Raw genomic sequence first — 56,781 nt, 5'->3', positions numbered from 1 at the left:
CGGCGCCGATACCCGCGTTAATTCGGTCAACGCCAACCTGCGCTGGTCGTTCTGATTCTTCCTCTAGACTTCTCTGGTACTGACTGGCCCGCTTGATGCGGGCCTTTTTTATGGTGAGGGCTCAGTGGCGGCCTGTGGCTGACTTTTATGATGAAAAAGCCCGCGCAACGGCGGGCTTGGCGAGAAGCGTGAGCGGGGGTTAACGCCCTTTTTTCTTGCGCCCTGGCTGGGTAAAGCGCTTGCGGCCGGCCGGCGCAGCGGCTTTGTCGGCGCTTTTGGGGCCGCCGGCACTCGGTTTTTTCGCCGCGGCGGATTTGGCCGGAGCCTTCTTCGCCGGCTTGGCCTCGGATGAAGAGCCTTCAATCAGTTTGAACAGCTCGATCAGCTCGTCATCGGTCAGATCGCGCCATTCGCCCAGCGGCAAGCCTTTGAGGCTGACGTTCATGATGCGCGTGCGTTCCAGCTTGGTGACTTCGTAGCCGAAGTGTTCGCACATGCGGCGGATCTGGCGGTTCAGCCCCTGCACCAGCGTGATGCGGAACACGAAAGGTGCCTCTTTCTTCACCTTGCACTTTTTGGTCACCGTGCCCAGCATCGGCACGCCGGTGCCCATGCCGCGAATAAACTCGTCGGTCACCGGCTTGTTGACCGTCACCAGATACTCTTTCTCGTGATTGTTGCCGGCGCGCAGGATCTTGTTGACCAGGTCACCGTGGTTGGTCAGAAAGATCAGCCCCTGCGAATCCTTGTCCAAGCGGCCGATCGGGAAAATGCGTTTGCTGTGGTTGACGAAGTCGGCGATGTTGTCGCGCTCGCCGTCTTCGGTGGTGGTGACGATGCCGACCGGTTTGTTCAGCGCGATCAGCACCAGATCTTCTTCATTGCGCGGTTCGATCAACTGACCGTTAACCTTCACCACATCCCCGGCAAATACCTGAGCGCCAACGGTGGCGCGTTTACCGTTGATGAAAACGTTGCCCTGTTCGATGTATCGATCGGCGTCGCGGCGTGAGCAGATACCGCTCTCGCTAATGTATTTGTTCAAACGAATGGATGAGTTAGTCAGCATGGGATCTCCGTAAAACGCGGACTATACATTACCCGGATGACGCTGCGAAGCGAATCGTTATGGCTTCCGATCGTGATTCACATTAGACGTTAAGGTATAGATTCTTTTTTTAAGCGGGTTAGGATAATAAAACAATTCAGACAGTGATGAATGAGCATTAGCCGATAGGGAGCCTCTGCGGTATACAGAGCCGCGTATAAGGAATGGGTAGCATGAAAAAATATGTGGTTCTATTCACGGCCTGCTTCCTGGTCGGCTGTCTGGGGCCTGGCGATAAGCTGACTCCGCGCTTCCCCGCTGCCGTCACTGCCAAAGATAACCATGTCTGCATTCTTTCTTCTATGAAGGCGGGGGATAATATCCGCTTCGTTCAGATTTATAGCGAATCAGGCGATAAGCTCATTAAAGCTATCGATAATGACGTTTTCTTCGTTGAGCCGGGGAGGTGCATGCCGGTATTCGACTATGCTTTTCGGCCAGGGAAGCGTTATTCCGTCGCCTACGATATACAGACACCCGAAGGTTCGCATTTGATTACCGCCGCATTTATGGTTGTCTCCGACGAACGGGGCAACCTGAGGGTTAACCATTAACGCATGTTCTTAGGTTCAGTTTGTTGGACTGCGTTAGGTTGTAGAATGAAAGGCTATGAAAAAACTTGCCCTGTTGCTCGCTAACGCATTGGCTGTTGTTGGGCTGGCTGTGCTGACAATAAAGCTTTTTCCTGTACCCAGACTAAACCAGAATCAAACCGCTTGGCTGATTGACGCCAGTGGGTTTTTCCATTTTAACGATACGGAGTGGTTTGGTGCGCTCGTTTTTGGCGCGGTTTATCTGCTGGCCGGGTGTCTGGAATGGCTCTTTATCCGCCAGGTTTTTCAGCGGGTGAGCTGCGGGCACCGCCACTAACTCTCATCACCGTTCCTCCACCTTCACCACCCGGGTATTCAGCGGGGTGAGCGTCTGCCCGGCGCTGCCGATCGGCGTCAGGCGCGGGACGGGGCGGCCGCTGTCGCTTTCCACCAGCGTTGAGTGCGCTTCTCCCTCGGCGAACAGATGATCTTCCCCCCACTGGCGCAGGCCGACGATCACCGGAAACAGCGCGCGGCCTTTCTCGGTCAGCACATATTCCTGATAGGCGCTGCCGTTTGCGGCGGGCACGATTTCCAGCACGCCGTGTGTCACCAGCGCGCGCAGGCGGGTGGCAAGGATGTTCTTCGCCATTCCCAGCCCTTTTTGAAATTCGCTGAAGCGGGTGACGCCGTCGAAGGCGTCGCGCACGATCAGCAGCGACCACCAGTCGCCAATCACATCCAGCGTGCGCGCCACCGGGCACGGCGCGTCTTCCAGGCTTTTACGTTTCACGGCGTTTATCTCCAGTTGCACATTCTGGTTGCATTATAAAACCTCCGCGCTTAAAGTTCACTGGGTTTAATAATGAAACCACATTGAGGTGTGCGATGAGCGACAAACTGCTGGATCCCCCCTGTGCGGCACTGGGGCGCCTGCCGGCCCCTCTGGTGCTGCTGTTGGCCGCCGCCAGCGCCTTTAGCGTGGCCAACGTTTACTATGCGCAGCCGCTGCTGGACGCTATCGCCCATGATTTTTCCATCAGCCTGGCGGCGGTCGGTATGGTGATCACCGTGACCCAACTGGGCTGCGCGCTGGCGCTGCTGTTGGTGGTGCCGCTCGGGGATCGGCTGAACCGGCATTGGTTGCTGGCGGGGCAACAGCTGGGGCTGATCGGCGCGTTGCTGCTGGTGGGCTGGGCGCACAGCGCGCCCTGGCTGCTGGCGGGGATGTTGCTGGTAGGCTTATTGGGCACCGCCATGACGCAGGGGCTGATCGCTTTCGCCGCAGCACTGGCGGCGCCGCAGGAGCGCGGGCGGGTGGTCGGTGCGGCGCAGGGCGGGGTGGTGCTGGGATTATTGTTGGCGCGCACCCTGTCCGGCGCGCTGGCGGACGTCGGCGGCTGGCGCACGGTGTACTTCTTCTCTGCCGGGGTGACGCTGGTATTGCTGCCGATCCTGTCGCGCCTGCTGCCTGCGCCGCGCACCGCTCCCAGTACGCTGAGCTATCCCGCGCTGCTGCGTTCAATGCTGACCCTGCTGCTACATGACCGCACGCTGCAGATTCGCGGCATGTTGGCGCTGCTGATGTTCGGCGCTTTCAGCCTCTTTTGGAGTTCGCTGGTGTTGCCGCTGAGCCAGGCGCCGTTCAACTTCACCCACGCCGCGGTGGGGGCGTTCGGTCTGGTCGGTGCGGTGGGCGCGCTGGCGGCGGTGCGCGCCGGGCATCTGGCGGATCGCGGGCTGGGGCAGGCGGCCAGCGGCGTGTGTCTGCTGCTGTTGACGCTGGCCTGGCTGCCGCTCGGTTTGCTCGGCAGCGGCCTGGTTTGGCTGGTGGCGGGCATTGTGCTGCTGGATCTGGCGGGCCAGGCGATCCACGTGCTGAACCAGAGCATGATCTTCCGCGCGCACCCGCAGTCGCACAGCAGGCTGGTGGGCTGCTACATGCTGTTTTACGCCGTCGGCAGCGGGCTGGGCGCCTTTGCCGGCACCCATATGTATGCCTGGGCGGGCTGGAGCGGCGTCTGCTGGCTGGGGGCGGGTGTCAGCCTGAGCGCGCTGCTGTTTTGGCGGCTGACGCTGCGCGGGATGCCGGGCTCAACGGCGGCGGTGGAGCAGTGAAAGCTGGAAGCCCAGCGCACCGCACAACTGCTGAGGCGCGGTGAAGCCGCTTTCCGCCAAGAGGAGACGGCTGCGTGCCGCCGTCATCGGGTGCCAGTTGCGGCGGGTGCGTTCGATCACCTCCTGCGCCTGCGCCGCCGAGTGCCCGGCGCTTTGCAGCCAATGTTGGTAGTGGCTGACGGGCAGGCCCTCCGGTTGATAGTCGAACAGCAGCAGCGGTGCGGCGGGGGAGAGGCGCTGCGCCAGCTGCTGCAAGAAGTCCAGTTTGGCGCCATCGTCGGCGATAAAGTGCAGCACCAATGAGCACACCGCCGCGTCGTGGCGGGTTTGCGGCGCTTGTTGCAGCAAGGTGGGCTGGAAGCTCACCCGTTGTGCGTAACCCGCAGCTTCGGCCTTGGCGCGCGCGGCCGCCAGCATGCCGGCGGAGGGTTCCACGGCGCTGAAACGCCAGCTGGCGTTGGCGGCGGCCAGCGCCTCCAGTTCACTGCCGGTGCCGCAACCGGCCAGCAACAGCGTGGCGTCATTCGGCAGCGTTTGCGCGAGCGTCGCCGTCAGCAGCGCCTGAGCAAACTGATAGCCGGGCACCAGGGTCAGAATACGGCGATCGTAGTCCGCCGCCGCGGCATCGGGGAAGCGAGTATCCGTTTGGTGTTGCATAACCTTCCTTGCCAAGTTCATTGAGAGAGACAAGGAAGGGTATGCTTAAGTGATAATGAAATCCATTATCATTAATAAGTTCTGTGACGGGAAAGGCAGCGTTAGCGGGCCGGCGAATGCAGCAGGTAATAATCTTCTTCGCCGTCGTTGCCGGTAGAGATGATGCGCCAGCCGTGTTTGCGGTAGAACGCCAGTGCCTTTTCATTCTTCACCAGGCATTTCAGCGAGCCGGTGGCGGTGAAGGTAGCTTCCGCCGCCTGCAGCAGCGCACTGCCGACGCCGCGCGGCGGCTGATGGGGATCGACATACAGGTTATGAATGAAGTTGTCTTCGCGGTAGACGGAGACGAATCCCAGCAGCACGCCGCCGTCTTCCGCCACCCAAATCGCTTCGCCCAGCGTCGCGCCGTCGAAATCTTCCAACTGATAGTTTGAGGTATCGCGCCAGCCGAACGCCGCCTTGCGCGACGCCAGGTACAGCGTGCGCAGGAAGGGGCGATCGGTCTCTTGGTAGGGTCTTATCTGCATGGCATCTCCCGGTGGTTTGTGCTCACTATAGCGCATTGCGCCGGGCGTGTACGGCCACAAACGGAAAATGCTAGGCGTCACCCCAGGCGGGTAGGCGATTGAGCCCGTCGCTTAACTCCTGAGCCAGGTGGCGCACGGTGTCGGCATGCAGGGCGGCCAGCGGTGGATGAAAGTCGGGCGCCCGCAGCGCTTGCGGTGCGCTGGCAAGCTGCGCCGCATACTCGGCGAGAACGTGCCCGCCCTGGCGTTGGACCTCTAGCAGCGCCTCGTGTTCCTGCACGGACAGCGCGGCGCCGCTGCCTGCCAGATAGGTGTTGAGCTTTTCGCTGGTCAGCAACAGGCTGCGCGTCTGGTTGAAGATCAGTTGGATATGCCGGGTGAAGCTTTCATGGTTATCATCCGCCAACTGCCAGGTAGGCTCCAGCGTCACCCGGGCCACCACCGCTTCGCAGCCCTCGATCTTTTGCCAGATGCCGATGGCGTTTGTGTTCTCGCCGCCGAGGAAGCGCGACAATTCCCGCAGCAGGTTAGCGACCTGCTGCCGCAGCGACTCCCCTTCGTATTCCGGCCACAGCGTGGCGTGAATGAAGGTGGCGAACCCCACCCCCAGCACGATGCCGATCAGGCGATCGCGGATCTCGGTCAACTCGGTGACCGGGCCGAAGCTTTCCAGCAGTGCCAGGGAAAAGGTGAACAGGATCTGTACCCCGGCATAGCTTATCTTCTCGGAACCGGCGGCGATCCAGGCGGAGAGGGCGATCACCGGCAGCGTCAGCAGCAGCAAGCCGACGAGGCTGTCGAGGTGAGGCATGATCCACACCACCGAGATCAGCGCCAGCAGGCTGCCGATCGCCGCGCCGCCGAGACGCAGCCGCGCCCGCCGCTGCGTGGCACCGAGGCTGGGCTGCGCCACGATCAGGCAGCTCAGCATGATGGTATGAATGCCGGACCAATCGACGGCGGTATAAAACACGTAGGCCACCAGCACGGTCAGCAGCGTTTTCAACGAAAACTGGATGTAAACCGGGTTGGTAAGGGCGTCGGGGGTAAAGAAGGGCACTTTCGGCGGCGGCGCGGCCTGTAGTGCGTCGGCGTAGTCGCTGCGGTTGGCGTAGATTTGCAGGAGGCCGGCCATTTCATTGAGCGGTGCCGGCACCTGCGGATCGTCACTGCCGGCGATCGCGACGGAAAATCGCAGCGCGCTGTCGTGGCTTATCGCGGTTTGCAGTTCTCGGCAGGCGGCATCTATCTCTTGCGCCAATTTACGTGCGGCCGTGCCGAAAGCCGGCGGCAGCTGGTAGGCCAGGATATTGAGCTGCAATACCAGGGTGATCAGCGCCAGATAACCGGGCTCGTTGGCGCGGCAGCGATCGCTGCGCATCACCGAGAAGCGCAGTAGCTTATGCAGCTCGGTGGCGTGCTGCGAGATGGCGCTCAGATCGCGCGTCTCGCCGCCGTGGGCCAACATAGCGCGGGTTTCGTCCAACACCGCGATCATCCGGCCCTTTAGCTGCTTCAGCGGTTCGGCCGGCAGCAGTAGGGTATTGACGATCAGGGTGAGCAGAATGGCGTAGTTGATCGCCACCCATACCCACAGCACCAGCCGTATCACCACTTCCGCCTGCGGAGTGAGATCGACAAAGCTTTGCGTGTAGATCACCACCAGCGCCATCAGGAAGAACAGCACTCCGACCTTGGTCACCCGCATCAGGAACACGCTGAGGAAAAACAGCGCGCTGGAGAGCAGAATGCGCAGCATCGGGTAGTCATAGGTGAACTTCAGCACCAGGATAGCGGCGCCGATCGCCAGCGTGGAGCTGACGAAAAACAGGATACCGATCGCGCGGGTGATCACGATATTGGACTGCGTGATAAAGAAGACAGCGATCAGCGATAGCGCCAGCCACGGCACCTGCAGCGTCTGCGAGATCACGATGGCGATCGCGCTGGAGAGCAGGGCGCGGATCACCAGGTTGATGCGGCTGTCCGAAGGGCGCAGCTCGTCGATCAACCGGGACAGCCAGCCGCGAGACATCGTTTTACTCTTCATGGCGCAGGTTCAGCTTCGCCACCGCCGAAGCACCCACGCGGAACAGCGCCGGGTTGGGAGCCTCTACGGCGATCTTGACCGGGAAGCGCTGCGAAACGTGCACCCAGTTGATGTTGCGCGACACGTTGGGCAGCCCGCCCAGCACGGTGCCGCCGTCGTCGGGCTGTACGCCGTAACTGACCGACTCCACCTTGCCGCTGAATGTCTGGCCGGCGTCGCTCATTAAATACAGCGTGGCCGGCACGCCAGGGTGCACGCCTTTCAGGTCGGTTTCGCGGAAGTTGGCGACTACGTACCAGCGGCGGGTGTCAATCAGCGTGAACACCGGTTTGGCACTGGAGGCATATTGGCCGACGGTGGTTTTCAGCGAGGCGATGCGGCCGTCGAATGGCGCTCGCACCTCGGTAAATTCCAGATTCAGCTTGGCGATGGCGATGTCGGCCTGCACTTCGGCGCGCTGCGCGACCAGGGCTTCGACGCCGCTGACGGCGGCTTCCGCCTGTTTCGCCTGCAGCAATGCGGCCTGCAGCTCCGCCTGCGCCGAGCGCTGGGAGGTGCGGGCGGTTTCCACTTCTTCCGCCGAAACGTAGTTCTTGCCGAGCAGCTTCTGCCGGCGGTTAAGGGTGTCGGTCGCCTGCGCCACCAGCGCCTGCGAGCGTTTGACGATGGCGTTCATCGATTCGGCGTTGTACTGCTGCGCGTTGACCGAACGCTGCGTCAGCTTGATCTGCTCATTCAGAGTGATCAGGCGCGCTTCGCTGGCCGCCAGCGCGTCCTGGTAAGGGCGCGGATCGATGCGGAACAGCAGATCGCCTTGCCGCACTTCCTGGTTGTCGCGGATCGGCATCTCGACGATGCGGCCGTTCACCTCCGGCACTACGTCGATGGTGTCGGCATAGGCGTAGGCATCGTCGGTAGTGGGGGCGTTTTCCACCCGCCAGACGACGACGGCGGCCACGATGAGCGTCAACGCCAGGATGGTAAGCACCAGCAGTCTGCGCTTGTTGGAGATTTGTGGTTGGGTCATGGCGTCAGTCTCAGTGGGGGAAAACCAGTAACCAGATCAGCATGGCGATCAGCGCGGTCAGCGCCGGATACGTCAGCAGCTGCGGCGCCAGCCAGACGCGTTTTTCCGGGGTGCGCAGCAGCAGGTGGATCGCCACCATGCCCGCCACGCCGCCGCACAGGCAAAACAGCCAGTCGGGGAACGAAGCGCCGAACACCACTATCGACGGTGCCGGCGAGCACCCGGTGAGCAACAGCGCGGTCAGGCAGGTGATAAGCAGTTTTTTGTCGGGCATAGGGCATTCTCTGGCGATTGGCTTGGGCGACGGGCCGAATGAAATGACTCTTTTTCAGTGAGTGAGGTCACTGTTTGTCTTCCCCACGCTTGCGTCAGGGTAAACTAGAATAAATACTCTACTCTAAACTAGAGGTATTGATCTAGTTTTTTGTGTCGCCCTGCCTTCGCGGCGGCAAATGGGTATAATGCGTTGATGACAGCGGGCAGAAACGAATATGCAAATCGACGAACACATCACCGGGCGAGAGCCGCAGCAGGAAAGAGGGCGGCAACGCGTACAAACCATTCTGGATTCGGCGGCGGCGATCGTGGCGCAGGACGGGCTGGCGGCGCTCAGCATGCAGCGGCTCGCCAAGCACGCCAAAACCTCCATCGGCTCGATGTATCACTTCTTTCCCGATCGTCACGCAGTGATCAAGGCGCTGGCGGATCGGCATACCGAGTCGGTCGAGGCGCTGATCCGCGACATGGCGTTGGCCAGTGACGACGAGTGGCGGCGCCTCTCCGCTGAAGAGGTAATCCAGCGGCTGTTTTCACCCTATGCGCAGTACCTGCGCGAGCACACCGACTACCTGCCGGTGATGCGGGAAATGAACCTCCCGGACGAAAAGTCCAGCTTCCTGGCGCTGATCGCCAGAGTGCTGCAGCTGCGCCGCCCCGAAACCGCCGAAGCGGAGATCCTGCAGCAAACCCGGCTGTTGCAAAGCCTGGTGGCCGGCACGCTGCACCATATCTTCAAGACAGCGCCGCAGAGCGTGGCGTTCACGCTGGCGGAGCTGCCCGGCGTGCTGAGCCTGTATCTGGCGGGAAAAGAGGGGAACATCGCTTAGGCGCGAGCCAATTTATTCGCTTGTTTGTCCGCGCCGCCGCTGGCATGATCCCCTGCAGGGATTAACGCAACGTTGATCACAACCTATTGATTTTCATGACTCGGGGTGCCCTTCTACGTGAAGGCTGAGAAATACCCGTATTACCTGATCTGGATAATGCCAGCGTAGGGAAGTCACGGCCGCCCAGCCGGCGCCGCCTTCTTGAACGCCGGTTGGGAGGAATATGATCGCTCGACCTGATGCACTACCCGGCGCGCGCGCCGCGGCCTGTCTGACCCAATTCCAACAGCGGCTTCCGCTGATCCACTGCCTGACCAACGAAGTGGTGCAATCGCTGACCGCCAACGTGCTATTGGCGCTCGGTGCCTCCCCGGCGATGGTGGTGGAGCCGCAAGAGGCGGCGCAGTTCAGCGCGCTGGCCGACGGCCTGCTGATCAACGTCGGTACCCTCAATGCGCTGCGCGCCGAATCGATGCGGGCGGCGGTGGCCGCCGCCAATCGGGCCGGCAAGCCCTGGACGCTGGATCCGGTGGCGGTCGGCGCGCTCTCCTACCGCACCGCCTTCGCCAAACAGCTGCTGGACGAGAAACCGGCGGCGATACGCGGCAACGCCTCGGAAATCATGGCGCTCAGCGGGTTGCTGGCCAGCGGCCGCGGCGTGGATAGCGGCGACGATTCGCTGGCGGCCTTGCCCGCCGCGCGTGAGCTGGCGCAGCGCAGCGGCGCGGTGGTGGCGGTCACCGGCGCGGTGGATTACGTCACCGACGGCCAACGCGATTGGGCGATCGAAGGCGGTTCCCCGCTGATGACGCGGGTGGTGGGCACCGGCTGCGCGCTGTCGGCGGTCGTGGCAGCGTTTTGCGCCCTGCCGGGCGATCGCCTGGACAACGTGGCGACCGCCTGCCGGGTGATGTCCCACTGCGGCGGCCTCGCGGCCAGACAGGCCACCGGGCCGGGCAGCTTTACGCCGGCGTTCCTCGACGCCCTGTATCAGCTGCGCGGGGAGGATCTGTGATGAAACGCATTAACGCCCTGACCATCGCCGGCACCGATCCCAGCGGCGGCGCCGGCATTCAGGCCGATTTGAAGGCTTTCTCGGCGCTCGGCGCCTACGGCACCTCGGTGATCACCGCGCTGGTGGCGCAGAATACCCGCGGCGTGCAGTCGGTGTATTACATCGATCCGGCGTTCGTCGCCGCGCAGCTGGACTCGGTGTTCAGCGACGTGCGCATCGACAGCGTCAAGATCGGCATGCTGGCCAATGCCGACATCGTGCAGGCGGTGGCCGAACGGCTGCGCCATTACCGGCCGGAATTCGTGGTGCTGGACACCGTGATGCTGGCGAAAAGCGGCGATCCGTTGCTGGCGCCGGAGGCGGTGGCGTCTATTCGGCGCGAGCTGTTGCCGCTGGTGTCGATCATTACGCCGAACCTGCCGGAAGCGGCGGCGCTGCTGGCGTGCGCGCCGGCGGAAGATGAAGCGCAGATGCGCGAGCAGGGGCGGGCGCTGCTGGCGATGGGCTGCCGGGCGGTGCTGATGAAGGGCGGCCACCTGAGCGAAAGCGAGAGCCCGGACTGGCTGTTTACTGCCGAAGGCGAGCAGCGCTTTACCGCGCCGCGCGTCGCCACCCGCCACACCCACGGCACCGGTTGCACGCTCTCGGCCGCGCTGGCGGCGCTGCGCCCGCGCCATGCCGACTGGGCGGCTACGGTAGCCGCCGCCAAGGACTACCTGCAACAAGCGCTGCAACAGGCGGACACGCTGGAAGTGGGGCACGGCATCGGGCCGGTGCATCATTTCCACGCCTGGTGGTGAGTCAACTTTTTGCCGCAACCGTGGTCTGACTAGTTCAGGCCCGGTTTGACGGGCGAAACCTGATTTAACCTAGGGAGAAGGACTATGACGGGACACCAGGCGCTGCGTTGCGCCCTCTTCGGCGCACTGCTCAGCTTCAGCGCGGGCAGCTTTGCTCAGCAGATCGTCACCACGTCGGATTTGATTCAGCAGCCGGGGTATCAGGCCAGCTGGCAAAACATGGTGAAAGGCCAGGCGCGGATGCCGGGCTGGGCGCGCAAGGGCGTCGGCACCTCGACGCCGGCGCAGAACCTGAGCTGGAAGGGCAAAGAGTATCTGGTCGGCAATCTGTGCAAACCGCACGACTGCGGCAACAACTTTTTGATCGTGGCGTTCAGCGCGGACAAATCCCAGGCCTGGGGCGTGCGAGTGGCGGTGGAAGACCGGCCGGAAGCCGTCGATCATCCGAAGAAGTATGCCAAGTATCAGTGGCTCGGCAAGCCGGATGACGACATGAAGGCGCTGCTGAAGCAGCAGTTCGAGAACAATCCCGACTGGAAATGATCTGACTGGGGGCGCCGGTGACGGCGCCCCCGGCGTTGATCAGCCGATGCCGGCCTGATGCAGATCGTGCAGGTTGAGCGCCCCCACCAGCACGCCGTCCATATCGACCACCGGGGCCGCGCTGATGTGCTGTTCGTGCAGCGCTTCCAGCGCCTCGCCGGCGCGCCACTGCTCCGGCAGCCGATAGCCCGGGCGGGTGATTGCCGGGCTGAGCGGATCCTGCAGGCTGTTGCCCTTCACCAGCCAGCGGCGCAGGTCGCCGTCGGTAAACACGCCCACCACCCGCTGCTGCGCGTCGCAGACCGCCACTAACCCGAGCCCGGTGCGGCTCAGTTCCAGCATCGCTTCCATCACGTTGGCGCTTTCGCTCACGCGCGGCAGGCGATCGCCGGTGCGCATCAGGTGATGCACGCGGTTCAGCAGGCGCGCCCCCAGGCTGCCGCCCGGGTGCGAGCGGGCGAAATCTTCCGCGTTGAAACCGCGCTGGCGCATTAACGCCATCGCCAGAGCATCGCCCATCATCAGCGTGTTGACCGCGCTGGAGGTCGGTGCCAGCCCCATCGGGCAGGCTTCGCGCTCGACGCCGATATCCAGTACGCAGGCGGCGGCCAGCGCCAGCGGCGACTCTTTGCCGCCGGTGACGGCGATCACCGGAATGCCGTTCTCCGCCAGCAGCGGCAGGATCAGATCCAGCTCTTTGGCGCGGCCGGAGTAGGAGATGAACACCACCACGTCGTCGGCGCCGATCATGCCGAGATCGCCGTGCAGCGCCTCCGCCGGGTGCACGAAGAACGACGGCGTGCCGGTGCTGGCCAGCGACGCGGCGATTTTCTTGCCGATATGGCCGGATTTGCCGATGCCGGAAATCACCGCTTTGCCGCGGCAGTTCAGCAGCAGTTCGCAGGCGCTGACGAAGTTGTCGTCCAGGCGCGCCAGCAGGCGTTGCGCTTCGGTCAGCTCGATCTCCAGCGTTTCGCGGGCGAAGGCGAGCAGGGCGTTGGCGTTACTCATCGGGGTCTCCTACCAGAAGGATATTGATGCCTTTCGCCTGCAGGGCGGCGAGGTAATCGGGGTTGATGTCTCGGTCGGTGATCAGCGTGTCGACGGCGCTGAGTTCGCACACCACGTTCGGGCTCTTGCGGCCGAATTTCGAGGAGTCTACCAACAGAATAATGCGGCCGGCGGCTTCGCACATCGCTTTGCTGACGTTGTGCACTTCGTTGAAGGTGGTGACGCCGGCGTTGAGATCGACGCCGTCCGCGCCGATAAACAGCTTGTCGAAGCTGAACTGCTGAAACGCCGATTCGGCCAGGCTGCCGTGGAACGAGGCCGATTTTTTGCGGTAGGTGCCGCCGGGCATCAGGATGGTCTGATCGTTGTCCAGCTCCACCAGCGCGTTGACGATGGTCAGGCTGTTGGTCATCACCGTGATGTTATTGAACTGCGCCAGGTGCGGCACCATCTGCAGCACCGTGCTGCCGGCGTCGAAGATCAGCGAGTCGCCGTCGGCGATCAGCGCCACGGCGGCGCTGGCGATGTGGCGTTTTTTCTCGGTGTTGATATGGGTTTTGCGGTCGATCGGCTGATCGCCGTCGTCGCGGCTGAGCACCACGCCGCCGTAGGTGCGGATCACCTCGCCTTCTTCTTCCAGCAGGGTGAGATCCTTGCGGATGGTGGTGCCGGTGGTGGAGAAATGCTCGGCCAGGGCATCCACTGCCGTTTTGCCGTGCCGCTGCAGATATTCAAGGATAGCGGCCTGCCGCTGCTTTGGTTTCATCGCGATTCCCGTTCACAAGAGTTGGGCATTTCCCCTCGCTGAATAATTCACTATGAAAGGTAATGTCTTTTAATGTGAAAATATCACGATTTGGGTTCAATCGCTAACGTTAGTGCAGACTGGCATGCGCGATCCTCGGGGAAGATCACATCCGGGCGCAAATCCCGCTGATGCAAACCGTGCAATCGAGGCAGCGGGCGGGGCCGGGCGAAAACGGTCAGGCCGCGCAGCAACAGGCTGCCGCACACCCGTCGCTCGGCGTCGAAGGCCAGCGCCAGCACCACTCGCGGGCGGAAACGGCCGCCGGAACGGCCGACGCCGACGGCGCCCAGCCGGCACAGGCCGTCGAAGGCGCGGTTGAAGCGCTGCAGTTGCCACCAGCCAAAGGCGATTTGCAGCAGCCAGGCCAGCAGCGCGAAGGCGATCAGAGCTTGAGTCATGGGGTTCTCCTTAGGCCCCCTTTCGCCGAAGGGGGCGTCGATGGCGTCAGAACATCACCTGGCCGCCGGTGATGTTGATCGATTGGCCGGTGCAGTAAGAGGCCTTGTCGCTGGCGTAGAACAGCAGGGTGTTCAGCACGTCCTGGTAGTCGCAGCCGCGCTTCAGCGGCACCTTGTCGATGTAGTACTGCTCCACCTGGTCCGGCGCGATGCCCAGTTTTTGTGCGTACTGCGGCAGCAGCGACTGGAACATCGGCGACTTCAGCAGGTTGCCGAGCATCAGCGAATGCACGGTAATGCCGTACTCCGCCAGATCGAGTGCCAGCGACTGCGTCAGCCCCACGCCGCCGAACTTGGCGGCGCTGTAGCCGGAGTTGTGCTTGCTGCCGACCTTGCCGGACTTGGAGTTGATCTGAATGATGCGCCCGGCGATGCCGTCGCGGATCATCAGGCGCGAGAACTCGCGGGCGCAGAGGAAATAACCCACCAGGTTCACCTGCAGCGAGCGATCGAAGTCGCCCAGCGGAAAATCGGTGATCGGTGCCGCCTTGGCGATGCCGGCGCTGTACACCAGCAGGTTGGCCTGGCCGAACGCCCGGTCAACCGCCGCCGCCAGCGCCATCACGCTCTGCTCGTCGGTGGCGTCGGCCTGAAAACCGCAGGCGCTGCCCGCGCCAAACGCTTCGTTGATCTGCTGTGCCACCTGATTGGCATTGTCGGCGTTCAGATCGGCCACCGCCACCCGATAACCGGCCTGCGCCAGCCCGTGGGACAAAAAGGCGCCTAACGTTTGGCCGCCGCCAATCACTACAGCTACTTCAGACATGGTCTACTCCTTATGCGATAAATGACAGCGTGCTGCCCAACGGGATATCGGTTGGCGTCGGGCCGGATACGTGGATCGAGCCGGGAAATTCGGCTTCGGCTTCGCCGTCGAAGCGCACGGTGATGTGGCCCAGCTCGCGCAGATTCTGCGTGGCGACGCTGCCGACGGCGGTGATGGCGTAGCGCCGCTGCGCCAGTTCCATCACGCCGCCGACCTGCAGCTCGCCGGCGGTCGCGCCGTGGCGGTGGATGAAGCAGAACTCTTCGATATCCGCCGGCGCGCCTTCACGGAAGGTGATCAGCATGTTGTCCAGCAACGCGTCGCGGGCGCAGCCGCCGATCTGCGTGATGGTGGTGTGAAAAATGGTGTGCATAAACGTCTCCCTGGAAATCAGCTTATTGATAAATGAAGGCCGAGGCGGCCCAGGCGATCAACACCGTCGGCGCGCCGGTCAGGAAGCGGCCGACCAGCACCGAAGGCACGCCGACCCGCACGGTGTCCTGCTTGGCTTCCGCCAGCGACAGGCCGACCGGAATGAAGTCGCAGGCGGCCTGCGCGTTGATGGCGAACAGCGCGGGCAGCGCCAGCTGCGGCGGAATATGGCCGAGGCCGATCTGCACCCCGACCAGCACGCCGATCACCTGGGCGATGACCGCGCCGGGGCCGAGGAACGGCGACAGCAGCGGGAATGAGCAGATCAGCGCCAGCGTCACCAGGCCGATCGGGCTGTTGGCGAGTGGCGTCAGGCCGTGAGCGATAAAGTCCCCGAGGCCGGAGGCCATGATGATGCCGATCAAGGCCGAGACGAACGCCATAAACGGCAGGATGGTCTTCAGCACGGTGTCGATGGTGTCGCGCCCGGCCTGGAAGAACACCGCCACCACCGATCCCATGCCCATGCCGACCTTCGCCAGCAGCCCGTCGCTTTGCTCGGTGATCTTCTTGCTGGTGTCGTAGTCGCGCGCCTTGGGCGGCGCTGCAACGGTGGCGGCGGGTTGGCTATCTGCCGCTTCGATTCGGCTGATGTTGTGGTCGCGCACGCCGGAGACATAGATGTCTTCGAGGATAAACTGCGCCAGCGGGCCGGACTGGCCGGTGGCGTGGATGTTGACCGTCGGAATGCGGCGTTTCGGATACAGGCCGCAGCGCAGGGTGCCGCCGCAGTCGATCACCGCCACCCCGATCTCTTCCGCCGGCGGTTCACCTTCTTTGAAGCCGTCGACGGCCGGCCAGCCGGTCAATTCGCTGAGGCGATCGACGATCGAAGGTCGGGTGCCGGCGGTGATGTACACCACTTTCTTGCCGGGCTCTATCGGCAGCTCCAGGGGGCCGCCCCAGCCGCTGGCGCCTTTTTCAATACGGATATAAGCACTCATGCTGCACTCCACGAATTAAAGTTGCACCTGGCGATCCAGACGGATGCCCATCTTGCGTTCGAACAGGCTGGTGGTGAGATCGGTGACCCAGCCGCGGAAGAAGTTGGTGAACAGCCCCACCAGGAAATAGCTCACCGCCAGCGGGCCGAGCGGCAGGCCGAGGGTGGTAAGGCCGCTGGCGATGCCGAGGTAAACGAACAGTTCGCCCGGATTGATGTGCGGGAACAGGCCGTTCATCGAGTGGCAGCTGTAGGAGGCCGCCGCGTAGTAGCTCGGCTTGTATTTCTCCGGCATGAAGCGCCCCAGGCTGAGGGTCATCGGGTTGCAGAAGACAAAGGTGCCGATCAGCGGCAGCAGCAGATAACGCGACACGGGGTTGCCCGCGCAGCGCTGCGCCAATCGTTCGATACGTTCCTGGCCAACAAATTTGATCAGCGCGTTCATGATAACCAACAGGCTGATCAACAAAGGTAAAATGCCGGTCACCATGCCGACAAACACTTCACCGCCTTTCTGAAACAGGCCGATAAACCACTCGGCGCCGTGGGTGATTAGCTCAATCATTATGTTCTCCTGTAATGGACTGATATGGCCTGGAGCGAACGGCGGCTCTGTCGCCATGGGCCTTACAGTAGTCACTTTGTTGGGCTATTTGTTTTAAATAGATCACATTTTGAAAGATAAATATTTTATTTTGAAAGTTTAAAGTGAAAGAAAGAGAAGGTATGCGGCTTGAGAAGTGGGGAACGGGCACAAAAAAGCCCGGCGAGCCGGACTTGGGGACAGGTGGTCCGTCACATCAGGCGATGGTGACCTTCTTGTCCAGGTAGGCGTCTTGCACGGCGTTGATCAGCGCCACGCCGTCTTTCATCGATTTCTTGAACGCCTTGCGCCCCAGGATCAGGCCCATGCCGCCGGCGCGTTTGTTGATCACCGCGGTGCGCACCGATTCCTGCAGGTCGTTCTCACCGGCGGCGCCGCCGGAGTTGATCAGCCCGGCGCGGCCCATGTAGCAGTTGGCCAGCTGGTAGCGCACCAGATCGATCGGGTGATCGGTGGTCAGCTTGGTGTAGACGCGATCGTCGGTATAGCCGAATTTCACCGCGCGGTAGCCGCCGTTGTTTTCCGCCATTTTCTGTTTGACGATGTCGGCGCCGATGGTGGCGGCGATGTGGTTGGCCTGGCCGGTCAGATCGGCGCTGGAGTGGTAGTCCACGCCGTCCTTGTTGAATGCCGGGTTGCGCAGATAGGCCCACAACACGGTGACCATGCCCAGCTCATGCGCGCGCTCGAAGGCGATCGAGATCTCTTCGATCTGGCGGCGCGACTGCTCGGAGCCGAAGTAAATGGTGGCGCCGACCGCCACCGCGCCCATGTTGAACGCCTGCTCGACGCTGGCGTACAGGGTCTGGTCGTACTGGGTCGGGTAGCTCAGCGTTTCGTTGTGGTTGAGTTTGACCAGGAACGGAATTTTATGCGCGTAGCGGCGCGATACCGACGCCAGCACGCCGTAGGTGGAGGCGACGCAGTTACAGCCGGCTTCAATCGCCAGCTCGACGATGTTCTTCGGATCGAAATACAGCGGGTTGGCGGCAAACGAGGCGGCGGCGGAGTGCTCGATGCCCTGATCGACCGGCAGGATCGACAGGTAGCCGGTGCCGGCCAGGCGGCCGTGGTTGAACAGGGTTTGCATCGAACGCAGCACGCTGTTGGGGCGGTTGTTATCGATCATTACGCGGTCAACGAAGTCGTCGCCCGGCAGGTAGAGATTCTCGGCGGGGATAGTGGTACAGCGGTGTTGCAGCAGATCTTCCGCTTCCTTTCCTAGCAACTGCACAATATCAGTCATGATTCACTCCCGATTAAGCTTCTTCATACACCGGCAATGCAAGGGTTTTTGACCACCGGCGCAGTAAAAAAGCGGTGATTGAAGCTGTAAAGCGATACTACCGAACTGGATCCGGCAAGGACAAACAATAGATGCGATTGAGAGGAAATGCCATTTGCGAGGCCAAATACGCGGGGACGATCGCCCCCGGCGCGCTAAACGATTGATTATTCGATCTCGAACCACTCGGTGTTCTGCTGGGCGATTGGGGTGATGGAGTAGATCATCTCCTGCAAGTGATCGTGGATGGCGCGCTCCGCCGCCTCGGCATCGCGCGCTTTCAGCGCTTCGTAGATGCGGTAGTGCTGCTTGATCAGGCTCTCCGGCGGCGAGACTTCGCTCAGGCTGAGGAAACGCACCCGATCCATGGTGGCCTTGATGGTTTCGATGGTCTCCCACGCCAGCGGGCAGTCGGCGAACTGGGTCAGCAGCTGGTGGAATTCGTCGTCCAGCGCCAGAAACTCGCGCGTTTGCCTGTTCTGCGCCGCCAGCGCCTGGCGGTGCAGGTTATGCTCCAGCGTCATCAACTGCGCCGGGGTGGCGCGCTCGGCCGCGCGGCGCACGATGGCGCATTCCACCGCCTGGCGGATAAAGCGCCCGTCGGCCACGCGCTTGGCGGAGATTTTCATCACGAAGGTGCCGCGTTGCGGCAGGATCTGCACCAGGCCGGCCTCCGCCAGCTTGATGAAGGCTTCGCGCACCGGCTGGCGCGAAACGCAAAAGCGCGTAGAAATCTCTTTCTCGGATAACAGGGTGCCGGGGGGGATGGTGCAGTCGACGATATCCTTGCGCAGGAAGCGATAGATCTGTTGGTTGACCGGGACGTTGTTGGTGAGACTGTACGTTTCAGACATGGCGACAATCAGGCATCTGGCTGGAATTCGAATGCCACCATACTAGCAGATTATTGGTTGAGGGCGGGTGGATAAATCCACCCGCCGGGTAGGGTAACTCAGTGATGCCAATCCTGATATTCCTGCTTGCGCCGCCCAGGGGCGGTTTCCGGCATCAGGCTCAGGCCGATGGCCGACACCACGCCCAGCACCATCATGTAACCCGCCAGCCCGTAGTAGTGGCCGCCGGTCACCTGCAGGATCTTCACCGCCAGCAGCCCGAGAATGCCGCTGCCGATCAGCGATCCGATCTGCCAGATCAGCGCGATGCCGCTGCAGCGCACGCGGGTGGGGAACAGCTCCGGGAAGTAGGAGGCCTGCGGCGCGTAGCACATGCTGTGGCCGAAGGTCAGCACCACGATCATGGCGATCTGCGTCACCCAGAAATTATCGAGGTTGATCGCCATAAAGAACGGCACGATGCACACCACCTGCAGCAGCGCGCCGGCGATGTACACCGGTTTTCGCCCAACCCGATCGGAGAGGCGGCCCATCAGCGGAATGGCGAAAATCTCCAGCAGCACCGCCACGATCATCGCCTCCAGCAGAATGCTTTCGTTGAGGTGGTTGGCTTTGCCGTAGGCCAGCACGATCACCGTGAACATGGCGAAGGCGCAGGCTTCAATCAGCTTGGCGCACACCCCTTTGCCGATAAGGCCGGGATAGCGGCGGGCTACTTCCACCACCGGCCGGCTCTCCACCGCCTTGGTGGCACGGATTTGGGTAAACACCGGCGACTCGTCGATCTTCAGGCGAATAAACAGCCCGACAATCACCAGCAGCAGGCTGAGCAGGAACGGAATGCGCCAGCCCCAGTCCAGCATCTGCGCCGGCGACAACACGGCGGTCAGCAGCGCGAACAGCCCGGATGGCAGCAGGAAACCGGCGGGCGCGCCGATCTGTACCCAGCTGGCGTAGAAACCGCGCCGCGGCGGCGGCGCGTATTCGGCGGTCATCAGCACCGCGCCGGCCTGTTCGCCGCCGACGCCGAAGCCCTGCAGCACGCGGATAAAGATCAGCGCGAGCGGCGCCCAGATGCCGATCTGCTCATAGGTGGGCAGCAGGCCGATGCAGAAGGTGCCGAGGCCGACGATCAGGATGGTGATCACTAGCGCCTTCTTGCGGCCGACCTTGTCGCCGATGTGGCCGAACACGATGCCGCCCAGCGGACGCGCCAGGAAACCGACCGCGTAGGTGGCGAAGGCCGCCAGCGTGCTGATCAGCGGATCGGCGCTGGGGAAAAACAGCTGGCCGAAGAACAGCACCGCGGCGGTGCCGTAGGCGAAGAAATCATAATATTCGGCGGCGGTGCCGATGGCCGAAGCGCTGGCGACGCGCCGCAGCAGCGGTTGATTGCCGGTATTGACGGCGTTATGCGTGGTGACGGTCATCGGAAACCCCCCGGTCGGTAAGCGGCAGAGCGGCGACGGCGGCTTTGGCCCCCAGGCTCAACAGTTGATGATAAGCGTGGCTGACGGCGCGGACGAAGTCAGGCGAGTCGGGCAGATCCTGGCCGAAGACGCTGTCGAGCTGCAGCAGCGCCAGGACGCGGGGCCGGCCTTCCTCGCTGCCGGCGACCAACGCGGCGATGGGGTCGCGCAGCGGATCGCTGATGTCGATCGGCGCGCCTTGCTCATCGCGGCCGCCGACGTAGCGCATCCAGCCGGCGACGCCCAGCGCCAGGCAGTCGAAGCGGCTGCCATGCGCCAGATGCCAGCGGATCGCGTCCAGCAGCCGCTGCGGCAGCTTTTGCGTGCCGTCCACGGCGATTTGCGCGGTGCGGTGCTTCAGCGCGCGGTTGCGGAAACGCCGCAGCAGCGAGTCGGCATACTGCGCCAAATCGACGTTCGGCACCTGCAGGGTCGGTGCCTGTTCCGCCAGCATCAGGTGACGGGCGGCGCGGACAAAATCCGCATCCTGCATGCAGTCGCCGATGTGCTGATAACCGGCCAAATAGCCGAGGTAGGCGAGGAACGAATGGCTGCCGTTCAGCATGCGCAGCTTCATCTCCTCGTACGGCAGCACGTCGCTCACCAGCTCGGCGCCGACTTTTTCCCAGGCCGGGCGCCCTTGGGGAAAGCGATCCTCAATGACCCACTGGCTGAACGGCTCGCAGGCCACGCCGACCTCATCCTCGACGCCGCCCAACCAAGCATGGAGCTGCCCGCGGGCTTCCTGCGTCATCGCCGGCACGATGCGATCCACCATGGTGGAAGGGAAGGCGACCGCTTGACGCACCCAGTCGGCCAGCGCCGGATCCTGCCGCTGCGCCAGGTCGAGCAGCACCTGACGCGTGACCCGGCCGTTGGCCGGCATATTGTCGCAGGACATCACGGCGAACGGCGGCAGCCCGCGTTCGCGGCGCAGGCGCAGCGCCGCCAACAGCAGCCCCGGCGCCGACTGTGGCTGCGCCGGGTGAGCGATATCATGCGCGATCGCCGGGTGTTCCGCCATCAGCCGGCCGCTGGCAGGGTGGTGGCAATAGCCCTTTTCGCTGATGGTCAGCGAGACGATGGCGATCTCAGGCTGCGTCAGGGCCGCCAGCACCGCCGCCAGCCCGTCGGTTTGCAGGTGCAGCGCCTGGCGCACCACGCCGATGACCCGGCCCCGCAAGCCGTCGTCGTCCATCTCTGCCACCGAGAACAGCAGATCCTGTTGCTGCAGGTCGGCGATCTTTTGCCGGCCGTGCTGCATGCTGATTTCGCAGTAGCCCCAGTCGCTGCCGTGTTCGCTGGCCAGCCTGTCGGCGTACATCGCCTGGTGCGCGCGGTGAAACGCGCCGAAGCCGATATGCACCATGCGCGGTTTCACGCGCTCACGTGCGTAACCGGGCCGGAGAACGGCGGCCGGCAGCGCGCTGTGGTCGGAAAGTCTCATGTTCAATGTCCCTGGAGAGGTAAGCAAAGGGGCGAAGCCGCCCCGCCTGGCGTTATGGTTTTAAGATTTGCACGCCCGCCGTCGCGCGCGGCGCCTTGATCACCAGCAGCACCAGCAGCGCGCCCAGCGCGGCGACGCCGCCCGCCAGCATAAAGGCGCTGTCGAATTTGCCGGTGTTCTGCACGATGTAGCCGGTGACGATCGGCCCGATGATGCCGGAGACGCTGCCGATCAAATGAATGAACCCGCTGGCGCCGCCGACCCGGGATTTATGCACCACGTCCTGGATGATCGCCCAGTAGAGAGCGCCGGTGATGTAAAGGAAGAAGATCGACACCGACATCAGCATCACTGCCGGCACCACGCTGCTGACGGTGCCCGCCAACGCCACGCACACCGCCGCCGCCAGCAGGCTGGTGACCAGCACGATCTTGCGCGACAGCAGCAATTTGCCGGTGATGTTGAAGATCTTGTCGGAAATATAGCCGCCGAGCGCCAGCCCGACGAAGCCGACGATCCACGGGATCATCGTGGTCAGGCTCATCTCTTTGATGTTCAGGTTGTGCGCCTGCACCAGATACGAGGGGAACCAGCTCAGGAAGAAGAACAGAATGTAGTTGTAGCAGAAGAAGGCGAAGGCGGTGACCAGAATGATCGGCTGCTTCAGGTAATAACCCAGCCCGTGCGCGGCGTCGCTCAGCGCGCTTTCCTCGCCGAGGTTTTCCTGTTTCAGCCGCGCGATCAGCGCCCGTTCTTCGGCGCTGACGCGCTGGCTTTTCGCCGGGTTATCCGCCACCACGAAGAACCACACCAGCATCCAGACGATGCCGATGGCGCAGATGATCATAAACGCCGGTCGCCAGCCGAACGCCAGCGCCAGATAGCCGACGATCGGCCCGGCCACCGCGCCGCCCAAAGGCGAACCGGCGCTGAGCAGGCCCATGGCGGTCGCCGCCTGCTTCTTCGGGAACCAGCCGTTGATCATCTTGTTGGCCGAGGCGCAGATCGGCCCTTCGGCCATGCCGAACAGGACGCGCAGGATCAGCATCGAGTAAAAACCGGTGGCGATCGCCGTCATGCCGCAGAAGATAGACCACAGACCGACCGCTACGCCCAGCACCAGCGTCGGGCCGAAACGATCGACCGCCAGCCCGCCGATGAAGTTGAAGATGGCGTAGCCGAAAAAGAAGCTGCCGAAGATCAGGCCGAACTGTTCGGCGTTCAGCATCAGATCCTGTTCGATCATCGGCACGGTGATCGACAGCGCTACGCGATCGAGGTAGTTGATCATGTAGACCATGAACAGCAGGAACACGATGGTCCAACGCAGGTTTTTAAACATAAAGCACTCCACTGGGTGTCGTTTTAATCGTGATGCTTCGTTGTTTGCACGGGCGGCGGGTGCCGCCCAATGCCCCGATGCTGCCTTGGCGTTACTCGAACTGCAGCAGCACCTTGCAGCAGGTGCGCTGATCCCGCTCGAACATCAGCATCGCCCGTTCGACGTCGTCGGCGGGCACGCAGTGGGTGAGCAGCCGCTGCGGGTCTAGCTTGCCGTCCGCCATCCAGCCGATCACCTGCGGGAAGCGCGCGCTGTTCAGGCGCGAGGAGAAGATCGACAGCTCCTTGCTGGTGATGCTCTGCTGGGTCAGGGTGCAGGCGTCGCCGGAAAAGCCCATGATGCCGATGCGCGCCGCCGGCGAGGCAAGATTGATCGCCTCCGGCAAAATGGTGGGGTGACAGGCGGCATCGACGATCAGCGTCGGCTGAATGCCACGCTGCTGCAGCGCCTGCGGCAATGCGGCCTCGGCGTTGTTGAACGTCTCGTCGGCGCCGTTGGCCCGCGCCATGTCCAGCCGCTCGGCGATGCGATCGACGACCCACACCTGCTTGACGCCGTACACGCCTTTCAGCGTCTGGATCACCGTGAGCCCCATCGGCCCGGCGCCGTAGATCAGCGCGATGTCGTCGGGGCGCGGTTGCAGATGGGCGGTAATGTTGGCGGCGATGCTGAAGGGTTCGATCATCGCGGCGTGGCGATCGCTGATGACGAGCGGAATCGGATAGGCGTTGCGCGCCGGCACGCAGGCGTAGTCGCTGAAGCCGCCGTCGCGGTGCACGCCGATCACCTGCAGCGAGGTGCAGACGTTGGGGCGGCCGACCGAACAGGGATAGCAGTGGCCGCAGCTCACCACCGGATCTACCGAGACGCGTTCACCGAGGCGCGCCGGATCGACGCCTTTGCCCAGCGCATCGATCAGGCCGAAGAACTCGTGGCCGATCACCCGCGGATAGCGGGCGAACGGGTTATGGCCGTGATAGATATGGACGTCGGAGCCGCAGATGCCGGCGAATTTCACCTTGACCCGCACCTCGCTGGCCGCCGGCTGCGGCAGCGCGCGCGTCTGCAGCGCCAGGCGCCCGGGCTGTTCGATCACGACGCTGCGCATGGTGTTTACCAGTTCCATAAGGTGCCATCCTCCAGACGCGCGACCGGCAGGTAGGCCGGTTCATACGGGTAACGGGCCGCCAGCTTCTCATCGAACTCGATGCCGATGCCCGGCTTGTCGCCCGGATGCATATAGCCGTCGTCGAACGTCCAACTGTGCGGGAACACCTCGAGCATTTGCTCGGAATAGCCCATGTATTCCTGCACGCCGAAATTCGGCACCCACAGATCGAAATGCAGCGCCGCCGCCATGCAGATCGGCGACAGATCGGAAGGGCCGTGGGAGCCGGTGCGCACCTGATACAGCGAGGCGAAGTCGGCGATGCGCCGCATGCCGGTAATGCCACCCGCGTGCGTCAGGGTGGTGCGGATGTAGTCGATCAGCTGTTCTTCGATCAGCTGTTTGCAGTCCCAGATGCTGTTGAACACCTCGCCGACGGCGATCGGCGTGACGGTATGCTGGCGGATCAGGCGGAAACAGGCCTGATTTTCCGCCGGCGTCGGATCTTCCATCCAGAACAGGCGATACGGTTCGGCGCTTTTGCCGAAGCGCGCCGCTTCGATCGGCGTCAGGCGGTGGTGCATGTCGTGTAGCAGATGTTCGTTGAAGCCGAACCTGTTGCGCACCGCGTCGAACAGTTTGGGGGTGAAATCGAGGTATTTTTCCGTCGACCACAGCTGCTCTTCCGGCCAGTCGCCCTTGGTGGCCGGCTCATAGGCCTGGCCTTTGCCCTTGGCCATGCCGTAGGTGGTTTTCATACCCGGCACGCCGCATTGAACGCGGATCGCCTTGAAGCCTTGTTCTTTATGTTTGGCGTAGTCGTCGAGCACCTCGTCGATCGAGTGGCCGGTGGTGTGGCAATACACCATCACACCAGAGCGCGAGGCGCCGCCCAACAGCTGATACAGCGGCATGTTGGCGGCCTTGGCCTTGATGTCCCACAGCGCCATGTCGACAGCGGAAATGGCCGACATGGTCACCGGGCCGCGCCGCCAGTAAGCGCCTTTGTAGAAGAATTGCCAGAGGTCTTCGATCCGCTGCGCGTCGCGGCCGATCAGCTGCGGGCAGAGGTGATCTTTCAGGTAAGAGGCCACCGACAGTTCGCGCCCGTTTAGCGTGGCGTCACCGAGGCCGACGATGCCGTCATCGGTGGTGATTTTCAGCGTGACAAAATTGCGCCCCGGGCAGGTGACGAACACCTCGGCGTTGACGATTTTCATAACCTTCACATCCTGTAGCTGCGGAGAGATAGCGCGAAAATACGTCATGAACTAACTACCATACAAGTATGATTTGATGAATTTGCCGGAGAGGATCACATTTGATCGCGAGCGGAAGCGGGTAAACGGGGGAAGAAACGGGGCGCAGCGGCTGCGCCCGACAAGGTCAGCCCAGCAGGGCGCAGTTAGGCGGCAGGCGGCATTCGATGGCCTGCGGCAGCACTTCGATGCGGAAATGGCGGCCCTTGAGCGGTTCGCCGTCGAGGTTGAAGGTCATCTCATGCGGCGCGTCGATCTCGAGCCACGGCAGCGCCGCGCTGAGGATACTGTTGCTCTCTTCGTCGTTGAACAGGGCGGCGACCAGCGCCGGCAGCAGCTCATCGGCGATCAGCAGGCGCAGCTGCAGCAGGCCGTCGTTGATCAGCGCGCTGGGGCACAGCTCCTGGCCGCCGCCGGCCTGTTTGCCGTTGCCGATGCCGATCACCAGCGCCTCGCCGGCCCAGCGGAAGTCCGGCCCACGGATTTCACAGCGGTCGGCCTGCAGCGTATCCATGCGCAGCAAGCCGTGCACGAAGTAGGACACGCCGCCGAGAGCCGCCTTCAGCTTCTCCGGCGTTTCGGTGGTGATGCGGGTGCCGAAGCCGCCGGTGGCCATGTTGATGAAGTAGCGCTCGCCGTTGACCTTCGCCAGATCGATCGGCACCGAGCGGCCCTTGATCGCCAGCTGCAGCGCCTGTTCCGGCGAAGGGGGGATGTTGCAGGCCATGGCGAAGTCGTTGGCGGTGCCGAGCGGCAGGATGCCCAGCGCCGGCCGGTTGTGCGCCGGCAGTTGCACCAGCGCGGCGGCCACTTCGTTGATGGTGCCGTCACCGCCGCCGGCGACGACGGTGCCGACGCCGAGCTGCGTGGCTTCTGCGACATAGCGCGCGGCGTCGCCGTGCTCCCAGGTCACGCGCACGTGCAGCGTGATTTGCTCTGCGCGCAGGCGTTTGACCGCCTGACGCAGCTCTTCGTTACCGGCGCCTTTGCCGTTGATGATAAGCAGGGCGGGCGCATGTGAGTGTTGAGGCATTGCCGATATCCTCCGGCGGAAAACCAAGAATGCCTCAAGATAAACCAGCTGCCGCCACCAGGCCATCAGAATATTCAGCTAATTCTGGTTATTTCCCGGCGTTCAGTGAATAAGAAACAAGGCGAATTTATCTGAATTTTACCCGGAAATAAGCCAGGTTTTAAAGACGAGAGGATTAATCGCTGTAGCGTTATTTATATATCGAGGCGACGTGATTATTATTATTAAAACGGATAACGGGAATAAGTTATGGAAATCGGCGCGGCGAAAAAAATAGGCGCACCCATAAAGAAAAAGCCAGCCCAAGGGAGATTGGGCCGGCTAAGGAGGTGGTTCCTAGTATTGCTATGCAAATATTTTCGTTGTTCGTTTTAAGCAGCGTGATAGTAACCAAGCTGCGCGCACATTGATGTGATCCAATTCTAATATTTGCTAAAAATCGCCGCCGAATGACGGCGATTCATTTTTATGCCCCGGCGCTATTTTCTTCCGCCAAATTGCGGATCAGCAACGCATAATTGAGATCGATATCCTGCGGGATCGGCAAATAAACGATATGGCCGTTGCCCGGCGCCACCTCAATCGGCTCGCCTTTCTTATTTTGCATGCTCTCGAGGGTGAACACCACGTTGCCGCCCGGCGTCATCATCTCGACGCTGTCGCCGAGCGCGAACTTATTCTTCACGTCGACTTCCGCCCAGCCATCGCGGCGCACGCCGGTGAATTCGCCGACGAACTGCTGGCGCTCGGAGAGCGAGGAGCCGTAGTCGTAATTCTGCTGCGCTTCGTGCACGTGGCGGCGCAGGAAGCCTTCGGTGTAGCCACGGTGCGCCAGGCCTTCCAGCGTGGTAAGCAGAGTCGGATCGAAGGGTTTGCCGGCGGCCGCGTCGTCGATGGCGCGGCGGTAGACCTGGGCGGTGCGGGCGCAGTAGTAGAAGGATTTGGTGCGGCCTTCGATCTTCAGCGAGTGCACGCCGAGCTGCGTCAGACGCTCCACGTGCTGGATGGCGCGCAGATCCTTGGAGTTCATGATATAGGTGCCGTGCTCGTCTTCGAAGGCGCTCATATATTCGCCTGGCTTTTGCGCTTCAGACAGCATGAACACCTTGTCGGTCGGCGCGCCGATGCCCAGCGTCGGCTCGACGGTTTGCACCGGGATCGGCTCGTGCAGGTGCACGATATTGCCGGTGTCGTCCTCTTTGCCTTCCTCCGCTTTGTACTGCCAGCGGCAGGCGTTGGTGCAGGTGCCCTGGTTGGGATCGCGCTTGTTGATGTAGCCGGACAGCAGGCAGCGGCCGGAGTAGGCCATGCACAGCGCGCCGTGCACGAAGATCTCCAGCTCCATGTCCGGCACTTCGGCGCGGATCTCGGCGATCTCTTCCAGCGACAGTTCGCGCGAGAGGATCACGCGGGTCAGGCCCATTTGCTGCCAGAACTTCACCGTCGCCCAGTTAACGGCGTTGGCCTGCACCGACAGGTGGATATCCATCTGCGGGAAGGCTTCGCGCACCATCATGATAAGGCCGGGATCGGACATGATCAGCGCATCCGGGCCCATATCGATAACCGGCTTCAGATCGCGCAGAAAGGTTTTCAGCTTGGCGTTGTGCGGGGCGATGTTTACCACCACGTAGAATTTTTTGCCCAGAGCATGGGCTTCATTGATGCCCTGCGCCAGATTCTCGTGGTTGAACTCGTTGTTGCGCACCCGCAGGCTGTAGCGCGGCTGGCCGGCGTAAACCGCATCGGCGCCGTACGCGAAGGCGTAACGCATGTTTTTCAGCGTTCCGGCCGGGGAGAGAAGTTCCGGTGTAAACATAGTGTGTCTCGGTCTGATTTCAGGTCAGCACCACGCCACCTGATGGCGCAGTAAAAGCGGGGAATTGTAGCCGCAGCGCGGCAAGAAATCAGCAGTTAACCGGATTTATTCAGGGGAGATTGATCTTGGTCAAACGGAAAATGCGCGGCGGCGGGCCACCGCGCGGGAGAAAGGGAAATATCAGGCGCTCAAATCGCGGATATCGGTGGTCGGGCCGTTTTTCATCACCGACTGGATACCGTTTTTGGCTGCGCTTTCGGAGCTGTACATTTCGCTGACGCCGATCACCTGATGGTTCTTTGCCTTCAGCACAAAATAGGGCTGATTGCTGGTGCTGTGCTTCAGTTCGTACTGCGCTTCGTGCGGTGAATTGGTCTGCACCGAAGCGATGCCGTTCTCCGCCGAGGCTTTGCTGGCATACATCTCGCTGGCCAGAATGATCTCGCCGTTACTGGCTTTCAGGTTGAAGTGGTACTGTCCGTTCTTTGCTTTTTTCAGCTCATAATGACCGATTGCCATGGTTCTTCTCCTGTAGGTTCCGATTCGTGATGTAAGTGTAGCCAATCGCTTGAAAATCGGCGGCTAAACCTCACAGCAGCTTAGTCGAAAAAATGCGCAGTTTTTTTGCGCCGGCGCGGAGTTTTCATTCGGTGAACCTGGCGCCGCACGGGAAGCTAAGGGAAGGCGCGGTGATTGCGCAGTGCGCCGCATAACAAGGGGAACAGGGTTTCACCCCGTGAGATTGTGCGTTACGGTTTGGCCGTTTCGTCAATGTGGATGAAAAATGAGCGATACATCTTGGCATCGACACGCTACAGGCATATGCTTTGGCCTATGCCTGCTGTGGAGGTTGTCGAGATGGAAAGAATCGCAAAGCTGTTTAAAAACGGCAGAAATCAGGCGGTGAGGTTACCGGTGGAATTTGAATTTGATACGGATCGTGTCTATATCCGTCGCGATCGGGAGGGCAACGTGATTTTATCCAAATATCCGGCAAAGCCGGACAGCTGGGCACCGCTGCTGAGCATTATCGCCCAAACGCTGGTGCCGCAAGAGTTTCTTGGCGCGGAAGATCGTCAGCAAGGGGTTGCAGACCGCGATCCATTCTCAGAGGAAGAGTAGGCGATGTACATGTTTGATACCAACACCGTCAGCCACTTGTTTCGGCAGCATCCGCAGGTGCTTAACGTCATGGAAAAGCTCCCGCCTTCTGCCGTATGTATTTCCAGCGTCACGGAGGCGGAACTGCTTTACGGTGTGGCTAAACGGCGGAACAAGGCGTTGCAAAGCATGGTCGAGGCCTTTCTTGCCGCGGTGACGGTCTATGCATGGGATAGCGAGGCCGCCCGCTGCTACGGTGAAATGCGCGCGAACATGGAGAAAAAAGGCAAAATCATGGGCGCGCTGGATCAACTGATCGCCGCGCACGCGCAGAGCCGTGGCGCGACGCTGGTGACCAACGATCGCGCATTCGCCATGGTGCCCGGGTTGGCGGTTGAAGACTGGACGCGCTGATTTCCCCCTAAACCCCATTAACCAGCCGGCAGGGCTCGGCTTCCCAGCGGTAGCCCACGCCGTATACCGAGCGGATAAAGGATTTTTCCCCGTCGATCAGTTCCAGCTTGCGGCGCAGGTTTTTGATGTGGCTGTCGATGGTGCGGTCGGTGACCACCCGGTAGTCGTCGTACAGGTTGTTCAGCAGCTGCTCGCGAGAAAATACGTTGCCCGGCTGGCTGGCCAGCGTTTTCAGCAGGCGGAATTCCGCCGGCGTCAGATCCAGCAACTGCCCCTGATAGCTGGCCTGGAAGCGCGGTTCATCGATGTGCAGCAGGTCATCTTCCCGCGCGCTCTCCTGCGGCCGATAGCTGCGGCGCAGGATGGTTTTCACCCGCGCCACCACTTCGCGCGGGCTGTAGGGTTTGCAGATGTAATCGTCGGCGCCGATCTCCAGCCCCAACAGGCGGTCGATCTCTTCGATTTTCGCCGTCACCATCACGATCGGAACGTCGCTGAAGCGGCGCAGCTCGCGGCACACCGTCAGCCCGTCGGCGCCCGGCAGCATCAGGTCGAGCAAGATCAGCGCCGGCGGATGCTGGTGCACGGTCGGCACCACCTCGTTGCCGTTGGTCAGCCAGCGGGTGGCGTAGCCCGCCGCCTGCAGATAATCCACCAGCAGCTGGCCCAGCTTGGGCTCATCTTCAACAATCATGATCTGCACGGGTTGATTCTGAATGTCCATCAGGGCGCCTTATTTTTTATCGGGGTAGCAAATTCTACTGTAATGCGCACGCCGCCTAAAGGCGAATGCTCGGCGCGGATTTTCCCGTCGTGCGCTTCCACGATGTTGTGGCAGATCGCCAGCCCCAGCCCGGAACCGCCGCTGGCGCGGTTGCGTGAACCTTCCGCCCGGTAGAAACGTTCGAAAATGCGCGTCAGTTGCTGATCGCTGATGCCCGGTGCGCTGTCCTGCCAGTAGAGAAGCAGCCGCCCCGGCTGCAGCTCGGCGCCGATCTCCAGCCGGCCGCCGGCGTCGGTGTAACGCAGGCTGTTTTCCAGCAGGTTATTGAACAGCTGGTTCAGGCGATCGGGATCGCCGAACAGCGGCGCCTGGGGCGGCAGATGGGTGACGATCTCCAGCCCTTTGGCGCGGAAGCGTTCGCGAAAGGCGGCGACGGCGATCTGCAGCAGGTGCACGCAGTCCACCGACGATTTGCGATAGGCCAGCGCGCCGAGATCGGAGAGCGACAGCTGGTGCAGATCGTCGACCAGTTTGGTCAAGGTGGATACCTCGGCCTGCAGCGAACTGAGCGACGCCGGCGTCGGCTGGCGCACGCCGTCCTGCAGCGCTTCCAGTTCGCCGCGCAGCACCGCCAGCGGCGTGCGCAGCTCGTGCGATACGTCGGCCATAAAGGCGCGGCGCATCTGCTCGTTTTTTTCCAACGAGGTGGCCAGCTGGTTGAAGTCGTGCGCCAGCCGACCCAGTTCATCCTGGCTGCTGACCGCCACGCGGGTGGTGAAATCGCCCGCCGCCAGGCGGTGGGTGCCCGCCACCAGACGCTTGACCGGGGCCAGCATGCCGCGCGACAGCAGCCAGGTCACCGCCGCCGCCAGCAGGGTGGAGAGCGCGACGATAATCCAACTGGTGCGCCGCTGCTGGCGATCGAAGTTGATGTCGGTATTGCGCGTCAGGCGCTCGACCGGGGTGGTGAGCACCCAGCCGACGATCTGGTTGTTGTAGCGGATCGGGTGGCGCGGCCCCTCTTTCGGCAGGGGGCCAGAATGCCCGACCAAACGATTGAACTGGCTGTCCACCACCCAAAACTGGGTGCGCCAACCCTTGGGCGGCAGATTGTGGCTGCTGTCGCTGTTCTGCTCGAACGAACGCATGATTTGGTAGACCACCTGATCGTTGTTGCGCAGGAATATCCAGTTGCCATGGTGGCTGTACTGTTCCTCCAGCGCTTCGCTCAGCATGTTGATGCGTTGCTCGTTGCTGCTCTTGATGTAATCGATAAATCCGCGCTCAAAGCTGACGCGCACCCCCCAATGCATGGTGATCAACACCAGCATGCAGGTAGCGAAAATGGCCAGGAACAGTTTCCCGGTAATGCCTATCCTCATTGCAACCTCGTTGAGCCGGTACCCGGCTCTTTGGTCAGCGTGCGGTTGGGCGCGCTATCGGCCGGCACGCGCGCGAAGGCCAGCGCGGGCAGAGCGATAATCAACGCCATACAGCAGTAGCTGTAAATAAATGCGCTGTGAATGGCCGGGCTATCGGCCACCACCTGATGATGGGCGAAGCTGCCGATCAAGATGCCGGCGACGCTGACGCCAAGGCTCATCGACAGCTGCATGACCATCGATAACAGGCTGTTTCCGCTGCTGGCCAGCCTGTCAGGCAGATCTTTCAGCGTCAGGGTGTTCATCGCCGAGAAGCGCAGCGAGTTGACCATCCCCTGGAAGAACAGCACTACCGGCAGCAGCCACAGCCAGCCGAGCATCGCCGCCAGCAGGAAGCTCAAGCTGACCAGCGCCAGCAGCAGCGTGGCGGCCACCAGCACGTTACGGTAGCCGAAGCGGTTGACCACCTGCACCACGATGCGCTTCATGCCCATGCTGCCGATGATCATCGGGATCATCATCAGCCCGGCGTGGAATGGGCTGAAGCCCATGCCGACCTGCAGAAACAGCGGCGTCATGAACGGCAGCATGCCGCTACCGATGCGCCCCAGCAGGCTGGCCAGCAGCCCGATCTTGTAAGTCGGGGTGCGCAGCAGCCGCAGCGAGAACAGGGCGCGGCTATTGCCGTAGGCATGCCAAACATACCCCAACAGCGCCGCCACGCCCAGCGCCACCAGGCCGGCGATGGCGCCGCCGGACAGCCCCATGCCCTTGTGGCCGTCGAGCGCCAGCGTCAGCGACGCCATGCCGATCGCCAGCAGGATAAAGCCGCTGAGATCGAAGCGGCGGGTCTGCATTTGGTAGTTGGGCATCAGCAACAGCGTGGCGATGGCGCCAACGATGCCCACCGGAATGTTGATCAGGAAAATCCAATGCCAGCTGGCGTATTGCACCAGGAAGCCACCCAGCGCCGGTCCCATCAGCGGGCCGATTTGCCCCGGCAGCGTCACGAAGGTCATCGCCGCCATGTACTGCTCGTGCGGCACGATCTTCATCACCGTCAGGCGCCCGACCGGCACCATCATCGCGCCGCCGATGCCCTGAAGCACGCGCGAGGCGATCAGCTCGTTCAGGGTTTCCGAACGGGCGCAGAGGAGGGAGCCGAGGGTGAACAGCAGGATGGCGCTGAAAAACACCCGCTGTACGCCGACCTTGCCCGCCAGCCAACCGCTGGCCGGCAGCGTCACCGCCACCGTCAGCACATAGGAGACGATCACCGACTGCATGCGCAGCGGGTTCTCCCCCAGGCTGGCGGCCATCGAGGGCAGGGCGGTGTTGACGATAGTGGTATCCAGCGTCTGCATAAAGAAGCCGAATGCCACTATCCAGAGTTGCCAGCGTACCGTGGCGGCGTGTTTCATCAGCATCGGTCGGCCATTAATGCGGCAGCGGGGCCAGTTGCTTGTTGCGGCGGAACTTCGCCTGTAGGCGGTCGAAGTAAAGATAGACCACCGGGGTGGTGTACAGCGTCAGCAGTTGGCTCATCACCAGGCCGCCGGCGATGGTGATGCCGAGCGGCTGGCGCAGCTCCGCGCCGTCGCCGCTGGTCAGCACCAGCGGCAGCGCGCCGAACAACGCCGCCAGCGTGGTCATCATGATCGGCCGGAAACGCAGCAGGCTGGCCTGGAAAATCGCCTCGCGGGCGCTGATGCCGCCGTTGCGCTGCGCCTCGAGCGCGAAGTCGACCATCATGATGGCGTTTTTCTTCACGATGCCGATCAGCAGCATGATGCCGATCAGCGCGATCAGGCTGAACGGCGCGCCGAACAGCTCGAGCGCCAGCAGCGCGCCCACGCCGGCGGAAGGCAGCGTGGAAAGGATGGTCAGCGGATGGATATAGCTCTCATACAGTACGCCGAGCACGATATATACCGTGGCGATAGCCGCCAGGATCAGGATCAGCTGCGACTTCAGGGTGTCCTGGAATACCTGGGCGGTGCCCGAGAACGCGCCGCGTACCGTAGACGGCACGCCGAGCTGAGTCATGGTGCGCTCTACCGCGGCGGTGGCGTCCGACAGGCTGCCGCCGTCCGGCAGGTTAAAGGAGATGGTCGAGGCGGCGGACAGCCCCTGATGGTTGACCGACAGCGGCGCGTTGGCCGGCCGCCAACTGGCGAAGTAGGAGAGCGGAATCGCCTTGCCTTCGCTGTTGATGATGAACATTTTGTCCAGCGAGCTCACGTCCTGGGTGTAGGGCGGCGCCACTTCCATCACGACTTTGTATTGGTTGAGCGGTTGATAGATGGTCGAAATCTGCCGCTGGCCGAAGGCGTTGTTCAGCAGGTTGTTGGCGTCGGACACCGAAATGCCGAGGCGCGCCATGGTTTCGCGATCGTAGACCAGATCCATCTCCGAGCCTTTATCCTGCTGATCCGAGTTGACGTCCGCCAGCTCGGGCAATGCGGCCAGCGCGGTGCGGATCTTCGGCTCCCATTCGCGCAGCGCGGCGAGATCGTCCGCCAGCAGCGTGTATTGGTAGCTGGCGTTGGCCTGCCGGCCGCCGACGCGGATATCCTGCACCGCCATCAGAAACAGGCTGGCGCCCGGTTCTTTGGCCAGGCGAGCGCGCAGGCGGGCGATCACTTTCTGCGCGTCGTCGCTGCGTACCGACAGGGGTTTCAGTGAGATGAACATCGAACCGCTGTTGGTGCGCGAGCCGCCGGTAAAACCGGTGACGTTTTCCACGTCCGGATCTTCGCGCACGATTTTCATGAAGTCTTCCAGTTTGCCGCGCATCGCCTGGAACGAAATGCTTTGGTCGGCCTGGATAAAGCCCATCAGGCGCCCGGTATCCTGTTCCGGAAAGAAGGTTTTCGGGATGCTGATATACAGCCAGACGTTGAGCGCAAGGGTGGCGAGGAACACCGCCAGCACCCAGCGCGAGTGGCCGAGCACCCAGTTCAGCGAGCGTCCGTAGCCCTGCTGCAGCGCCAGCAGCATTTTGCCGAAGCCGCGCGCCCGCCGCTGCGAACGCGGCGGCTGGTGGCGCAGCAGGTAGGCGCACATCATCGGCGTGAGCGTCAGCGAGACGATGAGCGACAGCCCGATCGATACCGACAGGGTGACGGCGAACTCGCGGAACAGGCGCCCCGGCAGGCCTTCCATCAACAGCAGCGGGATAAACACCGCCACCAGCGAAACGCTCATCGACAGCACGGTGAAACCGACTTCCCGCGCGCCCAGCAGCGCGGCGTTGATCGGTTTCATGCCGGCCTCGACGTGGCGGGAAATGTTTTCCAGCACCACGATGGCGTCGTCCACCACAAAGCCGGTGGCGATGGTCAGCGCCATCAGCGACAGGTTGTTGAGGCTGAACCCGCACAGATACATGGCGGCGAACGAGCCGATCAGCGACACCGGCACGGCGACCGCCGGGATCAGCGTGGCGCGCCCGGAGCGCAGGAAGATGAACACCACCAGGATCACCAACCCGATGGCGATCGCCAGCGACTGTTCCACCTCGGCCAGCGACGCGCGAATGGTCGGCGAACGATCCTGCGCGACGCTGAGTTTAATCGAGGCCGGGATATTCTCCTGCAGGGCGGGCAGCTCGGCGCGAATGCGATCGACGGTTTCGATGATGTTGGCGTCCGGCGCGCGGCTGATGGCCAGAATGATCGCCGGTTTGGCGTCGGTCATCCCGGCGTTGCGCACGTCTTGCACCGAGTCGTTGACCTCGGCCACGTCGGCCAAACGCACCGCCGAGCCGTTGTTGTAATGAACGATCAGCGGACGGTAGGCCTCGGCGGTTTTCAGCGCGTCGTTGGCCTGGATCTGCCAGCGCTGCTGCGGGTTTTCCACGGCGCCCTGCGGGCGGCGCACGTTGGCGTTGGCGATGGCCTGCCGTACGGTGTCCAGCGACACGCCCTGATTGAACAGCGCCGAAGGGTTCAGCTCCACCCGCACCGCCGGCAGTGAGCTACCGCCCACGGAAACGTCGCCGACGCCCTCGGTCTGGCTGATCTTCTGAGCCAGCTGGGTGGAGGCGAAATCGTAAAGCTGCCCCTGGCTGTAGGTGTCCGAGGTCAGCGTCAGGATCATGATCGGCGCGTCGGAAGGGTTGACCTTGCGGTAGCTGGGGCGGCTCGGCATGCCGGTCGGCAGCAGGCTTTGCGCGGCGTTGATCGCCGCCTGCACGTCGCGCGCGGCGCCGTTGATGTCGCGATCGAGATCGAACTGCAAAATGACCCGGGTACTGCCGAGCGAGCTCATCGAGGTCATTTCGTTAACCCCGGCGATGCAGCCCAGCGCGCGCTCCAGCGGCGTCGCCACCGAGGACGCCATGGTTTCCGGCGAGGCGCCCGGCAGCGACGCGCTGATCGAAATCACCGGAAAGTCCACCTGCGGCAGCGGCGACACCGGCAGCAGGCGAAAACCGATCGCGCCGCTGATGGCGATGGCCAGCGTCAGCAGGGTGGTGGCCACCGGCCGGTGAATGAACAGGGCGAAGAATTTCACTGTAGCTCCTGCGTATCCGGCTGGCGATGCGTGTTGCGCGCCAGTTTGTCAAACAGCAGGTAGATCACCGGCGTGGTGAACAGCGTCAGGATCTGGCTCATGATCAAACCGCCGACCATACAGACGCCGAGCGGATGCCGCAGCTCCGCGCCGACACCGGTGCTCAGCATCAGCGGCAGTGCGCCGAGCAAGGCCGCCAGCGTGGTCATCAGGATCGGCCTAAAACGCAGCAGGCAGGCCTGATAGATGGCGTCGCGCGGCGATAAGCCCTGTTCGCGTTCCGCCGCCAGCGCGAAGTCGATCATCATGATGGCGTTCTTCTTCACGATGCCGATCAGCAGGATGATGCCGATGATGGCGATCACGTCCAGCTCGCTGCCGGCCATCATCAGCGCGAGCAGCGCGCCGACCCCGGCGGTCGGCAGGGTGGAGAGGATGGTGACCGGATGAATGAAGCTTTCATACAGCACGCCCAGCACGATGTACATCGCCACCACCGCCGCTAAAATCAGCCACAGCGTGCTGCCGAGCGCCGCCTGGAAGGCCAGGGTCGCCCCCTGGAATTGGGTGGTGATGTCCCTCGGCATGTTGAGATTTTCTTCCGCCTGGGTGACCGCGTCGACCGCCTCGCCGAGCGAGTAGCCGTCGGCGACGTTGAACGAAACGGTGGCCGACGGGAACTGGTCGAGATGGTTGACCGACAGCGGGCCGAAGCGCTCTTCGATTTTGGCGATGGCGCTCAGCGGCACCACGGCGCCGTCGTTGCCGCTCAGACGGATCTCATTGAGCGCCGCCAGCCCCGGCGTCGCGCTGACGTCGTGCTCCAGCACCACGCGGTATTGGTTGGCCTGGGTGTAGATGGTGGAGATCAGGCGCTGGCCGAACGCGTTGTACAGCGCATTGTCCACGTCGCTCATGGTGACGCCGAGGCGGGAGGCCGAATCGCGATCGACGTTGACGTAGGCCACCAGCCCCTGATCCTGCCAGTCGCTGGTGACGTCCGCCAGCTGCGGGGTTTGCTTCAGCTCATCCATCAGCTGCGGCACCCACAGGCTGAGATCGTCCAGCGACATCGCCTGCAGGGTGAACTGGTACTGGGTGCGGCTGACCTGGGTATCGATGGTCAGATCCTGCACCGGCTGCAGATACAGCTTCACGCCGGGGAACTGCGCCGTCTGCTGCTGCAGGCGGCTGATGATCGCCGGAATGCGCTCGCTGCGTTCGCTCAGCGGCTTCAGATTGATCTGCAGCCGGCCGCTGTTGAGCGTGGCGTTGCTGCCGTCGACGCCGACGAACGAGGTCAGGCTTTCCACCGCCGGATCTTTGAGGATCTGCGCCGCGACCTGCTGCTGGCGCTCGGCCATATTGCTGAACGAGACGCTCTGCGGCGCTTCCAGCGTGCCCTGAATGATGCCGTTGTCCTGCACCGGGAAGAAGCCTTTCGGGATCAGCAGGTACAGCAATACCGTCAGCGCCAGGGTGCCGACGGCCACGCCGAGCGTCAGCCAGGGATGGTTAAGCACCGTTTTCAGCCACTGGCCGTATCGCGCGATCACCCGGTCGAAAAAGCGCTCGGAGGCGGCGGAAAACCGGTTCTGCTTGCGCAGCGATTCGTGGCTGAGCATGCGCGCGCACATCATCGGCGTCAGCGTCAGCGACACCACGGCGGAGATCAAAATCGCTACCGCCAGCGTGACGGCGAACTCGCGGAACAGGCGGCCGACGATGTCGCCCATGAACAGCAGCGGGATCAGCACCGCCACCAGCGAGAAGGTCAGCGAGATGATGGTGAAGCCGATCTCGCCGGCGCCTTTCAGCGCGGCGTCGAGCGGTTTTTCCCCTTTCTCGATGTAGCGCGAGATGTTCTCGATCACCACGATGGCGTCGTCCACCACGAAGCCGGTGGCGATGGTCAGCGCCATCAGCGTCAGGTTGTTGATGGAGAAGCCGAGGAAGTACATGGCGGCGAAGGTGCCGACCAGCGACAGCGGCACCGCCACGCTGGGGATAATGGTCGCCGGCACGTTGCGCAGGAACACGTAGATCACCATCACCACCAGCGCGATCGCCAGCAGCAGCTCGAACTGCACGTCGCTGACCGAGGCGCGGATGGTGGTGGTGCGATCGGTCAGCACCTTGACGTCGACCGACTTGGGCAGGCTTTTAATCAGCGTCGGCAGCATTTCGCGGATGCTGTCGGCGGTGGTGATGACGTTGACGCCGGGCTGGCGCTGAATGTTCAGCACGATCGCCTGTTGCTTGTTGGCCCAGGCCGCCAGCCGGGTGTTTTCCGCCCCTTGTTCGATGGTGGCGATATCCTGCAGGCGGATCGCCGCGCCGTTCTGATAGGCGACGATCAGCTGGCGATAGTCGTCGGCGGATTTCATTTGGTCGTTGGCGGACAGGGTGACCGAGCGGGTCGGGCCGTCCAGGCTGCCTTTCGCCGAGTTGACGTTGGCGTTGCTGATGGCGGCGCGGATGGTTTCACTGTTCAGACCATAGGCGGCGACCGCCGCGGCGTTCAATTTTACGCGCACCGCCGGGCGTTGGCCGCCGGCCAGCGTCACCAGGCCGACGCCGGTCACCTGAGAAATTTTTTGCGCCACGCGGGTTTCCACCATGTCTTCCACCTGCGTCATCGGCATGGCGGTGGAGGTCACGGCCAGCGTCAGGATCGGCGGATCGGCCGGGTTAACCTTGCTGTAGATCGGCGGGTAGGGCAGATCGGTCGGCAGCAGGTTGGTGGCGGAGTTGATCGCCGCCTGCACTTCCTGCTCCGCGACGTCGAGCGGCAGCGCCAGCTGGAACTGCAGCGTGACCACCGAGGCGCCGCCGGAGCTTTGCGACGCCATTTGTTTGAGGCCGGACATCTGGCCGAACTGGCGTTCCAACGGCGCGGTAATGGCGGAGGTCACCACGTCCGGGCTGGCACCGGGATACAGCGTCACCACCTGGATGGTGGGGTAATCCACCTCCGGCAGGGCGGACACCGGCAGCGCGCGATAGCCGATAATCCCCGCCAGCAATATCGCCACCATCAGCAGCGTGGTGGCGACCGGACGCAGAATAAACAGGCGGGACGGACCGCCGCCGGAGTTGGGAGGCATCACCTGCATCAGGGCTTCCTCTGAACGTCAGGTTCGCGCTTGGCGTTGGCCGCCGCCGGCGCTTCGCTCGGCGCGAGCACTTCCACCTGCATGCCTTCGGTCAGGCGATCGATGCCGTCGGTCACCACCCGATCGCCGGCGTTGAGGCCGGCGCTGATCACCACCTGCCGGCTGTCCTGCACGCCGGCGGTGACCCGGTGTTTGCTGACCCTGTTGTCTTCGCCGAGAGTCCAGACGAAGTTGCCCTCGTTGCCCATCTGCAGCGCGGCGGTCGGGATCACCACCGCATCGTGCAGGGTATCCACCTGCAGCCGCGCGTTGACGAACTGGTTGGGGAACAGCGCGTCATCTTCGTTGGTGAAGCGCGCTTTCAGCTTGATGGTGCCGGTGGCGGTATCAATTTGGTTGTCCAGGCTCAGCAGCGAACCGGTCGTCAGCTTGTTCTGGTTGGTGCGATCCCAGGCTTCGACGCTCACCGGCCCGGCTTTTTGCGCCTTGAGCAGATCGGCGATGTTGCCTTCGGGCAGCGTGAACACCACGTCGATCGGGTGCGTCTGCGTGATCACCACCAGACCGGTGGTGCTGCCGCTGGTGACATAGTTGCCGACGTCGACCAGTTTCAGGCCGACGCGGCCGTCGATTGGCGCGGTGATGCGGCTGTAGGTGATCTGCAGTTTGGCGCTGTCGACCGCGCCCTGATCGGCCTTGATCGCGCCTTCGGTCTGCTGCACCAGCGAGGCTTGCGTATCCAGCTCCTGACGGGAAACCAGATTGGTTTTCACCAGCTGCTGATAGCGCGCCAGATCGCGCCGGGCGTTGGCCAGCGTGGCCTGATCTTTTGCTAACTGCCCCTGAGCCTGGGTCAACTGAACCTGGAACGGCCGGGGATCGATTTCCGCCAGCAGATCGCCGGCTTTGACCTGCTGGCCTTCGGTAAAGTGGATCGCCATCAGCTGGCCATCGACCCGGCTGGTGACGGTCACGGTATTGGCGGCGGTGGCGGTGCCCAAGCCGGAAAGATAGCGCGGCACCGTCTGGCGGGTGGCGGTCGCCGCCTGCACCGGCGACATCGGCGCGCCGCGTCTGCCGCCCGCCGCGCGGCCCGCTCCCGTTTTACCGGCGGCCTGGTGCGCGCCCGGCGTCGTCCCGGTGGCCGGTTGGGCGGCGCTGAAATGGCGCCAGGCCAGAACGGCGACGATGATCGCAATCGCCGCAACCAGCAGGCGCAGCAGCAGGGAACGACGTTGGGGTTTTGCATTCATGGTGGTGAAAATTCTCTCCAAAAGGCAGGGACGCGGGCACTCATTGCCACAAAAATGACACTCCTTACAGGATACTAGTTTAGCCAGCGAAGACGGCATAAAAATGAAGGAAATATGGAGGAACCGTCAGCATTGTCCTAATAAGTGGGTGATTTGAGCGTGCTATGTTTATAAGTGATTTATTCCGGCTTATAGCCAATGCGTTTTAACGATTTCCTGCATTTGGCGCTAATAATTAACAGGCAAATCATTTAACCCATGGAGCCTTTGTGATGAGCAAGAAACAACTGGGCCGTTCGGGCATTCAGGTGCCGGCGTTAACCTTCGGCGGCAACGTGTTCGGCTGGACGGCGGATCAAGCGACCTCTTTCAGCCTGCTGGATGCGCTGGTGGACAATCAGCTCAACTTTATCGATACCGCCGATGTCTATTCCAGCTGGGTGCCGGGCAACCGGGGCGGCGAATCGGAAACCGTCATCGGCGAATGGCTCAAGAAGAGCGGCAAGCGCGACCAGGTGATCATCGCCACCAAGGTGGGCAAACCGATGGGGGAAGGCAAACAGGGGCTGTCGCCGCGCTATATTCAGCAGGCGGTGGAGGACTCGCTGCGCCGCCTGCAAACCGATTATATCGATCTCTACCAGTCGCACGACGATGACCGCGATACGCCGTTGGAAGAGACGCTGGCGGCGTTCGATGCGCTGATCAAGGCCGGCAAGGTGCGGGCGATCGGCGCCTCCAATTATCAGGCGGATCGCCTTGAAGAAGCGCTGCGGGTGAGCGAAAGCAACGGGCTGGCGCGCTACGAAACCCTGCAGCCGGAATATAACCTGTATGCGCGCGAAGGGTATGAGGCCGAGCTGGAAGGCGTGGCGCAGCGCCATGGCCTCGGGGTGATCAACTTCTTCGCGCTGGCCAGCGGCTTCCTGACCGGCAAATACCGCAGCAAAGCGGACGAGGGCAAAAGCCAGCGCGGCGATCGCATCGTCGAACGCTACCTTAACCCGCGCGGTTTCCGCATTCTGGCGGCGTTGGATCAGGTGGCGGGCAAGCACGGCAGCTCCCCGGCGCAGGTCTCGCTGGCCTGGCTGATTGCGCGCCCGAGCATCACCGCGCCGATCGTCAGCGCCACCTCGTTGCCGCAGTTGGATGAGTTGGTCAGCGCCACCCGCCTGACGCTGGATGCGGACGACATTCAGACGCTGAACCACGCCAGCGCCGAGTAAGAGCCGCCGGCGATTTTGCTCTATGCTGAAGGGGTCAATATGACTTATTCAGGAAACTGCAATGTCTGGCGATACCATCAACGACCTCGCGACGCTGGAACAGCTGTACGGCAAACCCGCCGCGCCCTCGGTGTTTAAAGAAGTCAGCTATATCCACCCGGCGTACCGCCCGTTTATCGAGGCGGCGCCGTTTGCCGCCCTCTCGACGGTCGGGCCGGACGGCATGGATGTCTCCCCGCGCGGCGATCCGGCCGGTTTTATCCATATCGAAGACGAGAAAACCCTGCTGCTGCCGGATCGGCGCGGCAATAACCGCATCGACAGCCTGCGCAATATCCTGCACGACAACCGGGTGGCGCTGCTGCTGCTGATCCCCGGCATCGGCGAAACGCTGCGGATTAACGGGCGGGCGGAGATCGTGGTGGCGCCGGCGGTGCTGCAGCGCTTCGCCCACCGCAATCAGCTGCCGCGTTCGGTGCTGCGCATTCGGGTGGAGGCGGTGTTCTTCCAGTGCAGCCGGGCGATCTTGCGTTCGGGACTCTGGGAAGAGGGCAGCCGCCTCGAACGTTCGGCGCTGCCCAGCCCCGGCCATATCTTGGCCACGGTGAGCCAAACGCGCTTCGACGGTGAGGAGTACGACCAGGCGCTGCCGCAGCGGCTGAAGGATACGCTGTATTAATCGCCGTGGCGTTCGCGCCACGTTTGCCGGTTCAGCCGGTACAAGACGTGCTTTTGCAGCGGATGGCCCGCCGGCAGGCGTGGGTGCAGGAAGGTTTCGCCGTCAAATTGCATGCCGATGCGCGTCATCACCCGGCGCGACGGTTGGTTGTTTTCGGCGGTGAAGGACACCACTTCCGGCAAGTGAAGCGTGTCGAAGGCGCACGCCAGCGCCGCGCGTGCCGCTTCAGCGGCGTAGCCGTTGCCCCAATGGGCCGCCGCCAGCCGCCAGCCAATCTCCACGCAGGGGGAACAGGGCAGATCGTCGCTCGGCCGCGCCAGCCCGACAAACCCGATAAAGGGCGCGCCGTCTTTCACTTCCACCGCCCACAGCCCCCAGCCATGTTGTTGCATGAAGGCGCGGATGCGTTCGGCCTGCGCGCGGCTTTCCTCGGCCGTCATCGTCGCCGGGAAATAGCGCATCACCTGCGGATCGGCGTTAAGCGCAGCGAAGGCCGGCAGATCTTCGTCGCGCCAGGGGCGCAGCCGCAGCCTGGCGCTGTCGAGGGTAAGGATGGTTGACATGATGCATAGCCTCCAATGAGCAAGGGCGCGGCGAGCCGCGCCCTTGGGCCGTCAACGGAACAGCGTTTGCGCCCAGCGCGCCAGCCCGGCGGTGACCGAGCCGAAGTCGTTGCCGCCGACGATCGGAATGCCAGGCAGCTGCTGTTGCAGCGCGGCGCGCAGCAGGGGGGAGCGCGCGCTGCCGCCGGTCAGGTAGATCACCTGCGGCGCGGTCTGGCTGCTGGCCAGCGCGGCGCTGACCTGTTCCTGGATGCGCATCAACGGCTGCGAGATGGCGTCGGCGAGCTGAGCCTGGCTGATGCTCTCCGCCAGATCGGCCTGCACGAAGCCGAGCGGCGCGCTGATGGCGGTTTGGCCGGACAGGGCTATCTTACTCTCTTCGGCCGCGCGCACCAGTCGGTAGCTCAGGCGCTGCTGGTACACTTTCAGCAGGCGTTTGACCTTTTCCGGCTCCGCCGCGTCGAGGATCAGATCGCGCAGCACGCGGCCGTTGGCGGCGCTGTAGAAATCGTTTTGCGCCGGCACGTCGTTGGTCGCCACCGCGTTCCAGTAAGGCAGCGCCGGCAGGGCGATGCCTTTCGCGGTTTCGCCGCCCAGGCCGAACAGCGGCATCAGCTGTTTGAAGGCCAGCATGATGTCCAGATCGTTACCGCCGACCCGGCAGCCGCTGTGCCCCAGCAGGCTTTGCTGGCGATCGGCGCGGTCGCGCCACTGTGGCCCCATCAGCAGCACCGAGCAGTCGGTGGTGCCGCCGCCGATGTCCACCACCAGCACGGTTTGCTCTTCGCTCAGTGTCGCCTCGAAGTCCAGCCCCGCCGCCACCGGCTCGAACTGGAATTCAATGGCTTTGAAACCGGCGCGTTCGGCGGCGCGCTGCAAAATGCCCTGCGCCTGCCGGTTGGCCTCTTCACCGCCGATGCCCTGGAAGTTGATCGGCCGGCCGATCACCGCCTGCTCGATACCGGTCTGCAGCACGTTTTCCGCCTGGCGTTTGATGTGGAACATCATGGCGCACACCAGGTCTTCGAACAGCGCGATCTGCTGCGGCTTCAGGCCGTTGGCGCCGAGGAAGGATTTCGGCGAGCGCACGAAGTACACCTCTTCCGGATCTTCCATGTAGTGCGCCAGCGCCTGCAGACCGAACAACACGCTGTCGCCGTTGACCGGAATGTCCTCTTCGCGGTTGTAACTGATGGCGCGGCGCAGCAGCTGCTGGTTTTCTTCGCTGCCGGTCGGCACCTGCCAATGGCGGTGCAGGCATTCGCTCACCGCTTCGCGGGTCGGCGCGCACAGCATCGAAGGCAGATACGGTTCGTTGTTTTCCAGCGTCAGCAGCTCGGGGCCGTGGTCGCGCATCACCGCGACGGAACAGTTGGCTGTCCCGTAATCGAATCCAATAAACATCTCTTTTTTGTCCCCATGCCAATGAAGGGGGGCGACTTTACCCGAGACGGGGCCGGCGGGCAATGCGCCGATGCGCGAGTGTCGAAAAATTTAGCGGGCGCGGCATCGGCATGCTTAACTTAATGTCCGAATTCCGCACGTCAGCGCGCCAGGCGAGCCCCATAATGCAGAAAAAACCGAACCCGAGCGTTGCCATGAATACTCAACAGCAAGCGTTGTACGACGCGCTGCGCGCGCGTGACCGCAAATTCGACGGCCGCTTTTTCGTCGGCGTCTCTTCCACCGGCATCTATTGCCGCCCGGTGTGCAGCGCCCGCACGCCGAAGCTGGAAAACTGCACCTTCTATCCGAGCGCGGCGGCGGCCGAGCTGGCGGGCTTTCGCCCCTGCCTTAAATGCCGGCCGGAGCTGGCGCCCGGCCTGGCGCTGATCGATCTGGGCAATCGCTATGCGCAGGTGGCGGTGCAGCTCATCGAGCAGGGCTATCTGTCCGAACACAGCTGCGAAGCGCTGGCGGCGCGGCTCGGCATTTCCGATCGCCACCTGCGGCGCATCTTCGCCGAACAGTTTGGCGCTTCGCCGATCGATTACGCGCAGTCGCACCGGTTGCTGCAGGCCAAACGCCTGCTGGCGGACACCGATCTGCCGCTCAGCGAGGTGGCGTTCGCCGCCGGTTTCGGCAGCCTGCGGCGTTTCAACGAGCTGTTCAAGGCGCGCTATCGCCTGATCCCGTCTGCGCTGCGCAGCGGCGGCGCGCGCGGTGAGCGGGCCGCCGCCAGCGGGCTGGTGTTCCATCTGGGCTATCGGCCGCCCTATGACTGGGATCGCATGCTGAATTTCCTGCAGGCGCGCGCCGTGCAGAGCGTGGAGCGGGTCGAGGGACGCCGCTACCTGCGTTCGATCGCCGTCAACCAGGGCGGCACGGAACATCGCGGCTGGGTCAGCGTGCAGCCGGAGGAAGCGCGCAACCGGGTCAGGGTCGAGATCGCGCCGGCGCTCAGTTTGGTGACGACGGAGGTGCTGCGCCGCGTGCGCCTGCTGTTTGATCTGGACGCCGCGCCGGATCGCATCAATGAGGCGCTGGGCTTGCTGGCGGCCGATGCGCCGGGGCTGCGCCTGCCGGGCTGCGTGAACAGCTTCGAGCAGGCGGCGCGGGCGGTGTTGGGGCAGTTGGTCAGCGTGAAAATGGCGGCGACCTTCGCCGGGCGGATGGCCGAACGCTGGGGAGAGCCGCTGGCGGCGCCGCACGAGGGCATTACCCACGTTTTCCCCAGCGCCGAACGGGTGGCGCAGCTGCAGCCCGAAGCACTGCGCCCGCTCGGGGTGCAGCTGAAGCGCGCGGCGGCGCTGATCGAGATCGCCCGCGCGCTGGGCGAAGGGCGGCTGCAGCTCGACAACGTGCTGGATATCGACCAGGGCATCAGGGAGCTGACCGCGCTGCCGGGCATCGGCAGCTGGACCGCCAGCTATATCGCGATGCGCGCCTGGTCTTGGCCGGACGTGTTTCTGGCCGGCGACTACCTGATCAAACAGCGTTTTCCCGGCATGACGCCGCGCCAGATCGAACGCTATGCCGAACGTTGGCGCCCGTGGCGCTCTTACGCCACGCTGCATCTGTGGCACAACGACGGCTGGGCGCCGGAAGGGGAGGATTGAGCATTCGGGCTAGCGGGGGGGCTCGATCAGCTGCAGCAGGCGGCTCATGCCCTCGCGCATCAGGAACGCCAGCAGCTTTTCCCGCTCGGCCGGCGTCAGGTGGTAGTAATACTCGATCCAGACCCGTATCGGATCCTGGCGTTTGACGTCGTAGCCCGGAGGGTCTGCCTCGCGCAAGGCCGACAGGCTGCGCGCGCCGTACGGCAGGCTGTCGATATGGTATTCCAGCGCTTTGCCCTGCACGCCGCTGCGGCGGCGGCTGAGCCAGCCTTCGCGCCGGGCCATCAAATTGACCCCTTGCGGGGTTGAAGGCAACCCCGCCTTGCCCATCAGTTCCCTGGCGGAAAACCATTTCTTTTCCATAGTCCCTTATCCCTGAGCCATCACATGTCGAGGAAAATCAACGGATACGCTGATGTTCGCATGGGAGTTTCATCTTATTTAATCGTTTAAGCTTCAGGTGTTATTTATATCACTAATCTCGCATGGGTTAACACAATGTGAATAACGGGAGTGCGGCGCCGCCCGCGAGACGGTGCCGGTGAGGGGGAGGGGTTAGCGAATGCCGAAGTAGCCGTCGCTGAGCAACACCGCCAGCGGCTGCTCCAGCGCTACCTGATCGCCATCCGCCAGATCGACGCCGATATCGCGCAGCGCCTGCAGCGTCACCGGCTGGTGGGCCGGCCCGGCGAGCGTCTGCGCTTTGATCCGATGCGCCGCGCCGTTGAGCATCGAGACCATCAGTTCATCCATCTGGTTGCAGTGCACGTTGGTGATAAAGCGTTCATCGACGCGAATGATGTCGATTTTCTGATCGCCCAGCTCATCGAAGGCATTGATGTTATGCCCGAAGCCATTGACGATCAGCCGGCAGCCCAGCTGCTGCAGTTCGCGAAGACACGCCCGGCACTGCGCGGCGTGTTCCAGCACCACGGCCTCATCGACGCTGAACAACAGTGTCTGCGGCGGCAGCGAGGAAGCGCGCACCCTTTCCGTCAGCTCGCGCTGGAAGTCGGTGTTCAGCAGGCTGTCGGTGGCCAGCGGCAACGCGAGCGACAGCCCCTTGCGCTTGATGTCGTCGGCGCAGTGCACCAGCAGCTGCGCCACCGTCCAGCGGTCGATGTCCGGCATCAGGCCGTACAGCTGCGCGGCGGCGATGAATGCCTCGTGCGGCAGCGGCCGATCGTCCGGCGCCATCACCTGCAGCTTCACCTGGTGGAACGCGGCCGACAGCGGCGTCGCCGGCGGCGCGACCGCGCGGGTCAGCAGCCGCAGCTGCCCCTCGCTGACGATCGTCTGCACTTCCTGCAGGCTCAGCAATTCATGCTGCCGCTCCAGCAGCTGTTTTTGCCGCGCTTCATACAGATACACCTGGCCGCGCCCGTGGTGCTTGGCGGTGTAGCAGGCGATGTCGGCCTGGGCCAGCAGCTCGCTGCTTTTGGCGTCGCCGCCGATGCGCGTGATGCCGGCGCTGGCGCCGACGCGATAAATTTTCCCTTCCCAGTAGAACGGATGCTGGCTGATTTGGTTGACCACCTGTTGCATCAGCGATTTGGCCTGCTCCGGCCGGCAGTCGAACAGGATCAGGCCGAATTCGTCGCCGCCCAGCCGGGCCAGGCAGTCGCTGTTGCGCAGCTGGTGCCGCATCAGTTGGGCGATGTCCCGCAGCAAGGCATCGCCCGCCGCGTGGCCGGCGGTGTCGTTCACCGCCTTGAACCGATCCAGATCGAGGAACACCAGCGAATGCGGCGGTGACGGTTCCCCGCCGGCGACGATTGCCGCTTTCAGCTGCTTCTCGAAGCTGGCGCGGTTCGGCAGGCCGGTCAGCGCGTCGTGCGAGGCGCTGTAGCTGAGCTTTTTCATCAGTTCGCGCGAGGCGGTGACATCCTGCAGCACCATCACCGCGCCCATGGTTTCACCGTCGAGGGTTTTCAGCGGTGAGACAGACTGCTGCACGTCGAAATAGCGCCCGTCGCGGCTGTGCAGCACCAATGCGTAATCCGCCGGCCACTGCCGTGGATATTGCGTGAGGTTTTCGATTTCCGGGCCGTCTTTGCCGTTGGTCAGGCGCACCACGCCGGCGACGGGCATACCGATCGCCAGATCGAGCGGCCAGCCGCACATCTGCTCGGCCACCGGATTCATAAAGGTAATGCGCAGGTGGCTGTCGGTGGAGATCACCCCTTCGCCGATGGCGTCGAGGGTGATGTGCAAACGCTCTTTCTCCTCGTGCAGCGCTTCGGCGAGGCTCTTGAGCTCGGTCATGTCGATATTGGTGCCGATCATGCGCAGCGGCCGGCCCTGATCGTCGAGGATCACGTTGCCCTGGCCGCGAATATGGCGCACGCTGCCCTGGCGGGTCACGATGCGGTATTCCATGACGAAAGGCTTGGGGTCGGCCAACAGCGCGGCCAGCTCGCGATCGGTGCGGTCGCGATCTTCCGGCACCAACAGGGTGCGCCACAGCGCCAGCGTCGGCGTTTGGTCGGGATTGAGATCGTAGAGTTCGAACATGCGCTGATCCCAGGTGAAGTTTTCCTGGCTCATCACCCATTCCCAGATGCCGACGCCGCCCACCTGATTGGCCAGCGTAATGCGCTCCACCAGCCGGTTGTTTTCCGCCTGGCTGCGCTTCAAATCGCTGATGTCCTCCACCTGCGAGATGAAGTACAGCGGCAGCCCTTCGGCGTCGCGCACCAGCGAGACCGCCAGCAGCGCCCAGACGGTCTGGCCGTCGCTGCGGATGTAGCGTTTCTCCATGGTGTAGCTGCTGATATGGCCATCGAGCAGGTCGTGCAACTGGCTGAGATCGGCGGTGAGATCGTCGGGATGCGTAATTTCTTGAAAGGTCAGCTTATGCAGCGCCTCAGGCGTATAGCCGAGCAGCGCGCACAGCGCCTGATTGACCTGCAGCCATTTCCCCTGCGGCGACACCAGCGCCATGCCGATGGCGGAATACTCCAGCGCGCTGCGAAAGCGGCTTTCGCTCTCGACGATGTGCTGTTTTTCCACCCGAAAGGCGTGCATCACCACCGCCATCGCGTGCGCCGGGATTAAAATCAGCAGCATCGGCAAGTACAGACCGAGATCGCCAAGGTGCTTGCCGGAAGCCTGGAAATGCAGCAACCCCAGCGAAATCATCACGGTGATCAGCAAGAGGGTGCAGAAGCAAACGGTGAACGCCTCAAAACGCGGCAGTGCGATGGCTGCCCACAGCAGCGGCAAAATCACGAACGTGAACGGAAAAGGCAGGTAGGTCAGCGCCACAAAGCTGAAAGCCAGCGTAACCATCAGCGTCAGCAATAATGGAAACGGGTTCAGCGCCGTCAGGGTGCGACGATTATAAGAGAGGCCGATCGGCGCCAGCGACAGCACCCCTATCGCTTCGGAAATGAACCAGGTACCGAACGGCTGCCAAAAAGGCTGGCCTGGCGCGGGCACCAGGCCGGCGGCCAGCAGCGCGCTGAACAGCGGGGTAAAAATTACCGCGCACACCACAAAACGCAGCCAACTGGCGAGATCGTTCAACGGATCGTACGGGTGTAGCATGCGGCGCAGCAGCAGGGCGCAAACCGCCGCTTCCAGCAGGTTGATGGCGGCCAGCTTGATGGGCGTGGCGCTGACGCCGAACAGCAAGAAGCTGGCGAGCACGATGCCGAGGCCGCTGGCCAACAGCGGCAGGCCCCAGTGGCGCGGGGCGTGGCGGTACAGCACCGCGATAGCGGCGGCGGTCGGAAACCACAGCGGGGTGAAGTGGCTGGCTTCGCTGGACAGCGACAGGCTCAGCAAGGCGAGCAGAAACGTCGCCAGCGCCACTAACAGGGAATGCGTCAGCACGACGCCTTTGTGGGTGCCGAACGTGTTCGGCGCGCTGATCTCCATAGACACCCTTACCGATGGCCTCTGTCAGTGATTTGATTCATGACGTGGATGAATTAAGACGATTTATTGGCAAAGGGTAGTACAGCGCGAGAGGAAAACCTACCGGGATGGCCGACTTTACTGCGTTAACGCAAACCCGGCGACAGAATGGCGAAAAAGCCGGCGCGCGCCGGCTTTTCGCGTATTACAGCAGGAACAGGGTGGCGAGGCCGAGGAAGATGAAAAAGCCGCCGGTATCGGTCAGCGCGGTGATGAGCACGCTGGAGCCGACCGCCGGATCGCGGCCCACTTTGAGCATGGTCATCGGGATCACTACGCCCATCAGCGCCGCCAGCAGCAGATTGAGCAGCATCGCCAGCGTCATCACGCCGCCCATCGCCGCGTCGCCGTACAGCAGCCAGGTGATGACGCCCATGATGCCGCCCCACACCACGCCGTTGATGATGGCGACGCCCAGCTCTCTGAGCATCAGGCGCGAGATGTTGCCGACTTCGATCTGGTGCAGCGCCAGCGCGCGCACGATCATGGTGATGGTCTGGTTGCCGGTGTTGCCGCCGATGCCGGCGACGATCGGCATCAGCGCCGCCAGCGCCACCAGCTGGGAAATGGTGTGTTCGAACAGGCCGATCACCCGCGAGGCGATGAATGCGGTGCAGAGATTGATCGCCAGCCAGGCCCAGCGGGTCTTGACCGCCTTGCTGACCGGGGCGAACACGTCTTCTTCCGGGCTCAAACCGCCCATGCGGCGCAGGTTGGTGTCGCTCTCTTCGTTGACGGCGTCGACGATCTCTTCGATGGTCAGGCGGCCCATCAGTTTGCCCTTGGCGTCAACCACCGGGGCGCTGATCAGGTCGTAACGTTCGAACGCGCCGGCCGCTTCATCGGCCTTGTCTTCGGGCTGAAAGGTGGCGGGATCGCTGTCCATCACTTCGCGCACCGGGATCTCCGGATCGTTCAGCAGCACTGCGGTCAGTGGCAGCTCGCCCAACAGGGTGTTTTTGCGATCGGTGACGAACAGTTTATCGGTGGCGTCGGGAATGGTTTTGCGCATGCGCAAGAAGCGATGCACCGCGCCGAGCGTGACGTCCGGCCGCACCGTCACCAGTTCGAAATCCATCATCCAGCCGACGCTGTCTTTGGCGTACTGGCTCATCTCGCGCACCTGGGCGCGCTGCTCCGGCTCCAGCGAGGTCAGCAACCGGCCCATCAGGTTACGCGGCAGGTATTGCGCCAGGTAGGCCTGTTCGTCGACGTCCAGCGTTTTGATCGCTTTGAGCAGGTCTTTGTCGCTCATTTCCTCGATCAGGCTGTCCCAGACCGGTTCGGCGACCTCCACCAGCGTCTGGCCGCGCTTGCTGTTGCCCACCAGCCGCCACAGCGCCATACGTTCGTCCTGCGGCAGCGCCTCCAGCAGGTCCGCCAGGTCGGCGGCGTGCATATCGTCCAACAGACCGGTGATTTCCGCCGTCTGGTTCAGCAGTTCGCTTTGGCTGAGGGCGTGTTCATCCCCTGGCCGGCCGAGAATGCCGTCGACCAACTCCTTATTGTTCAACAGCAGAGTGAGAATGCGCTGGCGGTATTCAGCGACTTTTTTGACGTTATGGGTTGCGGCTGACATGGTGTTCCTTTACGGGCGCTCGGCGTTCCTGACGCAGGCTCATTAAAAGATAGAGCATAGCGGGTGCCGGCGTCATTTTTATGAAACGGCCGGGGTGCGGCGGTTATTCAGAGGAGGCGTCCTGTTGCGGCGCGCTGACTTCGGCGGCGTTTTGCGCAGCGGCCTGCTTTTTTTCCTGATGATGAGGCACCGCCACCACGGCGGCGTACAGCAGTCGGCCGACTAAAATGATAAAGCTGATAAACAACACTATCTTCGTCATCTGTCCGGTGGTTTTCTTGCGCATATATCACCCGGTATGCCGGTGTCCTGTGTTATTCGCTCGAGAATTTGTAAGCGGATTTTAGGCGCTGATGACAAAAGTTGTCCATTTTTTTCCGGCGTGCGGGGCGGTGTATTAGGGCTTCGTTTAGGTTGACGGGGCGAGGGCGGAAAGAAAAACCCCCTGTCTGGCAGGGGGCGGGGGATCAGGCGGAGCGCTGTTCGTTTTGCGAGCCTTCTTCTTCGATCAGCAGCTTCCAGCCGACGACGTCGTTCCAGTAGGCCTGTTCGCGCTCGAAATCGAGCTGCACCAGGTTGTTCTGCGCCAGGTAGCCGGCCGGGAAGCGCAGCGTCCAGTGGTTGTCGTCGGTGGTCAGGCGCAGCGTTTCCGGCGTGGTGGTCGACTGACGCTGGTTGTTGAGCAGGGTGCTCAGACGCAGCAGCTGGATCAGCGGCAGGTAGTGCTTCTTCTTGAACAGGTTGAGGCGCGGCAGCTCTTCGAGCTTGATCGCCTTGCGGTGGAAACGCACCAGCGCCGACAGCAGCAGCTGCTGTTCCTGGTTGAAGCCAGGCAGGTTGGAGTTTTGCAGAATGTAGGCCGAATGGCGGTGCATGCCGCTGTGGTTGATGCTCAGCCCCACCTCGTGCAGCATGGCGGCCCATTTTAGCAGCGCTTCCAGCTGCGGATGCGCCAGCTTGGTGTTTTGCGCCATCCACTGCGAGTAGAGCAGCTCGGTGGTTTCCAGCACACGCTTGGCCTGTTCGCGGTCGATGTTGTAGTGATCGGCCAGGCTCTTGGCGGTGCGGCTGCGGATGTCCTGATGGCGGAAGCGGCCTTCCATTTCATACAGCACGCCTTCGCGCAGCGCGCCGTCGGACAGGCGCAGATCGCGGATCGCCAGCGCGTCGAACACGCCGCACAGGATAGCCAGCCCCGGCACGAACACCGATTGGCGATCCTCCGACAGCCCCGGCAGGCTCAGCGAACTGAAGCTTTTGAACTGCAGCACCTGTTCGGCGAGCATTTCCAGGCGATCCAGGGTGATGAGACCGTCTTTTTCCCCCATCGCCACCAGCACTTCGTGGGCGGCCTTGATGGTGCCCGAGGCGCCCAGCGCGTACTGCCAGCCCTGAATGCGGTACTGCCAGGCCAGCGTTTCCAATTTTTGCGCCGCCGCCAGCCGCGCGCGGCGGAAGTTGTTTTTGCTGATCTCGCCGCCCGGGAAGAACAGCTGGGCGAAGCTGACGCAGCCCATGCGGCGGCTTTCCGCCAGCAGCGGCTCGAAGTCTTCGCCGATCACCAGCTCGGTGGATCCGCCGCCGATGTCGATCACCAGCTTGCGGCCTTTCTCCGGCTGAGTGTGCTCCACGCCCATGAAGATCAGACGCGCCTCTTCCTGACCGGCGATGATTTCGATCGGGTAGGGGATCACTTTGGCGGCGCGCTTGAGGAACACTTCGGCGTTCACCGCCTGACGCAGGGTGTGCGTCCCGACGATGGTGACGTTATCCGCCGGGAAGCCCTGCAGCCGTTCGGCAAACAGCGCCAGGCAGGCCAGGCCGCGTTCTATCGCCTCTTCACTGAGTACGTTGTTGCTGTCCAATCCGTCGGCGAGATGCACCCGCTGTTTTAAACGGCCCAATACCTGTAAGGCGCCGTTGACGACGCGGGCGATCACCATGTGGAAACTGTTCGACCCGAGGTCGATGGCGGCGATTTCCTGCGGTTTGTTCGTTGCAGTGTTTTTTAGCGGCATAGTTGCTGGCCTACTGTCCTGGTTGTTCCAGAGCTTTTAAATACTCGTAAATAGCCACCTGGGCACGCACTTTGCGGCGGTTGCCGCGCGGCACGTACTGGTTGCTCAGTTCTTTATCCACATAACGGGCCTTGACCGTATCGCTGAACAGGATCTCCAGAATGTCCAGAACGCGCTGTTTCAGCGCCGGATCCAGCAGCGATACCGCCACTTCGATACGGTAATCTATGTTGCGGGTCATCCAGTCGGCGGAGGACAGATACACCCGTTTGTCACCTTTATTGTCGAAAACGTAAACCCGGTCGTGTTCCAAAAAGCGATCGACGATGCTGATCACCTGAATATTGTCGCTGATCCCCGGCAGGTTGGGAATCAGGGAACACATGCCCCGCACCAGCAGGCGGATCTTCACGCCGGCGCCGGACGCGGTATATAACCGATCTACCAGCCCTTTATCCACCAGATTATTAATTTTCAACATAATGCCGGCCTGTTCCCCGGCCTGGGCGTTGGCGATTTCGTTGTCGATCAGCTCATACAGCTTCAGGCGCGAGTTCTGCGGCGACACCATCAGGTTGTCGAAGGTGACCGGCCGGTAGGGGTTCTCGATAAAGTTGAACACCCGACGCACCTCGTTGGTGATGCGTGAGTCGGCGGTCAACAGCGAATAGTCGGTGTAGATGCGCGCGGTTTTTTCGTTAAAGTTGCCGGTGCCGATATGAGCATAGCGCACAATTTCATCGCCTTCACGGCGTGAAATCAGGAACAGTTTGGCGTGGATTTTCAGGCCCGGCGCGGAGAAGATCACGTGTACGCCGGCCTCGGTCAGGCGCTTCGCCCAATGAATGTTGGCTTCTTCGTCGAAGCGCGCCTGCAGCTCGACCACCACCGTGACTTTTTTGCCGTTGTGCGCGGCGTGGATCATCGATTCGATGATGCGTGAATCTTTCGCTACCCGGTAGATGTTGATCTTGATAGCCAACACGCTCGGATCGAACGACGCCTGGCGCAGCAGCTCCAGCACGTGCTCGAAGGTGTGGTACGGATAGTAGAGCAGCACGTCTTTTTCGCGAATGGCGTCGAAGCCGTTGCGGAAACCGTCGAACCAGATGTGGCGCAGGCGCGGCAGCGGCTTGTTGACCAGGTTGGCCTTGCCGACGTTCGGGAAGCTGATGAAATCTTTGAAGTTGTGGTAGCGGCCGCCGGCGATCACCGAATCGTAGTTGGAGATGCCCAGCTTGCCGCGCAGCAGTTCCACCATTTCGTTCGGCATGTCGCGCTGATACACGAAGCGCACCGGCTCGGCGGTCAGGCGCTGTTTCAGGCTGGAGGACATCAGTTCCAGCAGGCTGGATTCCATTTCGGTCACCAGATCGTACTCCGCGTCGCGGGTCATTTTCATCGAGTAGGCGTTGAGCGCGTCGTAGTCGAAGAAGCCCTTGAAGATATCGTCCAGGCAGTAACGCAGAATGTTGTCCAGCAGGATCATCGGCTTGCGGCGGCGCGGCGCTTCCGGCGGCAGATTGACGAAGCGCGGCACCTTGTCGGACGGGATCTCCAGCAGCGCATAGTCGATGCGCGCGCCGCGGATGATCTCCACCGCCAGATAGGTGTAATCGTCTTTCAGGAACTGCACCAGATTGGTGTCGTGATTGATCAGGATCGGCGTGATGTGCTGGCGCAGATGCTGTTTGAAATATTGCCGCAGCCAGATTTGCTGGTTCTCGGACACCTGGCGTTCGTTGATCAGGAAGATCTGGTTACGCGCCATTTCCAGCAGCAGATCGTTATACAGGCCGTCGAACTCCTGATCGGTTTTCAGCACCTTGGCCTGGATCTTTTTCAGCAGGTGGCGCGAGGCGCCGGCGGAGCCTTGCTCTTCGCTGATCAGGATGCGCCGTTTGAGATCGGCGAAGCGGACTTTATAGAATTCGTCGAGGTTGTTGGAGTAAATGCCCAGAAAACGCATACGTTCAATCAGGGGATTGCTCTTATCTGCGGCTTCCTGCAACACGCGTTCATTAAAGGATAACCAGCTTAGTTCTTTTTCGATGTAGAGCTTTTCCTGACCCATTGCCACTCCAGTTCAAATTTAGAATAGGATCCGGGACGCAGCGCCCGGATGCCGCTCTAGTGTCCTTGATCATTATTGCGAGAGATTGACAGGAAAGTCCAACATATCCATTGCGTTGGCGCGCGGCATTTTTCGGCGGCAATAAATTTTCGCCGAGGCGGGACGCCCGGCAGTGAAGTGAGTAGCATGAAATGACGATTGTCAGGCTCATTTTTGGTGATATTAATCGTGTTTACGGTCATTTTTCAGCAATATACCGACGCCATATTGTCTGTTTGCAGTGTAAAAAACCTGGAGTTTGGCGGGTAACTTTGTCATGCAAACGTCATAAAACTGACATAAGATGCCCGGTTATCTTACGGCGCAAGCCCGATTACATCAGCGACAGCGAGACACATGACACAGACGACGGCCAATCAACATCCCCGAGATCGCATGCGCGGGCGCATCGACCGTGGCGTGCAGGCGGCAGTGACCGCCAGCGGGCTGATGGTGCTGATGACGTTGATGCTGATCTTCGTTTATCTGCTGTTTGCGGTGCTGCCGCTGTTCAAACCGGCCTCGCTCGGCCAGGCGCAGCCGCTGCCGATCGCGGCGTCGGCCCCGGCGCTGGCGCTGGGCATGGACGTGCAGCAGCGCGTCGGTTACCGCATCGACGCGCAGGGCGCGGGGCAATTTTATCGCCTGACGCCGACCCCGAACGGCCAGCCCCAGGCGCCGCTGGCGCAGCAGACGCTGTTGGCCAAGCCAGCGCTGCTCGCGCAGGCCGCCGGAGAGCGCGATCTGTTTGCGCTGGCGCAGGCCGACGGCCGCTTGGTGGTGGCGCGCGCGGATTTCGCGACGGCGGAGACCGGCCGGCCGCAGTGGCTGTTCCCGCTCGGGCAGCAGCCGTTGGCGCTGGATCCACAGCGCAAGCCGCTGAAACTGATGACGCTGGCGGATGCGCATCGCGGGCAGTATCTGCTGGCCGGGGTGACCGACGATCGGCGCCTGGTGTTCGGCCGTTTCAGCCCCGACCGGCCGCCGCAGTTC

Annotated in this window: 52 protein-coding genes and 1 riboswitch (2 of these 53 running past the window's edge); of the genes, 14 read left to right on the top strand and 38 right to left on the bottom strand. The window is 62.5% G+C overall.

The window, feature by feature from the left end; translation table 11 throughout:
• Positions 1–55: the 3' portion of an autotransporter domain-containing protein gene (locus tag REA38_RS21730; protein WP_308886608.1), read on the top strand. Its footprint begins 2,978 nt before the window's first position; the window shows 55 of its 3,033 coding nt (coding positions 2,979–3,033); its start codon lies beyond the left edge, outside the window; the stop codon is at positions 53–55.
• A gap of 144 nt (positions 56–199) precedes the next feature.
• Here REA38_RS21730 and rluF read toward each other — a convergent pair whose 3' ends face one another.
• A complete protein-coding gene (gene rluF, locus REA38_RS21725) occupies positions 200–1,069 on the bottom strand; it encodes a 23S rRNA pseudouridine(2604) synthase RluF (protein WP_308886607.1) in 870 nt (289 codons plus the stop codon).
• 212 nt (positions 1,070–1,281) lie between these two features.
• On the opposite strand from rluF, the gene REA38_RS21720 reads away from it, so the two are divergent.
• Together REA38_RS21720 and REA38_RS21715 are read left to right on the top strand one after the other, a co-directional pair.
• Positions 1,282–1,662, top strand: a complete 381-nt coding sequence (locus tag REA38_RS21720; RefSeq protein WP_308886606.1) for a putative T6SS immunity periplasmic lipoprotein — start codon at positions 1,282–1,284, stop codon at positions 1,660–1,662.
• Positions 1,663–1,717: 55 nt separating this feature from the next.
• Positions 1,718–1,978 carry a DUF1158 family protein gene (locus tag REA38_RS21715; RefSeq protein WP_033655345.1) on the top strand — a complete coding sequence of 87 codons (261 nt, stop codon included), beginning with the start codon at positions 1,718–1,720 and terminating at the stop codon, positions 1,976–1,978.
• A gap of 6 nt (positions 1,979–1,984) precedes the next feature.
• Here the strand turns inward: REA38_RS21715 and REA38_RS21710 are convergent, their stop codons facing one another.
• Positions 1,985–2,434: a helix-turn-helix domain-containing protein gene (locus REA38_RS21710; RefSeq protein ID WP_041038082.1), complete on the bottom strand. Its 450-nt coding sequence runs from the start codon at positions 2,432–2,434 to the stop codon at positions 1,985–1,987.
• Positions 2,435–2,529: 95 nt separating this feature from the next.
• Between REA38_RS21710 and REA38_RS21705 the strand changes: the two genes are divergently transcribed.
• On the top strand, positions 2,530–3,759 hold the full coding sequence (locus REA38_RS21705) for an MFS transporter (protein ID WP_308886605.1): 1,230 nt from the start codon (positions 2,530–2,532) through the stop codon (positions 3,757–3,759).
• Here the strand turns inward: REA38_RS21705 and REA38_RS21700 are convergent.
• From REA38_RS21700 to REA38_RS21680, 5 genes are all read right to left on the bottom strand, one after another.
• Entirely contained in the window at positions 3,736–4,416 is a 681-nt protein-coding gene (locus REA38_RS21700) for a class I SAM-dependent methyltransferase (RefSeq protein ID WP_308886604.1), read from the bottom strand. The two genes, REA38_RS21705 and REA38_RS21700, sit on opposite strands and share 24 nt — an antisense overlap.
• 101 nt (positions 4,417–4,517) lie before the next feature.
• Positions 4,518–4,943 (bottom strand): GNAT family N-acetyltransferase, encoded by a 426-nt coding sequence (locus REA38_RS21695; protein WP_033654547.1) that lies wholly within the window; start codon positions 4,941–4,943, stop codon positions 4,518–4,520.
• A 70-nt stretch (positions 4,944–5,013) separates the two neighbouring features.
• Positions 5,014–6,978, bottom strand: a complete 1,965-nt coding sequence (locus tag REA38_RS21690) for an FUSC family protein (protein WP_060439438.1) — start codon at positions 6,976–6,978, stop codon at positions 5,014–5,016.
• Between the two features lie 4 nt (positions 6,979–6,982).
• On the bottom strand, positions 6,983–8,020 hold the full coding sequence (gene mdtN / locus REA38_RS21685; RefSeq protein WP_049194891.1) for a multidrug transporter subunit MdtN: 1,038 nt from the start codon (positions 8,018–8,020) through the stop codon (positions 6,983–6,985).
• Positions 8,021–8,030: 10 nt separating this feature from the next.
• Positions 8,031–8,294 (bottom strand): YtcA family lipoprotein, encoded by a 264-nt coding sequence (locus REA38_RS21680; RefSeq protein WP_060439440.1) that lies wholly within the window; start codon positions 8,292–8,294, stop codon positions 8,031–8,033.
• 217 nt (positions 8,295–8,511) lie between these two features.
• Here REA38_RS21680 and REA38_RS21675 point away from each other — a divergent pair, with 217 nt between their 5' ends.
• From REA38_RS21675 to REA38_RS21660, 4 genes are all read left to right on the top strand, one after another.
• Positions 8,512–9,126 carry a TetR/AcrR family transcriptional regulator gene (locus REA38_RS21675; protein WP_049194890.1) on the top strand — a complete coding sequence of 205 codons (615 nt, stop codon included), beginning with the start codon at positions 8,512–8,514 and terminating at the stop codon, positions 9,124–9,126.
• 91 nt (positions 9,127–9,217) lie between these two features.
• A riboswitch (TPP riboswitch) is annotated at positions 9,218–9,314 on the top strand.
• Positions 9,315–9,349: 35 nt separating this feature from the next.
• Positions 9,350–10,141 (top strand): hydroxyethylthiazole kinase, encoded by a 792-nt coding sequence (gene thiM, locus REA38_RS21670; protein ID WP_308886603.1) that lies wholly within the window; start codon positions 9,350–9,352, stop codon positions 10,139–10,141.
• A complete protein-coding gene (thiD, locus tag REA38_RS21665) occupies positions 10,141–10,941 on the top strand; it encodes a bifunctional hydroxymethylpyrimidine kinase/phosphomethylpyrimidine kinase (protein ID WP_033648851.1) in 801 nt (266 codons plus the stop codon). The genes thiM and thiD overlap by 1 nt, the downstream gene beginning before the upstream one ends.
• Positions 10,942–11,025: 84 nt before the next feature.
• Positions 11,026–11,484 carry an inhibitor of vertebrate lysozyme family protein gene (locus REA38_RS21660; protein ID WP_033648850.1) on the top strand — a complete coding sequence of 153 codons (459 nt, stop codon included), beginning with the start codon at positions 11,026–11,028 and terminating at the stop codon, positions 11,482–11,484.
• A gap of 39 nt (positions 11,485–11,523) precedes the next feature.
• On the opposite strand, the gene gutQ is transcribed toward REA38_RS21660, so the two are convergent.
• The 17 genes from gutQ to REA38_RS21575 all read right to left on the bottom strand — a co-directional run bounded on the left by gutQ (position 11,524) and on the right by REA38_RS21575 (position 28,641).
• Complete coding sequence (gutQ, locus tag REA38_RS21655) at positions 11,524–12,495, bottom strand: arabinose-5-phosphate isomerase GutQ (RefSeq protein WP_047570967.1); 972 nt, start codon at positions 12,493–12,495, stop codon at positions 11,524–11,526.
• Positions 12,488–13,261, bottom strand: a complete 774-nt coding sequence (locus REA38_RS21650) for a DNA-binding transcriptional repressor (protein ID WP_033635559.1) — start codon at positions 13,259–13,261, stop codon at positions 12,488–12,490. Before REA38_RS21650 ends, gutQ begins: the two co-directional genes overlap by 8 nt.
• An 83-nt stretch (positions 13,262–13,344) precedes the next feature.
• Positions 13,345–13,701: a transcriptional regulator GutM gene (gene gutM, locus REA38_RS21645; RefSeq protein ID WP_039568478.1), complete on the bottom strand. Its 357-nt coding sequence runs from the start codon at positions 13,699–13,701 to the stop codon at positions 13,345–13,347.
• Between the two features lie 46 nt (positions 13,702–13,747).
• Positions 13,748–14,527 (bottom strand): sorbitol-6-phosphate dehydrogenase, encoded by a 780-nt coding sequence (gene srlD / locus REA38_RS21640; RefSeq protein ID WP_041036296.1) that lies wholly within the window; start codon positions 14,525–14,527, stop codon positions 13,748–13,750.
• A gap of 10 nt (positions 14,528–14,537) precedes the next feature.
• Complete coding sequence (srlB, locus tag REA38_RS21635; RefSeq protein WP_021504438.1) at positions 14,538–14,900, bottom strand: PTS glucitol/sorbitol transporter subunit IIA; 363 nt, start codon at positions 14,898–14,900, stop codon at positions 14,538–14,540.
• Positions 14,901–14,922: 22 nt separating this feature from the next.
• Positions 14,923–15,903 carry a PTS glucitol/sorbitol transporter subunit IIB gene (locus tag REA38_RS21630; protein ID WP_033635556.1) on the bottom strand — a complete coding sequence of 327 codons (981 nt, stop codon included), beginning with the start codon at positions 15,901–15,903 and terminating at the stop codon, positions 14,923–14,925.
• A 15-nt stretch (positions 15,904–15,918) separates the two neighbouring features.
• Positions 15,919–16,467, bottom strand: coding sequence for a PTS glucitol/sorbitol transporter subunit IIC (locus REA38_RS21625; protein WP_004941528.1), 549 nt, complete (start codon positions 16,465–16,467; stop codon positions 15,919–15,921).
• A gap of 235 nt (positions 16,468–16,702) precedes the next feature.
• The gene (fbaB, locus tag REA38_RS21620) at positions 16,703–17,752 is read right to left on the bottom strand and encodes a class I fructose-bisphosphate aldolase (protein WP_033635553.1); all 1,050 of its coding nucleotides are present in this window, start codon (positions 17,750–17,752) and stop codon (positions 16,703–16,705) included.
• Between the two features lie 206 nt (positions 17,753–17,958).
• Positions 17,959–18,645 carry a GntR family transcriptional regulator gene (locus tag REA38_RS21615; protein ID WP_308886601.1) on the bottom strand — a complete coding sequence of 229 codons (687 nt, stop codon included), beginning with the start codon at positions 18,643–18,645 and terminating at the stop codon, positions 17,959–17,961.
• 98 nt (positions 18,646–18,743) lie between these two features.
• Positions 18,744–20,075 carry an MFS transporter gene (locus REA38_RS21610; RefSeq protein ID WP_101427223.1) on the bottom strand — a complete coding sequence of 444 codons (1,332 nt, stop codon included), beginning with the start codon at positions 20,073–20,075 and terminating at the stop codon, positions 18,744–18,746.
• Entirely contained in the window at positions 20,056–21,561 is a 1,506-nt protein-coding gene (locus REA38_RS21605) for a mannitol dehydrogenase family protein (protein ID WP_308886600.1), read from the bottom strand. Before REA38_RS21605 ends, REA38_RS21610 begins: the two co-directional genes overlap by 20 nt.
• A gap of 52 nt (positions 21,562–21,613) precedes the next feature.
• A complete protein-coding gene (locus REA38_RS21600; protein ID WP_107227829.1) occupies positions 21,614–22,903 on the bottom strand; it encodes an MFS transporter in 1,290 nt (429 codons plus the stop codon).
• 91 nt (positions 22,904–22,994) lie between these two features.
• Positions 22,995–24,011, bottom strand: a complete 1,017-nt coding sequence (locus REA38_RS21595) for a Zn-dependent oxidoreductase (RefSeq protein WP_308886639.1) — start codon at positions 24,009–24,011, stop codon at positions 22,995–22,997.
• A gap of 5 nt (positions 24,012–24,016) precedes the next feature.
• Positions 24,017–25,231: a D-mannonate dehydratase ManD gene (manD, locus tag REA38_RS21590; RefSeq protein ID WP_049213350.1), complete on the bottom strand. Its 1,215-nt coding sequence runs from the start codon at positions 25,229–25,231 to the stop codon at positions 24,017–24,019.
• Between the two features lie 166 nt (positions 25,232–25,397).
• Entirely contained in the window at positions 25,398–26,303 is a 906-nt protein-coding gene (yegS, locus tag REA38_RS21585) for a lipid kinase YegS (protein ID WP_033635546.1), read from the bottom strand.
• A 466-nt stretch (positions 26,304–26,769) separates the two neighbouring features.
• A complete protein-coding gene (yegQ, locus tag REA38_RS21580) occupies positions 26,770–28,122 on the bottom strand; it encodes a tRNA 5-hydroxyuridine modification protein YegQ (protein ID WP_033635545.1) in 1,353 nt (450 codons plus the stop codon).
• 180 nt (positions 28,123–28,302) lie between these two features.
• Positions 28,303–28,641 (bottom strand): YegP family protein, encoded by a 339-nt coding sequence (locus REA38_RS21575; RefSeq protein WP_060428609.1) that lies wholly within the window; start codon positions 28,639–28,641, stop codon positions 28,303–28,305.
• Between the two features lie 339 nt (positions 28,642–28,980).
• Between REA38_RS21575 and REA38_RS21570 the strand changes: the two genes are divergently transcribed.
• Both REA38_RS21570 and REA38_RS21565 read left to right on the top strand, forming a co-directional pair.
• On the top strand, positions 28,981–29,244 hold the full coding sequence (locus REA38_RS21570; protein WP_308886599.1) for an AbrB/MazE/SpoVT family DNA-binding domain-containing protein: 264 nt from the start codon (positions 28,981–28,983) through the stop codon (positions 29,242–29,244).
• A 3-nt stretch (positions 29,245–29,247) separates the two neighbouring features.
• The gene (locus REA38_RS21565) at positions 29,248–29,637 is read left to right on the top strand and encodes a type II toxin-antitoxin system VapC family toxin (protein ID WP_041036282.1); all 390 of its coding nucleotides are present in this window, start codon (positions 29,248–29,250) and stop codon (positions 29,635–29,637) included.
• Between the two features lie 7 nt (positions 29,638–29,644).
• Here the strand turns inward: REA38_RS21565 and baeR are convergent, their stop codons facing one another.
• The 6 genes from baeR to REA38_RS21535 are packed head-to-tail and all read right to left on the bottom strand — an operon-like array spanning position 29,645 to position 40,630.
• Complete coding sequence (gene baeR / locus REA38_RS21560; protein ID WP_033635542.1) at positions 29,645–30,361, bottom strand: two-component system response regulator BaeR; 717 nt, start codon at positions 30,359–30,361, stop codon at positions 29,645–29,647.
• Entirely contained in the window at positions 30,361–31,743 is a 1,383-nt protein-coding gene (gene baeS, locus REA38_RS21555) for a two-component system sensor histidine kinase BaeS (RefSeq protein WP_033635541.1), read from the bottom strand. The genes baeR and baeS overlap by 1 nt, the downstream gene beginning before the upstream one ends.
• A complete protein-coding gene (mdtD, locus tag REA38_RS21550; RefSeq protein ID WP_308886597.1) occupies positions 31,740–33,170 on the bottom strand; it encodes a multidrug transporter subunit MdtD in 1,431 nt (476 codons plus the stop codon). Before mdtD ends, baeS begins: the two co-directional genes overlap by 4 nt.
• 10 nt (positions 33,171–33,180) lie before the next feature.
• Complete coding sequence (gene mdtC, locus REA38_RS21545; RefSeq protein WP_308886596.1) at positions 33,181–36,261, bottom strand: multidrug efflux RND transporter permease subunit MdtC; 3,081 nt, start codon at positions 36,259–36,261, stop codon at positions 33,181–33,183.
• Complete coding sequence (locus REA38_RS21540; RefSeq protein ID WP_308886595.1) at positions 36,258–39,377, bottom strand: MdtB/MuxB family multidrug efflux RND transporter permease subunit; 3,120 nt, start codon at positions 39,375–39,377, stop codon at positions 36,258–36,260. The genes mdtC and REA38_RS21540 overlap by 4 nt, the downstream gene beginning before the upstream one ends.
• Positions 39,377–40,630, bottom strand: coding sequence for an MdtA/MuxA family multidrug efflux RND transporter periplasmic adaptor subunit (locus REA38_RS21535; RefSeq protein ID WP_103774368.1), 1,254 nt, complete (start codon positions 40,628–40,630; stop codon positions 39,377–39,379). The genes REA38_RS21540 and REA38_RS21535 overlap by 1 nt, the downstream gene beginning before the upstream one ends.
• A 272-nt stretch (positions 40,631–40,902) precedes the next feature.
• Between REA38_RS21535 and REA38_RS21530 the strand changes: the two genes are divergently transcribed.
• On the top strand, positions 40,903–41,856 hold the full coding sequence (locus REA38_RS21530) for an aldo/keto reductase (RefSeq protein ID WP_049194869.1): 954 nt from the start codon (positions 40,903–40,905) through the stop codon (positions 41,854–41,856).
• Positions 41,857–41,917: 61 nt separating this feature from the next.
• The gene (locus tag REA38_RS21525) at positions 41,918–42,535 is read left to right on the top strand and encodes a pyridoxamine 5'-phosphate oxidase family protein (protein ID WP_060439452.1); all 618 of its coding nucleotides are present in this window, start codon (positions 41,918–41,920) and stop codon (positions 42,533–42,535) included.
• Here REA38_RS21525 and REA38_RS21520 read toward each other — a convergent pair.
• Positions 42,532–43,098, bottom strand: a complete 567-nt coding sequence (locus REA38_RS21520; RefSeq protein WP_308886593.1) for a GNAT family N-acetyltransferase — start codon at positions 43,096–43,098, stop codon at positions 42,532–42,534. The genes REA38_RS21525 and REA38_RS21520 overlap by 4 nt on opposite strands.
• A 51-nt stretch (positions 43,099–43,149) precedes the next feature.
• Positions 43,150–44,502: a molecular chaperone gene (gene yegD, locus REA38_RS21515; protein ID WP_033648831.1), complete on the bottom strand. Its 1,353-nt coding sequence runs from the start codon at positions 44,500–44,502 to the stop codon at positions 43,150–43,152.
• Positions 44,503–44,666: 164 nt separating this feature from the next.
• On the opposite strand from yegD, the gene alkA reads away from it, so the two are divergent.
• Positions 44,667–46,157, top strand: coding sequence for a DNA-3-methyladenine glycosylase 2 (gene alkA / locus REA38_RS21510; RefSeq protein WP_164038127.1), 1,491 nt, complete (start codon positions 44,667–44,669; stop codon positions 46,155–46,157).
• Positions 46,158–46,166: 9 nt separating this feature from the next.
• Here the strand turns inward: alkA and REA38_RS21505 are convergent, their stop codons facing one another.
• From REA38_RS21505 to ppk1, 6 genes are all read right to left on the bottom strand, one after another.
• A complete protein-coding gene (locus REA38_RS21505) occupies positions 46,167–46,520 on the bottom strand; it encodes a DNA-binding protein (protein WP_126192339.1) in 354 nt (117 codons plus the stop codon).
• Positions 46,521–46,712: 192 nt separating this feature from the next.
• Entirely contained in the window at positions 46,713–50,039 is a 3,327-nt protein-coding gene (locus REA38_RS21500; RefSeq protein ID WP_308886592.1) for a diguanylate cyclase, read from the bottom strand.
• Positions 50,040–50,223: 184 nt separating this feature from the next.
• Entirely contained in the window at positions 50,224–51,657 is a 1,434-nt protein-coding gene (gene mgtE, locus REA38_RS21495) for a magnesium transporter (protein WP_033654569.1), read from the bottom strand.
• Between the two features lie 103 nt (positions 51,658–51,760).
• Positions 51,761–51,943, bottom strand: coding sequence for a YfgG family protein (locus REA38_RS21490; protein WP_004941600.1), 183 nt, complete (start codon positions 51,941–51,943; stop codon positions 51,761–51,763).
• Positions 51,944–52,124: 181 nt separating this feature from the next.
• Complete coding sequence (gene ppx / locus REA38_RS21485; RefSeq protein WP_043147817.1) at positions 52,125–53,675, bottom strand: exopolyphosphatase; 1,551 nt, start codon at positions 53,673–53,675, stop codon at positions 52,125–52,127.
• Positions 53,676–53,685: 10 nt separating this feature from the next.
• Positions 53,686–55,749, bottom strand: a complete 2,064-nt coding sequence (ppk1, locus tag REA38_RS21480) for a polyphosphate kinase 1 (RefSeq protein WP_033648827.1) — start codon at positions 55,747–55,749, stop codon at positions 53,686–53,688.
• A 396-nt stretch (positions 55,750–56,145) separates the two neighbouring features.
• Here ppk1 and REA38_RS21475 point away from each other — a divergent pair, with 396 nt between their 5' ends.
• Positions 56,146–56,781 carry the 5' portion of an ABC transporter permease subunit gene (locus REA38_RS21475; protein ID WP_033654570.1) on the top strand. The gene runs 1,536 nt beyond the window's last position, so the window shows 636 of its 2,172 coding nt (coding positions 1–636); the start codon lies at positions 56,146–56,148; its stop codon lies off the right edge, out of view.

Source organism: Serratia sp. MF1(2023), assembly GCF_030954545.1.
Lineage (GTDB): Bacteria > Pseudomonadota > Gammaproteobacteria > Enterobacterales > Enterobacteriaceae > Serratia > Serratia sarumanii.
This window is presented reverse-complemented; position numbering and strand designations above follow the sequence as displayed.

Excerpts from the sequence above, each read along its gene's own strand:
- rluF (WP_308886607.1), bottom strand. The coding sequence starts at position 1,069 with ATGCTGACTAACTCATCCATTCGTTTGAACAAATACATTAGCGAGAGC.
- REA38_RS21720 (WP_308886606.1), top strand. The coding sequence starts at position 1,282 with ATGAAAAAATATGTGGTTCTATTCACGGCCTGCTTCCTGGTCGGCTGT.
- REA38_RS21715 (WP_033655345.1), top strand. The coding sequence starts at position 1,718 with ATGAAAAAACTTGCCCTGTTGCTCGCTAACGCATTGGCTGTTGTTGGG.
- REA38_RS21705 (WP_308886605.1), top strand. The coding sequence starts at position 2,530 with ATGAGCGACAAACTGCTGGATCCCCCCTGTGCGGCACTGGGGCGCCTG.
- REA38_RS21700 (WP_308886604.1), bottom strand. The coding sequence starts at position 4,416 with ATGCAACACCAAACGGATACTCGCTTCCCCGATGCCGCGGCGGCGGAC.
- REA38_RS21695 (WP_033654547.1), bottom strand. The coding sequence starts at position 4,943 with ATGCAGATAAGACCCTACCAAGAGACCGATCGCCCCTTCCTGCGCACG.
- REA38_RS21690 (WP_060439438.1), bottom strand. The coding sequence starts at position 6,978 with ATGTCTCGCGGCTGGCTGTCCCGGTTGATCGACGAGCTGCGCCCTTCG.
- mdtN (WP_049194891.1), bottom strand. The coding sequence starts at position 8,020 with ATGACCCAACCACAAATCTCCAACAAGCGCAGACTGCTGGTGCTTACC.
- REA38_RS21680 (WP_060439440.1), bottom strand. The coding sequence starts at position 8,294 with ATGCCCGACAAAAAACTGCTTATCACCTGCCTGACCGCGCTGTTGCTC.
- REA38_RS21675 (WP_049194890.1), top strand. The coding sequence starts at position 8,512 with ATGCAAATCGACGAACACATCACCGGGCGAGAGCCGCAGCAGGAAAGA.
- thiM (WP_308886603.1), top strand. The coding sequence starts at position 9,350 with ATGATCGCTCGACCTGATGCACTACCCGGCGCGCGCGCCGCGGCCTGT.
- thiD (WP_033648851.1), top strand. The coding sequence starts at position 10,141 with ATGAAACGCATTAACGCCCTGACCATCGCCGGCACCGATCCCAGCGGC.
- REA38_RS21660 (WP_033648850.1), top strand. The coding sequence starts at position 11,026 with ATGACGGGACACCAGGCGCTGCGTTGCGCCCTCTTCGGCGCACTGCTC.
- gutQ (WP_047570967.1), bottom strand. The coding sequence starts at position 12,495 with ATGAGTAACGCCAACGCCCTGCTCGCCTTCGCCCGCGAAACGCTGGAG.
- REA38_RS21650 (WP_033635559.1), bottom strand. The coding sequence starts at position 13,261 with ATGAAACCAAAGCAGCGGCAGGCCGCTATCCTTGAATATCTGCAGCGG.
- gutM (WP_039568478.1), bottom strand. The coding sequence starts at position 13,701 with ATGACTCAAGCTCTGATCGCCTTCGCGCTGCTGGCCTGGCTGCTGCAA.
- srlD (WP_041036296.1), bottom strand. The coding sequence starts at position 14,527 with ATGTCTGAAGTAGCTGTAGTGATTGGCGGCGGCCAAACGTTAGGCGCC.
- srlB (WP_021504438.1), bottom strand. The coding sequence starts at position 14,900 with ATGCACACCATTTTTCACACCACCATCACGCAGATCGGCGGCTGCGCC.
- REA38_RS21630 (WP_033635556.1), bottom strand. The coding sequence starts at position 15,903 with ATGAGTGCTTATATCCGTATTGAAAAAGGCGCCAGCGGCTGGGGCGGC.
- REA38_RS21625 (WP_004941528.1), bottom strand. The coding sequence starts at position 16,467 with ATGATTGAGCTAATCACCCACGGCGCCGAGTGGTTTATCGGCCTGTTT.
- fbaB (WP_033635553.1), bottom strand. The coding sequence starts at position 17,752 with ATGACTGATATTGTGCAGTTGCTAGGAAAGGAAGCGGAAGATCTGCTG.
- REA38_RS21615 (WP_308886601.1), bottom strand. The coding sequence starts at position 18,645 with ATGTCTGAAACGTACAGTCTCACCAACAACGTCCCGGTCAACCAACAG.
- REA38_RS21610 (WP_101427223.1), bottom strand. The coding sequence starts at position 20,075 with ATGACCGTCACCACGCATAACGCCGTCAATACCGGCAATCAACCGCTG.
- REA38_RS21605 (WP_308886600.1), bottom strand. The coding sequence starts at position 21,561 with ATGAGACTTTCCGACCACAGCGCGCTGCCGGCCGCCGTTCTCCGGCCC.
- REA38_RS21600 (WP_107227829.1), bottom strand. The coding sequence starts at position 22,903 with ATGTTTAAAAACCTGCGTTGGACCATCGTGTTCCTGCTGTTCATGGTC.
- REA38_RS21595 (WP_308886639.1), bottom strand. The coding sequence starts at position 24,011 with ATGCGCAGCGTCGTGATCGAACAGCCCGGGCGCCTGGCGCTGCAGACG.
- manD (WP_049213350.1), bottom strand. The coding sequence starts at position 25,231 with ATGAAAATCGTCAACGCCGAGGTGTTCGTCACCTGCCCGGGGCGCAAT.
- yegS (WP_033635546.1), bottom strand. The coding sequence starts at position 26,303 with ATGCCTCAACACTCACATGCGCCCGCCCTGCTTATCATCAACGGCAAA.
- yegQ (WP_033635545.1), bottom strand. The coding sequence starts at position 28,122 with ATGTTTACACCGGAACTTCTCTCCCCGGCCGGAACGCTGAAAAACATG.
- REA38_RS21575 (WP_060428609.1), bottom strand. The coding sequence starts at position 28,641 with ATGGCAATCGGTCATTATGAGCTGAAAAAAGCAAAGAACGGACAGTAC.
- REA38_RS21570 (WP_308886599.1), top strand. The coding sequence starts at position 28,981 with ATGGAAAGAATCGCAAAGCTGTTTAAAAACGGCAGAAATCAGGCGGTG.
- REA38_RS21565 (WP_041036282.1), top strand. The coding sequence starts at position 29,248 with ATGTACATGTTTGATACCAACACCGTCAGCCACTTGTTTCGGCAGCAT.
- baeR (WP_033635542.1), bottom strand. The coding sequence starts at position 30,361 with ATGGACATTCAGAATCAACCCGTGCAGATCATGATTGTTGAAGATGAG.
- baeS (WP_033635541.1), bottom strand. The coding sequence starts at position 31,743 with ATGAGGATAGGCATTACCGGGAAACTGTTCCTGGCCATTTTCGCTACC.
- mdtD (WP_308886597.1), bottom strand. The coding sequence starts at position 33,170 with ATGCTGATGAAACACGCCGCCACGGTACGCTGGCAACTCTGGATAGTG.
- REA38_RS21540 (WP_308886595.1), bottom strand. The coding sequence starts at position 39,377 with ATGCAGGTGATGCCTCCCAACTCCGGCGGCGGTCCGTCCCGCCTGTTT.
- REA38_RS21535 (WP_103774368.1), bottom strand. The coding sequence starts at position 40,630 with ATGAATGCAAAACCCCAACGTCGTTCCCTGCTGCTGCGCCTGCTGGTT.
- REA38_RS21530 (WP_049194869.1), top strand. The coding sequence starts at position 40,903 with ATGAGCAAGAAACAACTGGGCCGTTCGGGCATTCAGGTGCCGGCGTTA.
- REA38_RS21525 (WP_060439452.1), top strand. The coding sequence starts at position 41,918 with ATGTCTGGCGATACCATCAACGACCTCGCGACGCTGGAACAGCTGTAC.
- REA38_RS21520 (WP_308886593.1), bottom strand. The coding sequence starts at position 43,098 with ATGTCAACCATCCTTACCCTCGACAGCGCCAGGCTGCGGCTGCGCCCC.
- yegD (WP_033648831.1), bottom strand. The coding sequence starts at position 44,502 with ATGTTTATTGGATTCGATTACGGGACAGCCAACTGTTCCGTCGCGGTG.
- alkA (WP_164038127.1), top strand. The coding sequence starts at position 44,667 with ATGCAGAAAAAACCGAACCCGAGCGTTGCCATGAATACTCAACAGCAA.
- REA38_RS21505 (WP_126192339.1), bottom strand. The coding sequence starts at position 46,520 with ATGGAAAAGAAATGGTTTTCCGCCAGGGAACTGATGGGCAAGGCGGGG.
- REA38_RS21500 (WP_308886592.1), bottom strand. The coding sequence starts at position 50,039 with ATGGAGATCAGCGCGCCGAACACGTTCGGCACCCACAAAGGCGTCGTG.
- mgtE (WP_033654569.1), bottom strand. The coding sequence starts at position 51,657 with ATGTCAGCCGCAACCCATAACGTCAAAAAAGTCGCTGAATACCGCCAG.
- REA38_RS21490 (WP_004941600.1), bottom strand. The coding sequence starts at position 51,943 with ATGCGCAAGAAAACCACCGGACAGATGACGAAGATAGTGTTGTTTATC.
- ppx (WP_043147817.1), bottom strand. The coding sequence starts at position 53,675 with ATGCCGCTAAAAAACACTGCAACGAACAAACCGCAGGAAATCGCCGCC.
- ppk1 (WP_033648827.1), bottom strand. The coding sequence starts at position 55,749 with ATGGGTCAGGAAAAGCTCTACATCGAAAAAGAACTAAGCTGGTTATCC.